60 protein-coding genes and 1 pseudogene (2 of these 61 cut by a window edge) are annotated in these 57,671 nt (G+C 37.2%); 24 read left to right on the plus strand and 37 right to left on the minus strand.

Going from position 1 to position 57,671, the window contains the following annotated elements:
- From F981_RS09800 to F981_RS09810, 3 genes are all read left to right on the plus strand, one after another.
- Positions 1 to 56, plus strand: the 3' end of a protein-coding gene (locus F981_RS09800) for a LysR family transcriptional regulator (protein ID WP_004721057.1). The gene continues 868 nt to the left of window position 1, outside the view; only the last 56 of its 924 coding nucleotides appear in the window; its start codon lies beyond the left edge, outside the window; its stop codon occupies positions 54 to 56.
- 139 nt (positions 57 to 195) lie between these two features.
- Positions 196 to 912 carry a tRNA (guanosine(46)-N7)-methyltransferase TrmB gene (gene trmB, locus F981_RS09805; RefSeq protein WP_004721059.1) on the plus strand — a complete coding sequence of 239 codons (717 nt, stop codon included), beginning with the start codon at positions 196 to 198 and terminating at the stop codon, positions 910 to 912.
- A 609-nt stretch (positions 913 to 1,521) separates the two neighbouring features.
- Entirely contained in the window at positions 1,522 to 2,721 is a 1,200-nt protein-coding gene (locus F981_RS09810) for a multidrug effflux MFS transporter (RefSeq protein WP_004721061.1), read from the plus strand.
- A 44-nt stretch (positions 2,722 to 2,765) separates the two neighbouring features.
- Here the strand turns inward: F981_RS09810 and F981_RS09815 are convergent, their stop codons facing one another.
- Complete coding sequence (locus F981_RS09815) at positions 2,766 to 3,323, minus strand: TetR/AcrR family transcriptional regulator (RefSeq protein ID WP_004721062.1); 558 nt, start codon at positions 3,321 to 3,323, stop codon at positions 2,766 to 2,768.
- A gap of 668 nt (positions 3,324 to 3,991) precedes the next feature.
- Here F981_RS09815 and F981_RS09820 point away from each other — a divergent pair.
- From F981_RS09820 to cuyB, 5 genes are read left to right on the plus strand one after another with little or no spacing between them, the layout of a single operon-like run.
- Positions 3,992 to 5,062, plus strand: coding sequence for a taurine ABC transporter substrate-binding protein (locus F981_RS09820; protein ID WP_004721064.1), 1,071 nt, complete (start codon positions 3,992 to 3,994; stop codon positions 5,060 to 5,062).
- Between the two features lie 9 nt (positions 5,063 to 5,071).
- Entirely contained in the window at positions 5,072 to 5,851 is a 780-nt protein-coding gene (locus F981_RS09825; RefSeq protein ID WP_004721065.1) for an ABC transporter permease, read from the plus strand.
- Positions 5,851 to 6,642: an ABC transporter ATP-binding protein gene (locus F981_RS09830; protein ID WP_004721066.1), complete on the plus strand. Its 792-nt coding sequence runs from the start codon at positions 5,851 to 5,853 to the stop codon at positions 6,640 to 6,642. The genes F981_RS09825 and F981_RS09830 overlap by 1 nt, the downstream gene beginning before the upstream one ends.
- Positions 6,643 to 6,659: 17 nt before the next feature.
- Positions 6,660 to 7,682 (plus strand): D-cysteate sulfo-lyase, encoded by a 1,023-nt coding sequence (gene cuyA / locus F981_RS09835; RefSeq protein ID WP_004721067.1) that lies wholly within the window; start codon positions 6,660 to 6,662, stop codon positions 7,680 to 7,682.
- A gap of 1 nt (position 7,683) precedes the next feature.
- Entirely contained in the window at positions 7,684 to 8,394 is a 711-nt protein-coding gene (cuyB, locus tag F981_RS09840) for a cysteate racemase (RefSeq protein ID WP_004721068.1), read from the plus strand.
- A gap of 189 nt (positions 8,395 to 8,583) precedes the next feature.
- Here the strand turns inward: cuyB and F981_RS09845 are convergent, their stop codons facing one another.
- The 6 genes and pseudogenes from F981_RS09845 to F981_RS09865 form a co-directional block, all read right to left on the minus strand.
- A complete protein-coding gene (locus tag F981_RS09845) occupies positions 8,584 to 9,846 on the minus strand; it encodes a carbohydrate porin (RefSeq protein WP_004721069.1) in 1,263 nt (420 codons plus the stop codon).
- A gap of 266 nt (positions 9,847 to 10,112) precedes the next feature.
- Complete coding sequence (locus tag F981_RS09850) at positions 10,113 to 10,820, minus strand: YoaK family protein (RefSeq protein WP_004721070.1); 708 nt, start codon at positions 10,818 to 10,820, stop codon at positions 10,113 to 10,115.
- 48 nt (positions 10,821 to 10,868) lie between these two features.
- Positions 10,869 to 11,546, minus strand: a complete 678-nt coding sequence (locus tag F981_RS09855) for a YoaK family protein (protein ID WP_227515068.1) — start codon at positions 11,544 to 11,546, stop codon at positions 10,869 to 10,871.
- A gap of 38 nt (positions 11,547 to 11,584) precedes the next feature.
- Positions 11,585 to 11,749 carry a DUF1427 family protein gene (locus F981_RS23280; RefSeq protein ID WP_004721074.1) on the minus strand — a complete coding sequence of 55 codons (165 nt, stop codon included), beginning with the start codon at positions 11,747 to 11,749 and terminating at the stop codon, positions 11,585 to 11,587.
- A 57-nt stretch (positions 11,750 to 11,806) separates the two neighbouring features.
- Positions 11,807 to 13,681, minus strand: coding sequence for an amidohydrolase (locus tag F981_RS09860; protein ID WP_004721075.1), 1,875 nt, complete (start codon positions 13,679 to 13,681; stop codon positions 11,807 to 11,809).
- 39 nt (positions 13,682 to 13,720) lie between these two features.
- Positions 13,721 to 14,406: pseudogene (locus F981_RS09865) on the minus strand (hydrolase).
- 435 nt (positions 14,407 to 14,841) lie between these two features.
- On the opposite strand from F981_RS09865, the gene F981_RS09870 reads away from it, so the two are divergent.
- Positions 14,842 to 15,726 (plus strand): LysR family transcriptional regulator, encoded by an 885-nt coding sequence (locus F981_RS09870; protein WP_004721080.1) that lies wholly within the window; start codon positions 14,842 to 14,844, stop codon positions 15,724 to 15,726.
- Between the two features lie 111 nt (positions 15,727 to 15,837).
- Here F981_RS09870 and F981_RS09875 read toward each other — a convergent pair whose 3' ends face one another.
- The gene (locus tag F981_RS09875) at positions 15,838 to 16,692 is read right to left on the minus strand and encodes a hypothetical protein (RefSeq protein ID WP_004721082.1); all 855 of its coding nucleotides are present in this window, start codon (positions 16,690 to 16,692) and stop codon (positions 15,838 to 15,840) included.
- A 155-nt stretch (positions 16,693 to 16,847) separates the two neighbouring features.
- Between F981_RS09875 and F981_RS09880 the strand changes: the two genes are divergently transcribed.
- Entirely contained in the window at positions 16,848 to 18,251 is a 1,404-nt protein-coding gene (locus tag F981_RS09880) for an aminotransferase-like domain-containing protein (protein ID WP_004721084.1), read from the plus strand.
- A 129-nt stretch (positions 18,252 to 18,380) separates the two neighbouring features.
- The gene (locus tag F981_RS23915; protein WP_004721086.1) at positions 18,381 to 18,539 is read left to right on the plus strand and encodes a hypothetical protein; all 159 of its coding nucleotides are present in this window, start codon (positions 18,381 to 18,383) and stop codon (positions 18,537 to 18,539) included.
- Between the two features lie 42 nt (positions 18,540 to 18,581).
- On the opposite strand, the gene F981_RS09885 is transcribed toward F981_RS23915, so the two are convergent.
- The 8 genes from F981_RS09885 to F981_RS09920 all read right to left on the minus strand — a co-directional run bounded on the left by F981_RS09885 (position 18,582) and on the right by F981_RS09920 (position 27,200).
- Positions 18,582 to 19,361 (minus strand): Rossmann-like and DUF2520 domain-containing protein, encoded by a 780-nt coding sequence (locus tag F981_RS09885; protein ID WP_004721088.1) that lies wholly within the window; start codon positions 19,359 to 19,361, stop codon positions 18,582 to 18,584.
- Between the two features lie 88 nt (positions 19,362 to 19,449).
- On the minus strand, positions 19,450 to 20,484 hold the full coding sequence (locus tag F981_RS09890) for a lysozyme inhibitor LprI family protein (protein ID WP_004721090.1): 1,035 nt from the start codon (positions 20,482 to 20,484) through the stop codon (positions 19,450 to 19,452).
- 144 nt (positions 20,485 to 20,628) lie between these two features.
- Entirely contained in the window at positions 20,629 to 22,179 is a 1,551-nt protein-coding gene (locus tag F981_RS09895; RefSeq protein WP_004721091.1) for an OmpA family protein, read from the minus strand.
- Positions 22,180 to 22,372: 193 nt separating this feature from the next.
- Complete coding sequence (locus F981_RS09900; RefSeq protein ID WP_004721093.1) at positions 22,373 to 23,608, minus strand: dihydroorotase; 1,236 nt, start codon at positions 23,606 to 23,608, stop codon at positions 22,373 to 22,375.
- 16 nt (positions 23,609 to 23,624) lie between these two features.
- Positions 23,625 to 24,641, minus strand: coding sequence for an aspartate carbamoyltransferase catalytic subunit (locus tag F981_RS09905; RefSeq protein WP_004721095.1), 1,017 nt, complete (start codon positions 24,639 to 24,641; stop codon positions 23,625 to 23,627).
- A gap of 94 nt (positions 24,642 to 24,735) precedes the next feature.
- Entirely contained in the window at positions 24,736 to 25,329 is a 594-nt protein-coding gene (locus tag F981_RS09910; RefSeq protein ID WP_004721098.1) for a hypothetical protein, read from the minus strand.
- Positions 25,330 to 25,441: 112 nt separating this feature from the next.
- Positions 25,442 to 25,801, minus strand: coding sequence for a hypothetical protein (locus F981_RS23920; RefSeq protein WP_004721102.1), 360 nt, complete (start codon positions 25,799 to 25,801; stop codon positions 25,442 to 25,444).
- A gap of 787 nt (positions 25,802 to 26,588) precedes the next feature.
- Positions 26,589 to 27,200 (minus strand): LysE family translocator, encoded by a 612-nt coding sequence (locus F981_RS09920; protein WP_004721104.1) that lies wholly within the window; start codon positions 27,198 to 27,200, stop codon positions 26,589 to 26,591.
- 189 nt (positions 27,201 to 27,389) lie between these two features.
- Between F981_RS09920 and rlmKL the strand changes: the two genes are divergently transcribed.
- Positions 27,390 to 29,594: a bifunctional 23S rRNA (guanine(2069)-N(7))-methyltransferase RlmK/23S rRNA (guanine(2445)-N(2))-methyltransferase RlmL gene (gene rlmKL / locus F981_RS09925; RefSeq protein WP_004721106.1), complete on the plus strand. Its 2,205-nt coding sequence runs from the start codon at positions 27,390 to 27,392 to the stop codon at positions 29,592 to 29,594.
- 18 nt (positions 29,595 to 29,612) lie between these two features.
- On the opposite strand, the gene F981_RS09930 is transcribed toward rlmKL, so the two are convergent.
- Positions 29,613 to 30,077 carry a hypothetical protein gene (locus F981_RS09930; protein ID WP_004721109.1) on the minus strand — a complete coding sequence of 155 codons (465 nt, stop codon included), beginning with the start codon at positions 30,075 to 30,077 and terminating at the stop codon, positions 29,613 to 29,615.
- Between the two features lie 528 nt (positions 30,078 to 30,605).
- Complete coding sequence (gene clpB / locus F981_RS09935) at positions 30,606 to 33,185, minus strand: ATP-dependent chaperone ClpB (protein ID WP_004721111.1); 2,580 nt, start codon at positions 33,183 to 33,185, stop codon at positions 30,606 to 30,608.
- A 266-nt stretch (positions 33,186 to 33,451) separates the two neighbouring features.
- Here clpB and F981_RS09940 point away from each other — a divergent pair, with 266 nt between their 5' ends.
- Entirely contained in the window at positions 33,452 to 34,597 is a 1,146-nt protein-coding gene (locus F981_RS09940; RefSeq protein WP_004721113.1) for a hypothetical protein, read from the plus strand.
- Between the two features lie 60 nt (positions 34,598 to 34,657).
- On the opposite strand, the gene epsC is transcribed toward F981_RS09940, so the two are convergent.
- Complete coding sequence (epsC, locus tag F981_RS09945) at positions 34,658 to 35,566, minus strand: serine O-acetyltransferase EpsC (protein ID WP_004820985.1); 909 nt, start codon at positions 35,564 to 35,566, stop codon at positions 34,658 to 34,660.
- A gap of 605 nt (positions 35,567 to 36,171) precedes the next feature.
- Here epsC and F981_RS09950 point away from each other — a divergent pair.
- The 3 genes from F981_RS09950 (at position 36,172) to F981_RS09960 (ending at position 39,745) form a co-directional block, all read left to right on the plus strand.
- A complete protein-coding gene (locus F981_RS09950) occupies positions 36,172 to 36,660 on the plus strand; it encodes a rhodanese-like domain-containing protein (RefSeq protein WP_004721117.1) in 489 nt (162 codons plus the stop codon).
- A 210-nt stretch (positions 36,661 to 36,870) separates the two neighbouring features.
- Positions 36,871 to 37,803 carry a family 2A encapsulin nanocompartment shell protein gene (locus tag F981_RS09955; RefSeq protein WP_004721119.1) on the plus strand — a complete coding sequence of 311 codons (933 nt, stop codon included), beginning with the start codon at positions 36,871 to 36,873 and terminating at the stop codon, positions 37,801 to 37,803.
- Positions 37,778 to 39,745 (plus strand): family 2A encapsulin nanocompartment cargo protein cysteine desulfurase, encoded by a 1,968-nt coding sequence (locus F981_RS09960; RefSeq protein WP_004721121.1) that lies wholly within the window; start codon positions 37,778 to 37,780, stop codon positions 39,743 to 39,745. Before F981_RS09955 ends, F981_RS09960 begins: the two co-directional genes overlap by 26 nt.
- A gap of 325 nt (positions 39,746 to 40,070) precedes the next feature.
- Here the strand turns inward: F981_RS09960 and F981_RS24185 are convergent, their stop codons facing one another.
- The 8 genes from F981_RS24185 to F981_RS10000 all read right to left on the minus strand — a co-directional run bounded on the left by F981_RS24185 (position 40,071) and on the right by F981_RS10000 (position 43,826).
- The gene (locus F981_RS24185; protein WP_004721123.1) at positions 40,071 to 40,337 is read right to left on the minus strand and encodes a hypothetical protein; all 267 of its coding nucleotides are present in this window, start codon (positions 40,335 to 40,337) and stop codon (positions 40,071 to 40,073) included.
- Positions 40,337 to 40,540: a hypothetical protein gene (locus tag F981_RS24190; protein WP_228129022.1), complete on the minus strand. Its 204-nt coding sequence runs from the start codon at positions 40,538 to 40,540 to the stop codon at positions 40,337 to 40,339. The genes F981_RS24185 and F981_RS24190 overlap by 1 nt, the downstream gene beginning before the upstream one ends.
- 124 nt (positions 40,541 to 40,664) lie before the next feature.
- Positions 40,665 to 41,132, minus strand: a complete 468-nt coding sequence (locus F981_RS09975) for a hypothetical protein (RefSeq protein ID WP_004721128.1) — start codon at positions 41,130 to 41,132, stop codon at positions 40,665 to 40,667.
- 105 nt (positions 41,133 to 41,237) lie between these two features.
- Positions 41,238 to 41,699 carry a hypothetical protein gene (locus tag F981_RS09980; protein WP_004721130.1) on the minus strand — a complete coding sequence of 154 codons (462 nt, stop codon included), beginning with the start codon at positions 41,697 to 41,699 and terminating at the stop codon, positions 41,238 to 41,240.
- Positions 41,700 to 41,732: 33 nt separating this feature from the next.
- Positions 41,733 to 42,191, minus strand: a complete 459-nt coding sequence (locus tag F981_RS09985) for a hypothetical protein (RefSeq protein WP_004721132.1) — start codon at positions 42,189 to 42,191, stop codon at positions 41,733 to 41,735.
- A gap of 2 nt (positions 42,192 to 42,193) precedes the next feature.
- Complete coding sequence (locus F981_RS09990) at positions 42,194 to 42,820, minus strand: hypothetical protein (protein ID WP_004721134.1); 627 nt, start codon at positions 42,818 to 42,820, stop codon at positions 42,194 to 42,196.
- Positions 42,821 to 42,826: 6 nt separating this feature from the next.
- Complete coding sequence (locus F981_RS09995) at positions 42,827 to 43,390, minus strand: PAAR domain-containing protein (RefSeq protein WP_004721135.1); 564 nt, start codon at positions 43,388 to 43,390, stop codon at positions 42,827 to 42,829.
- Positions 43,383 to 43,826 carry a PAAR domain-containing protein gene (locus F981_RS10000; protein ID WP_004721136.1) on the minus strand — a complete coding sequence of 148 codons (444 nt, stop codon included), beginning with the start codon at positions 43,824 to 43,826 and terminating at the stop codon, positions 43,383 to 43,385. Before F981_RS10000 ends, F981_RS09995 begins: the two co-directional genes overlap by 8 nt.
- Before the next feature lie 297 nt (positions 43,827 to 44,123).
- On the opposite strand from F981_RS10000, the gene F981_RS10005 reads away from it, so the two are divergent.
- On the plus strand, positions 44,124 to 44,927 hold the full coding sequence (locus F981_RS10005; RefSeq protein ID WP_457911967.1) for a peptidoglycan DD-metalloendopeptidase family protein: 804 nt from the start codon (positions 44,124 to 44,126) through the stop codon (positions 44,925 to 44,927).
- A gap of 184 nt (positions 44,928 to 45,111) precedes the next feature.
- On the opposite strand, the gene F981_RS10010 is transcribed toward F981_RS10005, so the two are convergent.
- Complete coding sequence (locus tag F981_RS10010; protein WP_004721138.1) at positions 45,112 to 45,534, minus strand: OsmC family protein; 423 nt, start codon at positions 45,532 to 45,534, stop codon at positions 45,112 to 45,114.
- A 151-nt stretch (positions 45,535 to 45,685) separates the two neighbouring features.
- Between F981_RS10010 and crp the strand changes: the two genes are divergently transcribed.
- Complete coding sequence (crp, locus tag F981_RS10015; RefSeq protein WP_004721139.1) at positions 45,686 to 46,396, plus strand: cAMP-activated global transcriptional regulator CRP; 711 nt, start codon at positions 45,686 to 45,688, stop codon at positions 46,394 to 46,396.
- A 329-nt stretch (positions 46,397 to 46,725) separates the two neighbouring features.
- On the plus strand, positions 46,726 to 47,775 hold the full coding sequence (locus tag F981_RS10020) for an NADP(H)-dependent aldo-keto reductase (RefSeq protein ID WP_004721141.1): 1,050 nt from the start codon (positions 46,726 to 46,728) through the stop codon (positions 47,773 to 47,775).
- A gap of 94 nt (positions 47,776 to 47,869) precedes the next feature.
- Here F981_RS10020 and F981_RS10025 read toward each other — a convergent pair whose 3' ends face one another.
- The 5 genes from F981_RS10025 to F981_RS10045 form a co-directional block, all read right to left on the minus strand.
- A complete protein-coding gene (locus F981_RS10025; protein WP_004721143.1) occupies positions 47,870 to 48,655 on the minus strand; it encodes a M48 family metallopeptidase in 786 nt (261 codons plus the stop codon).
- A 111-nt stretch (positions 48,656 to 48,766) separates the two neighbouring features.
- Complete coding sequence (locus F981_RS10030; protein WP_004721145.1) at positions 48,767 to 49,072, minus strand: phosphoethanolamine transferase domain-containing protein; 306 nt, start codon at positions 49,070 to 49,072, stop codon at positions 48,767 to 48,769.
- Positions 49,073 to 49,212: 140 nt separating this feature from the next.
- Positions 49,213 to 50,004, minus strand: coding sequence for a M48 family metallopeptidase (locus tag F981_RS10035; RefSeq protein ID WP_004721146.1), 792 nt, complete (start codon positions 50,002 to 50,004; stop codon positions 49,213 to 49,215).
- 179 nt (positions 50,005 to 50,183) lie between these two features.
- Positions 50,184 to 51,503 carry an adenylosuccinate synthase gene (locus F981_RS10040; protein WP_004721148.1) on the minus strand — a complete coding sequence of 440 codons (1,320 nt, stop codon included), beginning with the start codon at positions 51,501 to 51,503 and terminating at the stop codon, positions 50,184 to 50,186.
- A 70-nt stretch (positions 51,504 to 51,573) separates the two neighbouring features.
- Positions 51,574 to 52,740 carry an ATP phosphoribosyltransferase regulatory subunit gene (locus F981_RS10045; protein ID WP_004721150.1) on the minus strand — a complete coding sequence of 389 codons (1,167 nt, stop codon included), beginning with the start codon at positions 52,738 to 52,740 and terminating at the stop codon, positions 51,574 to 51,576.
- 316 nt (positions 52,741 to 53,056) lie between these two features.
- Between F981_RS10045 and F981_RS10050 the strand changes: the two genes are divergently transcribed.
- Positions 53,057 to 53,566, plus strand: coding sequence for a hypothetical protein (locus F981_RS10050; protein ID WP_004721151.1), 510 nt, complete (start codon positions 53,057 to 53,059; stop codon positions 53,564 to 53,566).
- A gap of 71 nt (positions 53,567 to 53,637) precedes the next feature.
- Here F981_RS10050 and F981_RS10055 read toward each other — a convergent pair whose 3' ends face one another.
- Positions 53,638 to 54,180, minus strand: coding sequence for a cysteine hydrolase family protein (locus tag F981_RS10055; protein ID WP_004721153.1), 543 nt, complete (start codon positions 54,178 to 54,180; stop codon positions 53,638 to 53,640).
- Between the two features lie 124 nt (positions 54,181 to 54,304).
- Here F981_RS10055 and F981_RS10060 point away from each other — a divergent pair, with 124 nt between their 5' ends.
- Entirely contained in the window at positions 54,305 to 54,715 is a 411-nt protein-coding gene (locus F981_RS10060; protein ID WP_004721155.1) for an Lrp/AsnC family transcriptional regulator, read from the plus strand.
- Between the two features lie 36 nt (positions 54,716 to 54,751).
- Positions 54,752 to 55,354 carry an RNA 2'-phosphotransferase gene (locus F981_RS10065; RefSeq protein ID WP_004721157.1) on the plus strand — a complete coding sequence of 201 codons (603 nt, stop codon included), beginning with the start codon at positions 54,752 to 54,754 and terminating at the stop codon, positions 55,352 to 55,354.
- Here the strand turns inward: F981_RS10065 and F981_RS10070 are convergent.
- Positions 55,323 to 55,778 carry an Lrp/AsnC family transcriptional regulator gene (locus F981_RS10070; protein ID WP_035371583.1) on the minus strand — a complete coding sequence of 152 codons (456 nt, stop codon included), beginning with the start codon at positions 55,776 to 55,778 and terminating at the stop codon, positions 55,323 to 55,325. The two genes, F981_RS10065 and F981_RS10070, sit on opposite strands and share 32 nt — an antisense overlap.
- A 157-nt stretch (positions 55,779 to 55,935) precedes the next feature.
- Between F981_RS10070 and F981_RS10075 the strand changes: the two genes are divergently transcribed.
- Together F981_RS10075 and F981_RS10080 are read left to right on the plus strand one after the other, a co-directional pair.
- Positions 55,936 to 56,679, plus strand: a complete 744-nt coding sequence (locus F981_RS10075; RefSeq protein WP_004721160.1) for an AzlC family ABC transporter permease — start codon at positions 55,936 to 55,938, stop codon at positions 56,677 to 56,679.
- Positions 56,676 to 56,975, plus strand: a complete 300-nt coding sequence (locus F981_RS10080; protein WP_004721162.1) for an AzlD family protein — start codon at positions 56,676 to 56,678, stop codon at positions 56,973 to 56,975. The genes F981_RS10075 and F981_RS10080 overlap by 4 nt, the downstream gene beginning before the upstream one ends.
- Positions 56,976 to 57,024: 49 nt before the next feature.
- Here F981_RS10080 and F981_RS10085 read toward each other — a convergent pair whose 3' ends face one another.
- Together F981_RS10085 and F981_RS10090 are read right to left on the minus strand one after the other, a co-directional pair.
- Complete coding sequence (locus tag F981_RS10085; protein ID WP_004721164.1) at positions 57,025 to 57,321, minus strand: hypothetical protein; 297 nt, start codon at positions 57,319 to 57,321, stop codon at positions 57,025 to 57,027.
- Between the two features lie 82 nt (positions 57,322 to 57,403).
- Positions 57,404 to 57,671, minus strand: the end of a protein-coding gene (locus F981_RS10090) for a type I glyceraldehyde-3-phosphate dehydrogenase (protein ID WP_004721166.1). It continues 755 nt past the right edge of the window; 268 of the gene's 1,023 nt are visible here — the last part of the coding sequence; its start codon lies off the right edge, out of view — the gene reads right to left on this strand; the stop codon is at positions 57,404 to 57,406.

The raw sequence follows: 57,671 nt of genomic DNA on the forward strand, positions 1-57,671 counted from the left end.
TTAGACAAAGTCTAAATGAACATAACGACTCTTTGAGTAACAGCAATACTCTCTGACTCAGCGCTCGATAGTGATTTTATTTTATCCAATTTTCATTGTAAATTTATTAGAATTGAATGAAATTCTATAAAAAATTTGACTTGCGAAGCTCAGCACTTACAATACGCCTTTTAGATTTCTAGTATTACCTAAATCATGTCAAACGATCAAATTGAAGCACAAATTGTAGAATTAGACAATTTGCAAGAACACCGTGAAATTGTGACATTTATGCGTAGATCGTCACCACTCAATACTTCACAACGTACTGCGCTTGAACAACATCGTGATTTAATTTTGGAATACCCTGTCGGCGATTTACGTCAACACTTTGAACATCCTGAACGCCCACTTACGGTAGAAATTGGTTTTGGTATGGGCCGTTCTTTGGTTCTGATGGCAAAAGCCAATCCTGAACGTAATTTTGTTGGAATCGAAGTGCATGTACCTGGTATTGCGCAATGTGTTTATGAAGCAGGTATAGCGGAAGTTAAAAACCTCCGTGTTTTAGATGCAGATGCAATTCAAGTTTTACGAGAAATGCCTGACAATAGTATCAATACGGTTCAACTTTATTTCCCTGATCCTTGGCAGAAAAAACGTCATTTTAAACGTCGTTTTGTTTCTCATGATCGTATGCCATTGGTTGAAGAAAAACTTGAAATCGGTGGTACATTCCATGCTGCAACAGACTGGGAACCCTATGCTGAATGGATGCTCGATGTTTTAGACAATCGCCCTCGTTTAGAAAACTTAGCAGGCAAAGGCAATAGCTATCCTCGTCCGGACTGGCGTCCACAAACCAAGTTTGAACGTCGTGGTATTGAGGCAGGCCATAAGATTAATGACTTTATTTTTAAGAAAATAAACTAATGATCTAAGAAAACTAGACTGAGTCTACAATTAAACGTTATAGGGTTAAATATTAATTATTTAACCCTATTTTTACATCTAAATTTAGGTAATTATTCGAGTTAATTCTTGTTCTAAAAATAATTAATTCAAACAATCAAAACATAAATATAAGACCTCATACGAGCCATAGTCTCTACTCAGCGCAAAATTCAGCCGGATAGGAATCAAGAGAAGAAATCAGGGCTAAAGGTCAATTAAATAATGGTCATTTTTTGATATTCAAACAAATATTGATAATTGTCAGATCAAAGTCTGAACGGCTACAAATTGAAACCGGTTCTAAAACAACATACTCCTCTTGCATGTAATTTTACATCAAGCTCTTTGACTAATACTTTCAGCATTCACTCAGCGTGACTATTATTTTATATGTTGTAATTTAATGACGATAGTTGGTTCATTTTAAAAGATTATTTAGTAAGGATTTTTTTTTATACATATAAAGCTACCTTTGGCACCCTGCTCTTTAACTCCATTAAAAATCGTATTTTGGTTGATTTTAAAAACAAACAAAAATAAACTACCTACCGTTAGGTAGTTTTAAATATACAAATTTGGTGAAATTTTATGCAAGGTCACTTACAGACTCACAAAATGAGTGCTTCATTTATCATATTACTCTCACTATTAACTGCTTTAGATGCCTTAGCAATTGATATTTATGTGCCCGCATTTCCAGTGATAGCGACCTCATTACAGGTATCTACCAGTCAAATCCAACAAACATTATCAATTTTTTTAGTAGGTTTAGCTGTTGGCCAAGGCTTATATGGACCATTTCTTGATCGTTTTGGTCGAAGAATTCCATTATTAATTGGTTTAATTATTTTTATTTTGGGTTCTCTGCTCGCTGCAGTCGCAACTTCACTTGAACTATTATTGTTCGCACGCTTTCTTCAAGCCATTGGTGCTGCGTCTGGTCTGGTCACACCTAGAGCAATTATTAGCGATATTTGTAATGAGCAAGATGCAGCTCGCCATTTTTCTGTGTTAATGCAAGTCATGATGGTCATTCCAATCATTGCCCCTTTGGTTGGAAGTCAACTTTTGAACTACGGCACATGGCATATTATTTTTTATACATTAGCCTTACTATCTTTTATGTTATTGGTGTGGAGTAGTATATCTGTTCCAGAAACATTAGCTCTTTCGAATAGACAACCCTTAAATCTAAAAAATATTTTCAAAAATTACTATCTTCTATGTAGAAATAAAAGCTATTTCAGTTTTACCCTTGCTGGAGGCTTTCTACTCGGTGGGTTCTTCTTCTACATTAGCAATTCACCCTATATTTTTATTCAACATTACTCAGTCAGCCCTGAACATTATAGTTATCTCTTTGCACTCAATGCACTGTGTTTCATCATCTTTGGTCAGCTTTCAATTTGGTTATTGAATAGAGGATGGTCTGCTTACCAAGTTTTAAAGCTAGGCTCTATTATTTTAATGTTTTTTACACTTATGCTTAGCCTAGTAACGTTACTGTATACACCAAGTTTATGGGTTTACACCCTATTACTGACTATGGTTATTAGTTCTACAGGGCTTTTATTTGGTAATCTTACAGCACTGACCATGCAACAGGTACAACATCACTTAGCAGGAATCGCTTCAGCTTTAATTGGCTTACTTCAATATAGTTTCGGAGCAGTTATTGGTTTTATTGCCAGTCTTGCAACAGAAAATATCCTCGTCCTTCCTGTAACTTTACTTATATGTGCTTTTTGTATGATTATATTAAATACAATTGCTCATAAAAATGCTTAAAAATAGATAGTGCTAAATATCTAATATTAGATATTTAGCACCTTTTAACCGATTAACACCTCAAGTGCTTTTAAGATCGCATCTAATCTTTTTTTATATTTATCTTTACCACCATAAATGAGCTCACTTTGCAAAGCATCTACAAAACACATGCACAGTCGAGCCAAAGTCGTTGAATCAAACTTCTTGTTTTCTATATTTTCAGGGAATACGTTTTTAAAGATATTCTCCAAATCATCCATAAATATATGCATCGGATCAATCACTTGATCATAAATATGCTGTGGTGGGTTAATGAGCGCATTCATCCAAAATTGTACATCATATGAAGCATCAAATCGTTCACCTATGCTGCAGAAATACGCACAAAGTTGTTGATGAAAATTTTCTCCACCAGTTAATGTATTTTTTGCATAAGTCAGTTCATGATTGATCATAATCGGAATTAGACTCAAATATAAATCATCTTTATTTTTGAAATGTGCATAAATAGAGGGTTTTTTAATGCCAACGTCTTCGGCTATTTCATTCATTGATGTTGCAGTAAAGCCTTGTTTTGCGAATCGCTGCAATGCAATACTTTGAATTTTTTTTGCTGTCACAAATGAAACCTAACAAAAATTTTGCCTATTATATTAAAATTATCATCATTAAAGAAGAATTTAAGCTAAAGTCACCTGACTTCATTTTATAAAGCCATCACTAAAGATATATTCAATAATATATTTTTAATGGAGAGGCTAATTACTTATACATTTTTTGTGCGTAACTGATTGGTTTTAATATTCCACAATTTTGATCAAGCACATGTTCATTACCTCCTAATCTAATAATGGTTTAAAATTCATATACCTAGTTAGATAAGTTAAATGAATGTTAATCAAACCAAATTTTAGTTTGTTTATTAATTGATCATTCTCATTTTAATCACCCTTTTTAATTAAACTTATAGGCTTGGTCCGAAAGTACTTATCAATACGAAAACCAGCATGTGTATTTTTGATATTTTTTACTTGAAGTAATCAGAATGTGATCATCAATTATTTAAATAAATGATTTTATAATCAAATTTCTACCTATGCTTTAAAAGCACATCATCTTAAAAATTTGACTACAAGGTATAATCTTTACTTTTAAAAAATATAAATATTTCTTTTTTATTCATAAAGATAACATCTATTTTATATATATCTATTCCATTTTTTCATATTTTTATTAATTTAAAATTCTCATTAAGATCTGAGAAATTTCAAAAACACTGGAAAGAAAAATGTTGAATACAACAGATTTTCATTTTAAAAATTTGGCTTTGTCCCTCGGTATTCTCAGTTTTACACTTTTAGTTGGTTGTGGAAATAAATCGCCACAAAACAATGAACCCAAAGCTGAAGCGTCACAAACAGCAGAACACCCCCAAGAGGTCCGTTTTGCTTGGGGTGGTGGTCCCCGTGTCTGGGTCCTAGGTAAAGCCGACGGAGATTTTGAAAAAGCTTTAGGCACCAAAATTAAGTGGGTTGAATTTGCATCGGGAGCAGATGTGATTAATTACTTTGCTGCCAATGAAATTGATATCGCCCGTTTTGGTTCAAGTCCTGCTGTTGCAGGGATCACTCGCGGATTACCCATTGAAGTCATTGGCTTAGAGGGTCTAATTTCAAGTGCAGAGCGTTTGATTGTTCAACCTGAAATTAAAACTCTACAAGACTTAGTGGGTAAAAAAGTTGCTTTCCCTGCAAACTCAACTGCACAATATGCATTAGAACAAGCACTTACATTAAATAAAATTGATAAATCAAAAATCAAATTATTACCACTTAAACCTGCTGAAATTGTTTCTGCATGGACTCGTGGCGATATTGATGCTGCCTATGTTTGGGGCCCATTTACACAACAATTAGAAAAACAAGGTGGCAAAGAGATTTATCGTACAACGACACTAAATGAACAAGGCATTTTGGTTTATAACAACTTCGCTGTCCGCAAAGAGTTTGCAGAAAAACACCCCGATCTTGTGATTAAGTTTTTAAAAGCATACCAAGAACAAGTTGATGAATATAAAAAAGATCCGAAATTAGCTTCTGAAAAAATTTCTAAATACTTAAACCTTCCATACGAGCAAGTTGAAACTACATTGGCAGGTATTGATTACATTCCTTTGAAAGATCAAGCATCTGAAAAGTATCTAGGTACAACATCAAACGATGAAAACTCAGGCTTGGCAAAAGCAACTCAAGATATTGCTAAATTTTTAGTCGGTATCGGCGAGCTAAAACAGTCTGATGTTCCAAAAAGTTATGCGCCCAATATCGACAGTAAATACCTTATCGAAGCAACTAAATAAGGTTATAGAATGAGTCAGTTGAACCCGTTTAAAGCAAAAGTAATTAGTGCATTATCACTAATCACTTTTGTTGTTATTTGGCAGCTTGTGTGTACGTTTAAACTTGTGTCACCCATTTTATTGCCATCCCCCTTACAAATAGTAGATACAGTTTTAGATTTATTTCAAAACGGTTATCGAGATGCTCCATTTTATCAACACATTTTAGTAAGTACGGCACGTGCATTTTTTGCATTTTTCATTGCCATTATTATTGGTGTTCTTTTGGGGTTGTTAATGGGCCGTAGTCCCGTACTCAATGCCATTTTAGATCCATTCGTACAATTTTTACGCCCTATTCCTAAAATTGCTTTAATCCCATTAGTTGTTGTGTGGTTGGGGATTGGTGAGGCATCAAAATTTTTCCTAATCTTTATTGCTACTTTACTTAGTGTAATTGTTGGCGCAACTGCAGCAAGCCAAAACGTTCCACAGGGTTTAATTCAAGCAGCACAAACAATGGGACTAGGAAAAGCATCAATCTTATTTCGTGTCATTTTACCCTCTTCACTTCCTGAAATTTTCACCACGATTCGCTTATCGATTGGTATTGGTTGGACCTCATTAATTGCGGCTGAGATGGTTGCTGCAACGTCAGGTTTAGGATGGATGATCATTAACGCGGGCTCATACTTACGTACTGATGTTGTGATTGTCGGTATTATTTTACTTGGAACAATTGGCTTTATTTTAGATTGGCTCATTGTAAAAGCACAGCAAAAATGGGCACCTTGGACAGGAAAAGTATAATGACTCAAGCATTTATTCAGCTAAATAATGTTCAAAAAACATTCAAGCAAAACAAATCTGAAAATACGGTTCTAAAAGACATTAACTTAGAAATTTCTGAGGGTCAGTTCGTTTGTTTACTTGGTCCATCTGGCTGCGGTAAATCAACTATTTTGAACTTACTTGCAGGTTTTGAAAAACCTAGCTCTGGTAACATTTATGTAGATGGTCAACCTATTTCAGCACCAGGCATTGATCGAGCTGTTGTATTCCAACAAGCACAATTATTCCCTTGGCTTACAGTGAAAGAAAATATTTATTTTCCCCTTAAGCAATTAAAGGGAGAGCCTAAATACATTACCGAACAAACTGAATATTACTTAGAAAAAACAGGTTTAAAAAAATTTGAAAATCATCGCGTTTGGCAAATTTCAGGGGGGATGAAACAACGTGTTGCACTTGCCCGTGCTTGGGTCATGAAACCAAAAATTTTACTCATGGATGAACCCTTTGGTGCTTTGGATGCTCAAACACGTATTTTGATGCAGGAAACATTAACTAAGCTTTGGCAAGATAACAAAACGACCGTTTTATTTGTCACTCATGATATAGACGAATCTTTACTTTTAGCAGATCGCATTATCTTAATGGCAGGACATCCTGGACGTATTGCAGAAGATATTCAAGTCAATTTACCTCATACACGTACGATTGAAAATATTGCTCCACAGCCAGAATTCATTGAAGCCAAAAAACATATTTTAGAAATTATGCGCAAAGAAGTTAACCGCATGATTGATTACATACACTAAATCTACAGGACACTTTTATGTTATTAAGTCATTTACCCCGCGTTAAACTTGTTCATGCACCTACTCCTCTTGAGTTTTTACCTAACTTAACCAAAGCATTAAACGGTCCTGAAATTTATATCAAACGCGATGATGCAACAGGTCTTGCTACTGGTGGAAATAAAACCCGTAAATTAGAATTTTTAATAGGCGATGCAATTGCAAAAGGCGCAACGCATGTGATTACTCAAGGTGCAACTCAATCTAACCATGTTCGTCAAACCATTGCTGCAGCAAATAAATTTGGCTTAAAAGCATCTGTTTTACTTGAACAACGCGTCAGTGATGCTGCAGATGAATATTACAACAATGGGAACTTATTGCTGGACGAAATTTTAGGTGCCATATCAATTGAAGTTGTTCCTGGCGGCACAGACATGGCTGCTGCTTTAGAAGCGAAAGCAGAAGAATTAGAAGCACAAGGTGAACGTCCTTATATTATTCCAGGTGGAGGCTCAAACGCTATTGGTGCTTTAGGTTATGTATCTACTGCAATTGAATTAATTAACCAACTCAACCAGATCCAACTTGCACCAACTCATCTTGTACATGCAACAGGGAGTACTGGAACTCAAGCAGGTCTTTTAGCGGGTATTGTTGCAACAAATTCTAACTTACCTGTATTAGGTATCAGCGTTCGTGCTGAAAAATCTAAACAAGAAGAAAACGTCTATAAACTTACTCGCTCAACTTTAGAACATCTTGGTTTGAGTGCTGATCTTATCGCACGTGAAAAAGTTGTGGCAATTAGTGACTATGTTGGCGAAGGTTACGGTATCCCAACAGACAGCATGGTTGAAGCTGTTGAACTCCTTGCCAGAACTGAAGGTATTTTGCTTGACCCAGTTTACTCAGGTAAAGGTTTTGCAGGTTTAGTAGGCCTAATTCGCCAAGGTTATTTCACTAAAAACGACAAAGTGATCTTTCTGCATACTGGTGGTGCTGTAGGCTTATTTGGGTACCGTAAAACATTCTCTCACAAAGACGCATACCGCTTGTAAAATGATTGATTTTTCAGAATTTCCTACGCTCGGAATCCTGGGTGGCATGGGGCCAGGTGCTGCAGTTGATTTTCAACAGCGCCTGCTCGATGCAAGCCCTGCAACTAAAGATCAGGAACATATTCCAACTATTGTTTGGAATCATGGTGGAATTCCTGACCGACAACTTGCACTTAAAAACTTAGGTGAAAGTCCTTTCAAAGCCATGTTACATGGATTAAAAATTTTAGAACGTAGTGGTGTTGCTAAAGTGGCAATTCCATGTAACACCGCACATTTTTGGCATGCTGACTTACAACAACAGACCAATATTGAAATCTTAAATATGATTGAAATTACTGTACAACAGATTTTGGATCATTATAAATATGGTGATAAAGTTGGAATTTTAGCAACCAAAGGCGCCCTTTCTACCGAGTTATATCAACGTGAATTAAGTAAATATAACATCCCTTATGTAATGAATTCTGAAGAAGAAATTGAAAAAAAATTTATGCCTGCAGTTTATGCTGTTAAACGGAATGAATCAGAAAAAGCAGGTATCATTTTTCAAGAACTCAGTCAACGGCTTATAGATGTAGGTGCAGGTTCAATTATTTTAGCCTGTACAGAAATTCCCTTGGGCTTACACGCCATTCAATCTCCAATTTTAAATGTAAGCTTCGATACTACGCAACTTTTAGCAGATGCTTGTGTAAGGTGGTTTTACTAAAAATAAATCAGTCTTCATTTTCTATTTAAGAGAATACTTTGAATTATTTTCGGCTTTTTATTGCCTTACATTATATGGCATAAGCATGGATCAAGCAGTATATAAACCCATCTATAATCAATATAGATAAATACCTAGTGTTCGTAACATCAGTATGCATTGATAAAATTTAATTAACTATTCTTGATTCTAAAAGTTAAGCTTTGTCCCCAATGCCAAGACCCAAGCATTGTTGATATCATGTGTTGCACCAGGATGAACAATATATTGCAGGCTTGGACGTAACATCAGCCATTTTGTTGGATAATAACTATAATTTAATTCAATATTATATTCGGCATCAGCATTAATTTGTTTCTTATCATCTGCAAAACGATTATTGATATGAATACGATTAAGCGCAAAACCCAAATTATCCTCAGCTCGGCTGGTTATCACCCCATAATACTTTAGACCGATCTGTTGAGACTGATCCACCTTGTTGGTGGTACGGCTATGGAATGTAAAATTTGCAAAACTGTGTAAGCCCTGCTTTCCTACACCAACTGAAGTAAGTTGCTGGTCAAAATTAAACCAAGCGCCATAGGTATGATTTTGTTGCTGCCCCGTCCGTATATCCTTTTGATTTTTAGTTTCATCTGCAGTGTTATATATTGCTCCTACGCGATAAGTTCCTGCTAATGCATTGATCAATGATTTCGGTTGCCAGATCATCTCTAACGGAATGGTGACACCATCAGCTTGATGGGTACTCAGATTCCAGCCATGCCGTTCTAAAGCATTTTGAGGGTTATATTCATAAACACCGATTTGTAAGGCGAGTTCTGGGTGAAATTGATATTTTAAACGACCACCCCATTGAGAAATTGGAGAGTTATACCAAATTCCGCTTTGCCATTTTCCCATTTGCGTAGCACAAAATGAATTATTTTGAAATTCACAAGACATCACATTGAAATCTGTACCCATTCCCAAACGCCCTAATTTAATACTGAGCCCCTGTTCTTTAAAGTTTTTCTCCAAAGAAAACTCGGTCAATCGACTTTTACTGTTGCCACGACCATAATTTGCTTGAACATTGGCAAGCTGTGGTGCGGATGGATCAGAAATACCTTCTGAAGATAAACTTTGTCCTTGTCTTGCTGTGATTGTTGCTCTTAATGTGATCCCCTCCCAATTTGCCAGCTTTTCTAAATCTAAAGTTGAACCAATTAAAAATTGACTGGCATATTTAGGATCACTCCCCGGATTGTAGCCACCATCAACTAAATAAGCGCTGTCTACAATCAAGTTTGCATCTAATTTAATGCCTTGCTTTAAAAGTTCAGTCCGCATCCCCTCCCAATCACCAAACAAATAAGGACTATTTTTGTCTAAGCTGTATTGAGCAGCATGTAACTGTATACTGAGCAATGAAACAAGAGAAATTGTAAATTTAATCAAATTTGACATAGGTTTACCTTAATTTTGCAAAGTCCATAATTTAAATAAATGACAGATGCTGGTTTTGCTATTCGACAAAACATGGTTTAATTTTTGGATTTCTCAAAAATGTGAATGATGAATGCGAGTTAAATCAATCAAGGCTTGATTTAACTAAAAGACGATTGTTCCAATAAATATTTGAGGGAATTTTTAAGCGCCTACGTGGTCACAATAATCATGACAAAACTCCATTAAGCATGATTACTCATTGACGTTTATTCATCATTGAGTCACTAGCTTGGTTGGACAAATCTTTGCTGGGCTGCGAGATAAGACAGATACAACACGGGTGCCACAAAGAAAGCGACACTCCAGAAATCTAGATACACATATAAAAAAGCACCTAAAAATGCGCCAATCACAAAACCCACCACAATGCTGAAACTGTGCTTTAACTTTTGCATATTGCTATGGTTCCGATCTCTTAAATAATTAGAAATATCTATACCTAACTGTGTTGTATTTCCCGTCATCATGGTGCTCGGACTAATATGTTTAATTAAGGTTTTACTTGAAGTGTTACGAATAGCTAAGGCGATCAGCCCTAAACCACCTGTAATTGCGACAGTGACGCTATTGGCATCTTTAAACGGTTCAAAATATAAACCTGCAAGCATAAACCCAATTAAAAAAATTGCTTCCCCCAAAAATAAATAACTTAAGGTGGTATGTTTTTGTACGCTACGATCAATCCAATATTTGGTGATGGCAACAGTCAGAATAAATAAGGGAATTGCCCCAAGCTTAATCCAAATCCCAGGCCCACCTTTGACCCAAGCAGCACCAGCTAAGACTAAGTTTCCTGTGACATGCGCAGTAAAAAAACCAAACAGTGCGATAAAGCCAATGGTATCAATTGCGCCACCCACAATTGTCAATAACAAAGGATCTCGACATGTTTTCCAAAACCCACTCGGCGGCGTCGTTTGTATATTTTCCATGTTCTACTCGTCATTCAATAATTAATTAGAATTAGGATCTTTCAAAACCTAAGCTTTTTTATAGTTGTCCCGATTGATGTAAATCATCAGCAATAAAACTGGGGGAAGCAAAAATAACCACAGTAGTGCAAATTTATATACGATTGCGGCAACTGCGCATCCCAGTGCAAAACTCAACATGGTTGGAAAAATTGCAACAATACTCTGTCGAATTTGCAGTCTTTTTTCCTGAGAAGGTTTGGAAAAAAGCTCGGCAATATTTAACATCAATTGTGTTGTAGCACCCGTCATCACGGTTGTTGGTGATTCTTTCGTCCAATGGATACGGTGCATCGCGTTTTGAATCGCCATAGCCGCCACCAACAACATGCCTACAGTGAAACTCATGATGGTATCGTATTTCGGAAAGGGCAAATAAAAGTAGGAACATACGGCGACAATACTAAAAAGCAAAAACATCAGTTTTAGAAAAAACGCATATGAACTATTTTGATGTCGGATAAACTTTTGATCCAACAATTTGACCGATAAAACTGTAATACAGAACATCGGTAGTGCTGCCAATTTAGCCCAAGCACCTGTTTGACTCTCGGAGACTAAAGCCGCGCCTAATGTTACAAAATTACCTGTCACGTGGGCAGAAAATAAGCCATGCAATGCGAGAAAGCTTGCAGTATCGACATAGCCTGCATTGAAGCTCAATAACTTACTTAGTCTGAATTGCATCATTTGCCCCTTTCTCCTGTTATTGCATCACCCTATCGTTAGGATAATAAGTTTTTAATCATTGGCATGAGTTGTTCGCCAATAACCATCCCCAATAAACCGCATAGGGCCACAAAAGGGGGGGCTGGAGATTTCACATTTAATAGGTAATACAACACGCCAACCAACAACCCAACGGCCAAAGAGATCAGATAGATTTTCATAAATTTCTCCCCCAATAAAATTCCACCTAGTTTCAGATGGAATTTTTTAGGTTGGTTTTAAAAAGCAAAACAAGAACAGCCTAATGCGCCCCAAAATGATTTTTTATCCTGATCATTGATAGGAACATCAAGCATCCATGCATGCGAATGTCCATGCATGCCACAGCTGCTAGAACATGAACACACTGCTGAATCTTTTTGTAAGGGTTGTAAGGAAGGCGCATTACGATTTTCAGAGTGGCGCCACTGCCCGCCAAATCGCTTGACTGGTGACCAATCAGGCGAAGCGGGTGGAATCGGTGGATCTTGTTGCTTAAATTCGGCACCCGCATAGACCACTTTACCGTCCATCACCGTCATGACTGATTCAATAAATTGAATTTCATCGCCCTCAACAGTGAGATAGTCATCTGAGAGTACAACTAGGTCTGCATGTTCCCCTGCGACTAAAGCGCCTTTATGGTTTTGCTCGCCTGAAAACCAAGCAGATCCTTTGGTCCATAGTCTTAACGCTGTTTGACGATCAAGTAAGTCTTTCTCATCATATAAAGTAAAACCACCCGCAGTTTTACCTGTGGTTAACCATGCCAAACAGACCCAAGGATTGTATGATGCAACACGCGTCGCATCTGTTCCAGCGCCCACTGGTACACCCAACTCAAGCATTTTTTTTACCGGAGGCGTGTCTTTGGCTGCATCGGCACCATAACGCTGAACAAAGATTTCGCCTTGATACGCCATACGGTGTTGAATGGCAATTCCTCCACCGAGGGCACCAATCCGTTCTATGTTTTTTTCTGAAACCGTCTCTGCATGGTCAATAATAAAACGGGTTTCAAATGGCTTTTTACCATTGACACGTTCAAAAACATTGAGCAATCGACTAATGCTTTCATCATAGGTGGCGTGAATTCGAAACGGCCATTTCTTCTCAGACAAATGTTCAACAATAGCTTCTAATTCAGTTTCCATTTTTTCTGGAAGATCTGGGCGAGGTTCATAAAAATCCTCAAAATCACCAGCTGACCAAGTCAGGTTTTCACCCGCACCATTCATCATCAATAATGCATCACCATCACCAGGAAACGTCATTTCTGTCCATCGTTGATAATCTTCTAACTCTTCACCGGCTTTTTGTGCAAAGAGGTTATAAGCAATACGAACGGTCATTTGATCTTTTTCATGCAATTGATTGATCACTGCATAATCATCTGGATAGTTTTGCCCACCCCCTCCGGCATCTATCGCAGAAGTGACACCGAGCCGATTTAACTCACGCATAAAATGTCGGGTAGAATTCACTTGATCTTCGACGGGTAATTTGGGTGCCTTACCCAGTGTTGAATACAAAATTGCAGCAGAAGGCGTTGCCAATAATAAACCTGTTGGCTCGCCTTTTTCATTGCGTTCTATTCTGCCCCCGGGTGGATCAGGAGTATCTTTATTAAAACCTAAGACATCTAATGCTGCTCTGTTCAACATTGCACTTGCATATAAGTGCAGAATAAAAACAGGGGTATCAGGTGCAGCTTTATTGATTTCAGCTAAAGTTGGTAAACGCTTTTCTGCAAATTGGAATTCAGTCCACCCACCGACAACACGTACCCACTGTGGTGCTGGCGTATTTTCTGCCTGCTCTTTGAGTAAGTTTAAAGCATCTTTAACAGTCGGGACCCCTTCCCAACGTAACTCCATATTATAGTTAAGCCCGCCACGGATAATATGGAGATGGCTGTCATTTAAACCGGGAATAACGCGACGACCATTTAAATCAATCACTTTTGTCGAGTCGTTGGCCAACTTCATGATGCTATTTTCATCACCCGCGGCAAACACTTTTCCATCAGCGATCGCAATTGCATCTACTTCAGGTTGTTTCGGGTCAAGCGTGGTAATTTTGCCGTTCTTAAGAATTAACTGTACATCTGTCATGATCATCTCCATGTAGATGAATATTTATATCCATAAGGTTTATTTTGCTGACACAGGTGCAATAACTTCATGTTGCGTTGTGGTTCTTTCTGGCGCTTTATGTACCATAGTATATGCATAATCTACGCCCATACCGTATGCACCCGAATGTTCACGCACAATGTCCATCACTGCATCATAAGTTTCACGATGTGCCCAATCACGTTGCCACTCAAGTAAAACTTGTTGCCAGGTTACAGGAACCACGCCTGCTTGGATCATCCGTTGCATCGCATAATCATGTGCTTCTTTTGAAGTTCCACCTGAAGCATCGGCAACCATATAAATTTCATAATCACCTTCCAGCATTGCACCAAAAGCGAATGTAATATTGCAAACTTCAGTCCATAAACCCGATACGATAATTTTTTACGATGATTGGCTGCCAATGCATCACGAACCTTTTGGTCATCCCATGAGTTCATAGAGGTTCTTTCGAGTAAAGGGGCTTCAGGGAACACATTTAATAATTCTGGAAAAGTGTGTCCTGAAAAACTTTCTGTTTCTACTGTTGTAATGGTGGTTGGAATATTAAAAACCTGAGCGGCTTTAGCCAATCCCACCACATTATTTTTTAAAGTTTGACGATCAATTGACTGTACGCCAAAAGCCATTTGTGGTTGTTGATCAATAAAGATGATTTGACAGTTTTGAGGTGTAAGTTGTTCTAAAAATGCTTTATTCATTTTGATTCGCAACACATTTATAAAGGAATTTATATAAAAGCAAAAATACACGTAAACCACTAGACACTATTTTAAATACAAACTGTATCCTAAAAAGATACAATGATTGATCAGCATAGGATGATGCGTTACTTTAGGGGCTGTTGACAATTCGTCTATGTTTGCGACTTCGAGTGGTTTTTAGATGATACAAGGCACGAAATATGAAATTTAGTCATTCTAAATGAATAGTTCGTAACGAAGTAGCGGCAAAAACCACACTAGTCCCGAAGGGTTGTGGCTAAAATTATCTCAGCCTACGTTATGAAACTCGAAAATAGTCTCGCTATTCTTTTCGTTTCATGCCTTGTCTGCTCAATTTTAGCTTACAACACAAGCTATTTATGAAATGTCAACAGCCCCTCATCATTCAAGTGAAGAGTACTTTAAAATTAAATGGATAAATTAGACTGTATCAATACTTTTATTAGTGTCGTTGAATATGGAAATTTCAGCAGTGCATCACGTCACTTAAACATTACTAGAGATCAAGTTGCGAAAAGAATTTGCCATTTGGAAACTATTTTTAATACGGTCCTGTTCATCCGCAATACTCGCAAAATGGATTTAACTCATTCAGGTGAAAAATTTTATCAACACTCTAAAGTCATTATGAGTGAGTTTGAATGGGCAACCAGTGACTTTACCCACGACCAGAAATATCCCGAGGGTAAACTCAGAATCAATGCACCTCATTCATTTAGACATGCGCATCTTACCGAGATCATTTCTAAATTTATGACACAGTACCCCAACATCAAAATAGACTTGTTACTTTCAGATAAGTTTTTAAATATCAGTGAAGATCAATATGATATTGTTCTAAGAATCAGTCAGGATATTGATCAGCGTAATGCTCACCTGTTTAGTACCTATCATCGACATTTTTATGCAACTACAGCTTATTTTGCAAAATATGGCGTACCCAATACAATTGATGAGTTAAAACAGCACAGTTTATTGTTGTATTCACAAACGGATTCAAGTACTAAAATTGTGCTGAATAAGAATAAAAAAGAAGAAACTATTTACTGTACGCCGAAATTGACATGCAATAGTGGCGATTTCCTTTTAGATTTTTGTAAACAAGATCAAGGCATTATATTTTTACCCGATTTTTTAGCAAAAAAAGATCAAGATGCTGGAAAAATTGTTCGTTGTTTAGAAGACTATCATTCAAAGCAACTTTATTTTTATGCAATTACGCCATCTCAACAAAAGATTCCAAAAAAAGTGAAGCTCTTTTTAGATCATCTCAAAAAACACTTATCTGATCGCTAAAATATAAAGCTTTAGACTAGACTTTAACCTAATAACTAAGTATTCACGGCTCATGTTGTATCTTTATAGATAGCAATTTAACAAAGTGTTGTTTATGCAATTATTCAGCATCTAAGCTTGCAAACTTGACACAGATTTGAATTTGGGACTAAACACATTGTTCTGTAATCGTGTTTGCATATATTCAGCATAAACCGATAGTTTTTCATAAATATGTTCAGAATAAAACATATCTTCGACTAGGTTTTGCGCTTGAACTAAATCATAAAGACCTGATAAATTTAAAATTTTAGCATTCATTTCTGAAAATTTACGACATAAAGCCACATGAAAATCATCTTTATATTTAAACAAAAGCTTCTGCATGTTTAATTTATGATCATGATGATCTAATTGCAGATTTAGACCATCTTGATCATTTTCGGGATTTACCAAGAAAATTCGAACCTTAAAAAAACATTCTATTTCAAACAAATAATCTGGATTGATCGGTTGATCTGTAATTAAAAAGATACGATAAACTTCTGCCTGAGTCAGTGCTTTGAACAACTGAAAATAAACAAATTCCTGTGCATCCCATGTTTGATCTTGTAGGTCTAAAAATAGATTTAAACTTTCTAGAACGACATCATCCTTGGTCAAGTTCATGGTTTTTTCCACCTGATAGTAAGGTTTTAAAATATCTTGAACCTGTGCTGTCAAAAGAGTTGAGTAAAGCACTGTTTGATTTAAATTCGCCAAAATAAAGGGTGAAAACAAATAAGCCAGACTTAAATGATTTGAAGTAATTGCAGATTGGATAATCGCTGTACTTTTCTTTTTTGAAAATTCACGTAAGACTTTGGCACGCAACAATGTAGCTTCTAAGTTTACAAATCTTTGATTGAGTTGCTCTATCACATTTTCAGAGCAACCATGCTCACATAAAACTTGTGTGAGCACATTCAACTGAGTCGTCACAAACATATCCCTGCCTCATTCTATACTGCATCGCGTTCGACTATTTTGGAAAGAAATCAAAAAGAAATATAGCCACAAAATTTTAGAAAAAATATATAACAGATAGAGCTGTGCTGATTGCTTCTGTTATAGTTATTTTAAATACCCACTTGCATTGACCTATGTATAAATCTGAACAACTGGCCCATAGCCTAAAATTATTGATTGAAAATGGGACGTGGAAAGCACATGAAAAGTTACCCTCACTACGTCAACAGGTTGAACAATCAGGTTTAAGCCTGATTACGGTGATGAATGCTTATCAAGAGCTCGAAGCGCAAGGCCTGATTTATTCAAAAGAAAAGTCTGGGTATTTTGTTGTAGAACAAAGCTCAGATCACCCCACTACATTACATGTGATTAATGAAACAGTTGAAATTAACTCCGTTGTTTTTAAATATTTAAAATCAACACAATCTGAACACATTATCCCTTTAGGTTCTGCCTTTCCCAATAGCCAATTGCTCTACTCCGCTAAACTGATACAAACGCTTGGACAACTTGCTCGACAACGGCGTAGCTATGAACAAACACCCAGCCTCCCACCTGGAAATTATCAACTGAGAAAAATTATTGCTCAAAAATATGCTATGCAAGGTATCCCCACTGATCCATCTGATATTGTGATTACATCTGGAGGTTTAGATGCTTTAAATCTTTCATTGCAAGCACTTACACAAGCTGGAGACTATATTTTATTACAACAGACGATTTTTTATGGTGCATGGCAAGCGGCTGAACGACTTGGATTAAAAGTAATTACCATCCCAGAACATCCTGAACATGGCATTGATTTAGACGCATTCGAACAGGCAATTTTAAAATATCCAATTAAAGTATGTCTGATGATGTTAAATGGTCAAAATCCAATTGGCTTTACTGTGAGTGACGAAATTAAATTAAAATTGGCGAAGTTACTCAACCAATATCAGATTTATTTGATTGAAGATGATGTCTATGAAGAACTTTACTATGATCAGAAAAAACCCCTCTCAATGAAGTATTTTGATCAACAAAATTGGGTACTACATTGTTCTTCTTTTTCAAAAACATTAGGTGCAGGTTTTCGTATCGGTTGGGTCTATGCAGGTAAATTCTCTGAACATATTCAACACACTCAACTTATGAGCACCCTTTCAGTCAACTCATTTATCCAAAATGCCTTGGTTGAATACCTCTCTCATCGTCATTATGAAAAACATTTAAAAACTTTACGATCCACCTTACAACGTTATAAAAAACAATATTTTAATTATTTAAAAACCCATTTACCTGAGCAATGCCATGTCAATTATTATCCTTCCGGATACTTTCTATGGATTGAATTGCCTGAACAAGTCGATAGTAATGAGATCTATCAGCACATGTTAGAACACGGTGTTAGTGTCGCGCCGAGCAGCTTATTTAATATTAGCAATCAACAAAATCACTTTATTCGGATGAATTGTTCATTTGAAATGAATGAAAAGATTCAAAATGCATTAAACCAATTGATTTATATTATTGGTAAATCAGTGACGACATAAGCTGAATTTTTATAACAGATTCATCATTGCTTACTTATCTGTTATAGTTTTTTTCTAATTTTTTGTATCTACAGTGTGAACACTTTTCTATCCATAATGAATCTATATTAAGCAGAAAGAGATTTTGCGATGAATGATGACAAAAGCCCTAAAAAACCACAATATGCTGATAGCTCGATTTCAGACAAAGCCTTTAAACGCATGATCATCTGGTTTTTTATCTACTGTAGCCTGTTTTGTATTGGTGTTATTGTCACAATCGGTGCAGATCACGCTGCTTTAAACTAGATCTCAATTGATTTAAAAAGATACGATTGATAAAACACTCACTTAATCAAGTGAGTGTTTTTTCTGTATCTGTTGGCTTAAAAGTGTATAGGCATCTTTAAGATCTTCCCGCCCCATATCCTGTAACATGCGCTGATGCATATTTAAAATATTCACATCTCCACGCCTTGCAGGACCCGTCTGCATTGTTTCAGGATCATTTTGAGTGGCTTTTTTTGCTGTTTCCAAAATTAATGGATACAGTAAATTAAAATCGACCTGCTGGGCATCGACCACTTGTTTAGCCATGTCATAACAATAATTTGTAAAATTACAGGCAAATACCCCTCCCAGATGTAAGCTCAGCCGCTGCGCTGAATTATATGGATAAACCTGATTACTTAGACTATTTGCTAGCGTCGTTAAAGTAGACAAATCCTCTTGCAAAGCCGTTTCAATAAACAACGGGGTATTCTGCCAATCCACTTCACGTTCAAAGCTAAAAGTTTGTAAGGGATAAAAAACCCCAGATTTTACATGGTGTTCAGTCAATATATTGAGGTTGGTACTGCCAGAAGTATGAACAATCAAAACATCCGAAAGTTGTGAATGAATCATTTGGATGACTTGAGCAATGGCTTGGTCACTCACCGCAATAATTAATAAATCAATTTCAGGTTCTATACAATGCACAACATCAATTGCCTGAGCATTCACCTGCTGGGCTAAGCTGTGTGCATTGTTTAAATTACGACTATAAATCTGAACAATATGATGTTGTTTTGACAGTGCTTTTGCAAAATGTGTAGCAACACGACCTGAACCAACAATACTAATACGCATATCAACATCTAAAACTTTAAATATAGTTACAGCATGCCAATAAAAAAGGGATGAATCAATTCATCCCTCTCAGATTATGATGATTACATCAATTTAATGCATTGTTTAAATAAATAATTCGCTCAGCGGTACGTTTATTAAAACACTTGGTATATTGCATCTCTTTATTTTGTTGAGACATCGCATCATCCCAATATTGACGTTGTTGCTGATAGGTTTCAATTTCACTGTCTGGAATATCACCAAAACTTTTCTGTGAAATGACTTTACAATCAACATCACGTTTTTCAAACCATTCTGTTTGATCTTGCTTAAATTGTGCTTTTTGTTCATCACTCAAACTATCCCAAGTCTGGTTTAAACGATCAACTTGTTTGAGCTTTTCTTCATCTAGCTCTTTTTTGCGGATATCCATGGCTTTTTGTGCAAGCGCTGTTTGCTCTGCATTTTCAATTTGGTTGACCTGCTCGCGTTCACGCATATCTTTATTTTCTTTCATATAGGCTGCGTATTGTACCGCTTTTACCGTAACAAAAGTTACCCCTTGAATAACTGCATCCTGATTAAGCACATCAAGGGTTAAACCATCTTTGTCTGTTTTCACAACATTATAGTTAAACTTGCCTTTTAGCTGATCATTGGCCAATACCAATTTAGATTCACCAGCTTCGATATACTCACGTATACTACGATACCCATCACCTTCACATCCCTCCTCACAATCTTGCCCAAATTCTGCATATGAATTTTCAGCACGCTGTTGTAAGCCTTTCGGGAATTGAACCACTAACTGACTTTCACATTCCAGTTGATTAGTTTTAGACGAGTCTTCAGTGATCGTACGAACATTCTTCACTTCAAACTTTAAAGCATTGTTAATTTTCTGAAGTAGTGCTTGGTCAGCTTCATAACCAGAATTTTTAATATTGTCTGCGACTTCACGCAAATACTCATCTTTCAAATATTTTTGAATTTGATTGATATTATCTTGATTGGTACAACTCCACTCTGCTAGTTCAGAATTACCTTCATCTTTTTTCTTTTTGAAGTAATCACAGCCTGACAGCATCAAGGTACTCGAAATCGCAGCAATCATAAATAATGGGTTTAATGATTTATTCATTGTTTATCCGATCATATTTTTATGTGGGTCATTTAACCAAATAATTGAAGAATTTTCGAGTAAAAAATAAAAAGCTTCTGGATATTCAGAAGCTTTTTATACAATTTATGTGCGTTTTGGCACAGAGCATCTAACTAAAAGGGATTATGGCGTCGTTGCACCAAGTACTTCAAACTCAATACGGCGGTTTTTAAATTGCCCTTCTTTGGTTGAATTATCTGCAATTGGATTGTCTTGACCATGTCCTTCAGCAGTTAACTGTGAAGTATGTACGCCCTTTTCAACCAAATATGCAACAACCGATTTTGCACGTTTTTCAGATAATTTTTTGTTTGAATCCGCATTCCCAACATTATCGGTATAACCTTTAACCACAAGTTTTGCATCTGGTAGTTGTTTTAACAAATTCGCTGCCTTATCCAAAATCGCTTTATTGGCTTCTGGAATACCAGAAGAACCTGTCGCAAAATTAATCACCTGTAAATTCAATGCAGCGGCAATATCATTTACATTGGCTTTATCTGCCTGAATGCTTGAAAGTGCTTGGTCTGCTTGTGAATTACTTGTATCTACATTTGCAGCACTACTGGTTGGAGCTGCATTTGCATCGGCTGTTTGCTGTGCAGAAATGTGTAGATTAGGAACAACAGCTTTTAACTCGTCTGCCAATTTTTGTGCTTGCGCTAAATCTGCTGTTTGAATGGTAAGTTGATCACCGATCCAAGCCAATGAAATGTTTGGAATACCTTTAATTTTAGCCAACACCTGATCTACAGCATTTTGATCCGGCAAATCAGCGGCATAAGCACTGCTGGCTGTGAGTTGACAATGATCGGTTTGACCAAACACAGAGGCAATACTGGTTTTTAAACTTTCCAATAAAGATTGACTGCTCGATTGTGCCTGACAACTTGCTAATTTACCTTCAGCATCTGTTGAAATTTGCAGTTCAGCGGCTTGCACATCAGCAACAGCTTGTGAAGCTCCACTGCTTACTGGATCACCCCCTACAGGTGGCTTGCTACTGCACTGTTTAAATAACAATGCGGCCAATCCAGCAATCACCAACAAAGCAATAATTGGCAATAACCAATTGGATTTTTTAGGTTCATCTTGGATCGAATTTGTTGTGATTGTAGACGTATCAAGAGGTACTGGTGTTGGAGATACACTTTGTACAGGTATCGGTGCCACAGGTTCTACAGGGGGGATAACAGCCTCAGCCACGGGTGCAGCTTGCGTTGTGGCTGCGAAACCAAGACCGCCTACACTTAAGCCCAGTGTGGCAAATAATCCTGTTGCCCAAGCTGGCAAAGCATCTTGAATATTGTTCCATTGCGCTTTGATAAAATCAAAAATTTCATGCTTACCATCTGAACCTGCTTGATCTGCAAGCAATGATAAAGTCGGAGCAATGGAATGGTTTAATGTGGTTTCAATTTCTTGGGTCGGTGCATTGCCCGCAACCAGTCCTAAAAAATGCGCGACCGTTTCTGGTTGGTGACTGAAAATATCGCCTAAGCGAGGATTTAGATTTTGTTGAAGTGTATTAATAAGTTCTGGTTTTGATTTTAAAACTGAGAGGAGAATGGGATAAAAGGCACTTAAAGCACCGATTTTTTCATCTTGAAACTGAAGATCACCCTGTAAAACTTTTGTGGTCACCCGTTCTTTTAGAAGCTCAATAATATTCATAATTTTGGACACTCCGATTTCATTGTTGTATTTGTCACATTAAAAATCATTTTATTGATCATTTTTTATTCTAGTGATTAAATTCTAATAGTTATAATAGCTTTTTGTAGCACAGCGTGTTCAATATCTATTTGAAAAGCCAGCTTATGCTGGCTTTTTGTTTCAATTTTTGCGCTTATGTAAATTTTACAGCTTAGGCAGTAAACGTTTGTAGCACTTTACCGACCATTTTTTGATTGATTAATGGCGTATTTTTTCCATGAGATAAAATACTGTCATTGTTAACAACCCATTCTAGATCTGGATCAACCAAAGCCCAACCCGACTCTTTGACCCAACGATCCGTCATATTGGCCACTTTTGCAGGGGCAAGCGTAACTTTTTCAACCCATTCTAAAGGCTCAAACAAACCTTCACGAACCAATTGCACCCCAAAAGACACATAGGTATCAAATGCGCTAATACCGGGTAAAGTCTCGGCAAAAGGCGCTAATTTCGCAGAACCACTCAAAGGTTCATGATGGGTACAAATCGCATCAATCACACCGTCTTTGACACCTTGACGCAGTAATTCTTTGTCATTTTCAGCACGCAATGGTGGGCGCACATGTGCCAAAGAATTAAAACCATCAATTAAGTGTTCTGTTAAATGCAATTGATGCATTGCAACATCTGCTGTCACAGGCAAACCTTTGTTTTTTGCAATTTTAATCAACTCTACAGATGCACCACTTGAAAGCAAACCAAAGTGCGCTTTGACGCTTGTGGCTTCAATCATCAACAGGTATTTCGCAATAGCAACAGTTTCAGCCAGTGCTGGAATCATCGGTAAACCTTGGCGTGAGGCAATAAACCCCTCATGTACACAACCGTCTTTTGCGATCTGATGCTCTTCTGGATAAAACACTACGGTCATGTCTAAACCAGCCGCATATTCCAAGGTACGCAGAACCACATCATCATCTTTAAAAGTTGCATAGGCGTTTGAAACGGCAGTACAACCACCCTTTTTTAAACCTGCCATATTTGCGGGTTGTTTACCATTTAAACCTTGGGTTTGCGCACCAATCACTTGTAAATGAATACCACCATCTAACATGGCTTTTTCTACAAGTCCATGAATCAAAGCACCATTGTCTTGCACGATCGGCTTTGAATCAGGTGGGGTAAATACATGCAAAATACCATTTTCACGTGCCGCTTTACCTTCTGACTTCAAGGTACCATGCTGTTGCTGACCTGGTTCACGTAATCGTGCACACAAATCCACCATGGTCGGTATCAACCATTTTCCTTGTCCATCAATGGTATCTACGACATTGGCAGATGATTCGACTATTTTTCCATGTTCAACATAAACCGTTTGTACAGTGTCAATTTTTTTGATTGGGTCTAAGACACGTACATTTTCAATTTTTACACTACTCATGACTTTATCCTTAACCTTAAACTGCAATTGCTTCTAACAAACCTTTCTCTTGCAACTGACCTTGCATTGCCAAAGCCAAAACAGCCATTCGCACTGCAATACCATTGGTCACTTGATGCAAAATTACCGACTGTGCACCATCAGCAATACTAGAATCAATCTCTACACCGCGGTTCATAGGTCCCGGATGCATAACAATACAATCAGGTTTAGCCATGGCAAGCCGATCTTTATTTAAACCATACATTTTGTAAAATTCAGCTTGTGACGACAAAGCTGGTGAATCAATACGTTCATTTTGAATACGTAGAGTAATGATCACATCACAGTCTTTAATGCCTTCATCCATTTTATTGAACAAGCGAACGCCTTCACCATACTCATCAAAACCACACGGAAGCAAAGTGTTTGGTGCAATCACACGAATATCTTTACAACCTAAAGTCTGTAACGCTGCGATATCTGAACGTGCCACACGCGAATGCTTAATATCACCAATAATCGCCAGACTAATGTCTTCAAAATTCTTTTTTGTTTCACGGCGAATGGTTAACATATCTAACATTGCTTGAGTTGGATGAGCATGACGCCCATCTCCAGCATTGATGATTGCAACGTGCGGACAAACTGTTTCAGCAATAAAATGCGCTGCGCCTGATGAAGAATGGCGTACAACAAAAATATCTGCTGCCATCGCTTCGAGGTTCCATAGCGTATCGCGCAATGTTTCCCCTTTTGAAGTACTTGATCGTGCAATATCAATATTCAATACATTTGCAGATAAGCGTTTTGCAGCCGCTTCAAAAGTAGTTCGTGTACGTGTCGAATTTTCAAAGAATAAGTTCATCACTGTACGACCTTCTAAAAGTGGTGTCGTTATCAGTTGATTTTGATCATTTATAAAGGAATGGGCTGTATCTAGAATTTTGGTGAGGGTTGCTTTAGAAAGACCTTCGATGGTCAGGAAATGCTTTAAGTTTCCGTCATTATTGAGTTGAATCTGACTCGGTGTATGCAATGCCGCCAAGTGCATGAGAGATTCCTTAGAGGTTAAGTTAACGTATTATACAGATTTTCTTTTTCTTTGGCAGTTGAAGTTTTGGACAAATAGTCATAAAAGTCAGCGATCAAATTTTAAATTTGATCTGCTTTAAGTCTGCCAGTTTGAGCGTTAAGTTCATCAATTTTTCTCGAAGTTGCTGAATCATATTGAGGTAGTCAATATCTGATTGATCTTTTAACAGCTCAATATAAGCATCTATTCGCAGCAAGGCTTGATTACGCCATTTAAGTAATTCTGCTATGGGATGGTGCTTTTGTGGATCAAAATCATGCAATTGATATTCCGATATTTGTATATTAGTTAATCTCTCATCATATTCTTTTACACGTTTTAAGCACTTTAAGGTATCTTCTAAACGAAAGCGGATCTCGTGTTCACAAAGAAATTTTAAATGTGGAAAATCCTTTTGAGCAGCAAAATATTGTGCCAATGGCAGAGTAAAATCCTCATAAGGATACCAACGCCCATGTGCACAGGAGATTAATTCTTTATATTTTTTCTGTTCAACCCACAGTTTAAACACAACAGCCTTTGCTTGATGATAATGACTTAATCGCAGCTCAGTTTGTTGTGCCGACTCATCAGCCGTACCAACGTAAATCATTTGGTTGTTTTTTAAATATTTGCTAATTTCTGCATTGAATTTCGTATAACTCAAGTGATTGTCTCACAACTTATCCTCAGCTTAAAAATACTATAAATGAGTTTTAATTTTAATCACACTGTATCAATTAAGCTCTAACACTATAGCTAGAGCTTATTGCCCCCACTTATCTCAATGCACCAATATAGTGATGTGAAACTTGTGCTCGATAAATTTCTTCTTCTGTTGCACCAGAAACATATGCGTCCTCGCTTTGTTCAACTTGCGTTGTCGTTACTGTATTCACAGAGGAAGCTGGTTGTTCCTGTTCTAATAAATGCTGTAAGCGCAAGGCATGACGATTTAATTCTGGATCTTGAGTCGCCAATGACATATCAATCACATACTGTGCATAGCTTTTATTATCCACTAAATACATCACATCAATCACACGTCCTGTCACACGTCTTAATCGCGTTAAGATTAATGCCCCGATGGAAAACGCATCTGCATGTGCAATAAATCTGCTGTTGTTAATATCTTGCATAGAAATCCCCGTATTTATTAATTCATTAAAATTCAATTAAATTTCTGAGCCAATACGGTGGATAATCAAGCAAATTATGTACCAAAATCACACTATAAAATGAATTAATAATGTATACACATTATTCTCTATTTAAACGCTTACCGACTAGAACCCGCCCCACACATTGAGGACCTTCAAATAGATCTAGAAATTGCCCCGTATGCACTTTGCGCTCATCATGAACTATATTCAACCTTTCAAAAAACTCAGACACAAGAATATAATTTCTCTTAATCAATATTTTAAATTAAATCAATTACATGAGAAAATTAAATTGTTTAATTCTAAAAATCTTGCAATGCCACACCTTATATTCAAAGTTTAAATAGCTTTGCGTAGGCGATGCCTAACTTTTCAGAGATGAAAAGTGACAAAAATCTTCCGTCGTGCGAGGGATACGTCCTTTACCCCCGCCCAACGGCGACATCCCTGTCGCCCCACTATAGGATCACCATCTATGATTCAAAAATACAAAAATGAATTGATAACCAAGAGTTTCTAAAAGTTCATACAAAAACATAAGCTTCATTTATGATCAATGACTTGATGCAAATCAGTAATACTTCAAATATTTCAGAGCTTTGCTCAATGTTTCGATTTTTTTGCTTTTTAGTCATTTGACCTAGCCTATAAACTAAAACATCATGATTATCAGCGACACTATTCTGTTCAATACATCAGTGCAATTGTAAAAATAAATCCATGTTTAAGCCTTACATTGAATGTAAGAAAGTTAAATCAAATTTTAATGATAAAAATAGCGCCAACACATTTCCAATGAAATCAAAATCAATAACAGTCCCATCACGATATTAAAAAGACGTGCTCGATTTCCTGTATTTAAAAAGCTTGCTAACTTTTCACCAGCAATCCCCCACAGTAATAAAGATAGATAACAGACGACAAAATAAATCACTACAAAAACCAATAAAACAGCATGGATATGCCCCGTTGAAAATAGCCCTGTACCCGCCACTGCGGCAATCCATGCTTTGGGATTTAGCCATTGCATTAACGCACCTTGTATAAAGGTCGGTATTTTTACTTCATCTTGGGATTGACTTGAGATCACGGTCCCTTCTGCACGTAAAATATTGAGTCCAATCCACAACAATAAAACTGTACCTAAAATCGTGATCACATCAAGAAGTACAGGATAGATCACAATCATTTGATACAAACCAAAACAGACTGATGCCAATAACAAGGTAAAACCAATGGTCGCCCCTGAAATAAATGCAAAAGTTGCTTTTACACCATAATTCATACTGCTAGTTAAAATGGTCAAATTCACAGGTCCCGGTGAAATCGACATAGATAGCGAAAAAATAAACATTGAAACAATAAGACTGAGCATTTTTTAAATTCGTTATTTGATCTTATCTACATATTGATATTTGAATATATTTCAAGCAAAAAAACCAAGTTTTTAACTGAATTTAGTACTTTTTATAAAATTTCGGACTTAAAAGGCCATTCTATAAGTTTTCGTCATCAAAATACGCTAAAATACGCGATTGCTTTTTTAATGTCTTTGGAAATATTCATGAATTCGAAACCACGTCTTTCTACATATTGGGTTACCTGTGCAGATGGACTAGAAACCTTACTGCAAGAAGAAATTCAAGGTTTAGGGATTCAAGATATTGAAAAATTTCCTGGACGTTTAATCTTTAAAGGCAAACTGGAAGATGCATACCGTGTTTGTATGTGGTCACGTTTGGCTTCTCGTGTACTGACACCTATTCATGTTCATGAACTTGAATTTACCCATGATGCACGTGACGTTGCAGAAGAACTTTATGAAGGTGCGATCAATTTTGATTGGTCACTTATTTTTGCACCACAAAGTACTTTCGCAATTCGTCTTCACGTAGAACGTGATATTAAAGTCAATACACAGTTTGCGACTTTACGTGTTAAAGATGGTGTGGTTGATTCCTTCATGGAAGCTGTAGGTAAACGTCCAAGTATCGACATTAAACAGCCTGAAATTACCCTGTATGTGCTTGCTGGAAAAACTGAACACACCTATTGTTTAGATTTATCTGGAGATTCTTTACATAAGCGTGGCTATCGTCGTTTTATGACAGATGCGCCGATTAAAGAAAACCTAGCCGCCGCTATCCTACAAAAAGCACAGCTTAAACAACGCAATCCAGAAATTATTCTTGACCCAATGTGTGGTTCAGGAACCTTTATTATTGAATCATTGATGATCCTGACTGATCGTGCACCCGGTTTAGTGCGCCGTTTCGGCTTTAATGGCTGGAATGGACATGATCATGAGTTATGGATGTCGATTAAAGCTGAAGCAGCTGAACGTCATAAAGTTGCCCTAGAACAACCTTTACCTAAATTCTATGCCTATGATGCAGATTGGGAAGCAGTAAAAGCAACCAAACAAAATATTATTGCTGCTGGATTTGAGCAACAACTGGATCAAATTCAAATTGAAGAGCGTACTTTAGCAGATTGGCCTGATTTCCAAGCAGAAGGCAAAACTTCATTTATTGTCACCAACCCACCTTATGGTGAGCGTTTAGGGGAAAAAGCCTCTAACCGAGCTTTATATCTGGGTCTGTCAGCACTTCTACAAAAGAATTTCCCGAATCAGCATGCTGCCGTTATCGCAGCGGCTGTTGAACAAGCTGATGTATTGGCATTTAACAATCCACAAATCTTACGTTTAATGAATGGTAAATTGCCAATTTATATTCGTTTTGGTGATATTAAGCCTGCAGCAGTGGTTAAACCTTTCCTTGCAGATTGGCAACCTCAACAATTTGAAAAAATCGAAGGTGCGGAAGACTTTACCAATCGTTTGCAAAAAAATATGCAAGCTTTAAAGAAATGGGCTGTAAAAGAAGATATTTATTGTTTACGTCTCTATGATGCAGATTTACCAGACTTTAATGTCGCTGTAGATTTGTATGGTGATCGTTTACATGTTCAAGAATATGCACCACCAAAAACCATTGACCCAGAAAAAGCCAAAAAACGTTTTAACCTTGCTTTGGCTTCAATCCGTGCTGTAACTGGTTTAGGTCGTGATGCGATCTTTATCAAAACTCGTGCACGTCAAGAAGGTAAAACTCAGTACGCAAAACAAAGTACTGCATCTAAACGTTTTATTGTGCAAGAAGGTAAAGCCAAAATTTTAATCAACTTGACTGATTATCTGGATACTGGATTATTCCTAGATCACCGTCAAATGCGTCTACGTATTGCAGCTGAAGCTAAAGGAAAGCATTTCCTGAACCTGTATAGTTATACCTCTACAGCAAGTCTACACGCTGCTTTAGGTGGTGCTGCAAGTACGACAAGTGTTGACTTATCCAATACTTATCTAAATTGGTCTAAAGAAAACTTTGTCTTGAATGGCTTAACGGTTGATCACCCAGATGAACAGCATCAATTCTTCTCAAGTGATTGTTTTGAATGGTTAAAAGAAGGTCATGAACAATATGACATGATTTTTATTGACCCACCAACCTTCTCAAACTCAAAGAAATTCTACGGTACTTTTGACGTGCAACGTGACCATATTTCTTTACTTAAACGTGCAATGAATCGTCTAACCACAGAGGGAACGTTGTATTTCTCAAATAACTATCGTGGTTTTGAGATGGACGAAGAAATCGATGCAATGTTTGATGTACAAGAGATCACCAATGAAACGATTGGTTTAGATTTCAAACGTAATCAAAAAATCCATAGAGCATGGAAAATTAAGCACTTCCCTGTTTAATCATGTTAGACCTCGGGCTTATTTATAAGCCACGGGGTCAATTTCATGTCCTATATAAAGTGTAACGCGATCTTGGGTTGTAATTCGAACATCATGGCGTTGATATGGATTATAACCAACCTCAATTATTCTATATTTTTCAAGTGGTTTTAAATATTTATCCCCAGGTTGATTTGGATCTGGATCTTTTTTCTGCCACTCAAAATCAGTTAATACAGTAGAATAAATTTCATCTTTTTTAGCATCGTCTGACCTTTCCTGAGCAACTTGTTTATGCAGGTTATTTTGCTCTTCTACAGGTTGTTGTGCATTTTCCTTTACAGCTTTAATAATAATGGGTGACAGTTTAACCACACCTACAGATTGCGCTGCAAGATCTTGATCATCTAATTTATCTGCCAATGCCTCTATCGAACTGAATGCCATCAAGAGAAAACCGAGTATTTTTAAATAATCAGATTTGTCCTTATCTTTGATCATCATGATCAACTTTTCCTTTCTTATTATTCCTCATTGAAAAAACTATCAATTTTTGACCGTTTTTTCAATAAATTCATGAAAAACCCGATAATAGGTAAAACCTAAATAAACACGCATAAATAATTGAAGATTAAAATAATATGATAAAAAGTCAAGGCTATGCCGATTGCTTCTTCTAGATGGTTTATAGATCTATGCATCCCTATAGCTCTGGATGCTTGATTGGGGGATTAAACAGGCCTTAATAAACCTTTGCATCAATTCTGTGATGTGTAGTGTTTTCCCTATTATGCGGAAAGTCTTAATGTGGCATTCTGCTGCACAATCAACCTCATTTCCCCTTCACAAGTGCTATCCATCAATATTACTTCCCCCTTGCACCAATGCTTACACGTATGTAGAACGCTAAAAGTCCTCAAGCTTGCAATGCCATACCTTATATTCAAAATAACACGCAAAAATATAAATGCTTATCCAATAAAAAAGCCAACCACCTTGCGGTAGTTGGCTTCGGTTATACTGTTGGATAAATTAACTTAATTTTAATTTACCAAAATCAAGTTGACCATTTTCAGCACTGATTAAGATGGTATCACCTGCTGTAAATTGACCGGCAAGGATTTGCTGAGCCAATGGATTTTCAACCTGTTGTTGAATTGCACGTTTAAGTGGACGCGCACCATATACAGGATCAAAACCAGCATCAATCAGAATATCAAAGGCCTGATCATCGACTTTCAATCCAATGTCTCGTTCAGATAAACGTGAACGTAAACGATCCAATTGAATATCCGCAATGCCACGAATTTGTGATTTTTTCAACGAGTGGAACACCACCAATTCATCGATACGGTTAATAAACTCAGGACGGAAATGTTGTGATACGGCATTCATCACCGTTAAACGAACATCTTCATCACTCGCACCTTCACCGAGTTCACGTACATCACTTGAACCTAAGTTCGATGTCATCACAATCACGGTATTTTTAAAGTCAATCACGCGGCCTTGTGAGTCAGTTAATCGACCATCATCCAACACTTGTAATAAGATGTTGAATACATCTGGATGGGCTTTTTCAACTTCATCAAATAACACCACACTGTACGGTTTGCGGCGTACTGCTTCAGTTAAAACACCACCTTCTTCATAACCCACATAACCTGGAGGTGCACCCACCAAGCGACTCACCGAATGCTTTTCCATAAACTCTGACATATCGATACGGATAATTGCATCATCACTGTCAAATAAGAAGTTACCTAAAGCCTTGGTTAACTCGGTTTTACCCACCCCTGTTGGTCCAAGGAATAAGAACGAACCACTTGGACGATTAGGATCAGATAAGCCCGCACGTGAACGACGAACTGCATTTGAGACAGCAACCACAGCTTCATCTTGCCCAACCACACGGTTATGTAAGAAATCTTCCATATGAAGCAATTTCTCACGCTCGCCTTGTAGCATTTTTGACACAGGAATACCGGTTGCAGCACTGACCACTTCTGCAATTTCATTTTCAGTCACTTTGGTACGAATCAGTTTCGGTTCTTCATTGACTTCCGCAACCTCTTCTTCATTCAAACGTTTTTGCAACTCTGGAATCACGCCATATTGCAAACGACTTGCTTCTGCCAAATCACCTTCACGTTGCGCTTTTTCAAATGCAGTACGTGCTTTATCAAGTTCGATTTGCGCCTGATTTGTACCATCGACTAGACGCTTTTCTGCAATCCAAATTTCTTCCAAATCACTATATTCTTTTTCAACATCTGCAATTTGTTTTTCCAAATGCTCAACTTCAGCTTTACTGACTGAATCTGCATCTTTTTTCACCGCTTCCAATTGCATTTTTAATTGGATTAAACGGCGGTCTAAACGGTCAAGTGGCTCAGGTTTTGAGTCAATTTCCATTTTGATACGTGATGCTGCTTCATCAATCAAATCAATCGCCTTATCTGGTAATTGACGGTCTGTAATATAGCGATGTGACATTTTCGCAGCAGCTATAATGGCAGAATCGAGAATTTGCACCCCATGATGCGTTGCATATTTGTCTTTTAGACCACGTAAAATTGCAATGGTGTCTTCAACACTTGGTTCATCCACCAGAACTTTTTGGAAACGACGTTCCAAAGCTGCATCTTTTTCAATAAATTGACGATACTCATCCAGAGTTGTTGCACCGACACAACGTAATTCACCACGTGCCAATGCAGGTTTTAACATATTACCTGCATCCATCGCACCATCACCTTTACCCGCACCGACAAGCGTATGTAGCTCATCAATAAACAGGATGATCTCACCATCAAATTTAGCCAGATCTTTGAGTACTGCTTTTAAACGTTCTTCAAACTCACCACGGTATTTTGCACCAGCCAGCAACGAGCCTAAATCTAATGATAAAACACGTTTACCTTTTAAGCCTTCAGGCACCTCACCATTGATAATACGCTGTGCCAGACCTTCAACAATCGCTGTTTTACCTACACCTGGTTCACCAATCAATACCGGATTATTTTTAGTCCGACGTGACAGCACTTGAATGGTACGACGGATTTCTTCATCACGACCAATCACTGGATCGAGTTTGCCTTCCGCAGCACGTGCCGTTAAATCTACAGTATATTTATTGAGTGAATCTCGCTGATCTTCATGGTTATTTGCCATAACTTGTTCGCCACCTCGAATATTTTCAATTGCTTTGCGTAGTTTGTCGGTTGTTACACCTACACTGGTTAACAATGTTTTGGTTGCACCTGTTTCAGCAAGTGCCAAGATCACCCAGTCGGTAGATAAAAATTCATCTCCTGCTTTTTGAGCAAAACTATCTGCCAAATTAAGCGCACGTACAGCTTCTGGATTTAAATTGATATCCCCAGTCGGTGTTCCAATTTTTGGTGCATCAGCTAAAGCTTTTTGCAGTTTTGTTTTTAACTCAGGTAGATTGGCGCCTGACTGTTGCAACAGACTTAGATTGGATGGTTCTTCCAACAAAACGGAAAGAATATGAATACCCTCAATTGCGGTATTATCATTACCCATTGCCTGAGATTGTGCATCAGATAAGGCTTGCTGCAGGCGGTTCGTAAATTTTTCAAATCGCATTCTTGTTATTCCTCACAACAAATTTTGTACTTGAATAATAAATGGGAACGTTTTTTTCGATTTCAATAGCAATAATGAATTAATTTATATATTTTTCAAAAACTTACCAAAACACTTAAAATAGATTTCAGTATTAATATCTGTGCTGAAACGTTATTTTTCAAGTAAGCTGATGGAAAAATATAGAGGATTAGTTTTTTAAGCGTTTGTATTTTCAACGATATGCTTTAGAGTAAGGAGTATTGAGAGATTTTAGTATAAGAACAATGTTGACTTTCGGTAAATCATTAACTGTGTTAATTGCAGTATCTGCACTGTATGCCTGTGGCTACAAATCGCCAAATAGTGAAGAATTTCCGCACAAACATATCCAGCAATTAACACCGAATATATCAGGCATAGAATTAAAATGGTTTAAAACGTCTGATGATATAAATAGAAAAGCCATCAATGAAAATTTTATCATCTACAGTTGCCCTGAAAGTGATGTGAAACAAAAACCTGTAAAAAACTTTAAAATATGTACTTACGATTTAAATCACGATCAACAGATTCAGCCTCATTCCATTGCTGCACAAACAAATCAATTTATCGATCAAATGTTCGCGCTAAATCACAATCACTTTCTCATCACTATTAAAACCTTTCAATCTGGTGTGAATGATCCAATGCAAGCCTATTTGTTCAATGCACAGACACAAAATTTAACGGCCATGACTTCATTTTCTTATACTGCATTTTCTCAGACAATTTTAGAAAAAATGGTACAGGAAAAGACCTATCAAAAGAAAGTTTTAGAATATGGCACTACGGTTTATTTTGATCCTCAATATATTTCTGCTAAAGAAGCCGCAGAAGCTCAAGAAGAACTCAAACAACAACAGCAATCTGTAATCGAAAATTTCAAAGATATTTTTAGAGACAGGCCTGAAGAGCCAAAGCGTGATTTTTCACCAGATGATTATCGTGTTCAACCTGCCGAACCTTTTAATTTAAAGCTTATTCAACAGTTAAAGCTTTATCTACAGCAATACCAAGCAGAATGCTATTTAATGGTTGATCCCGAAACACAGCTCTTAAAAACACCACAAAGTTATATCTATGGTCATGATTTTTCTCAATTTCTGCCACAGTTAGAAAATGAAATAGGGCTGTCTGAATGCAAAAAACCAGCGGAATCATCACCTGTAAATGCCAAATATCTAAAATATCAAAGTATTGATGATGTTAAGGGCTCAGGAAATCATTATGTATTTTGGTTTACGCCGATTGGTTATGATGTATTCGAAATCAAACAGCATGGGCAAAATAAACAATTTAAGCTGCCCATTGACTCTGCTTGGATATATCAAAGTAGAAATAAACTGATCATCTCCACTGATCAGACTTACTACATCATTCCACTTTATTAATGAAGTGTTTTAACCTAATAAAAACTCTAACCCACTTTATTCATTAAGTATTCAATAGCTTTACACTTCTGACTTTGTCGCAGAACTTTGAGAAACCGCACTATTCGCTGCGACACTTTGAGTAATCCATACATTCCCACCAATTACAGCGCCTTGACCAATGGTAATACGCCCAAGAATGGTTGCACCTGCATAGATCACCACATTGTCTTCAACGATTGGGTGACGTGCATATTCTTTCTGTAAGCGCCCAGAATCATCAATTTCAAAACGTTTGGCGCCAAGCGTTACGGCTTGGTAAATCCGCACATTTTTACCAATAATACAGGTTTCACCAATCACCACACCAGTACCATGATCAATAAAGAAACCTTGATCGACTTGTGCACCCGGATGTATATCTATGCCAGTTTTTGAATGTGCAATCTCAGCAATTAAACGTGCTAACAGTGACAAGTCTTTTTTATAAAACTCATGTGCAATACGATGGTAAATAATTGCCAAAATACCCGGATAACACAATAAAACCTCATCGACACTTCGCGCAGCTGGATCACCATCGTAGGCTGCAATAACATCTGTATCTAAAATACGGCGTAGATCTGGTAATTTTTGCGCAAATTCACTGACGATACTTTGTGCCAATACCTCAATCACATCGGCATTTTCGTTGTGCTTTTTATATTTATAATCATAGGTTAGATTGAGTTTGACTTGCTCCAATAATGAATGCAGAGTTTTCTCAAGTGCATGTGCAATATAAAAATTTTCGCTTTGTTGCCGTAGGTCAGGTGGTCCAAGTCGCATTGGAAACAAAATGCCACACAGATCATTCATAATTTTCTTAATTTCATCTTTTGAAGGTAATTCCCTACCGCCAAAGTCTTTTAAGCTTTTACGTTGAGTACGCCATTCATTTCGAGCTTGTTGTAGCTCATCCACAATATTGGGGATATTCCATTGGGTCATATATTTACCTACTGAAACGACTTTCACAATCCATGCGCTTAACATGAAATTTTATTATTCACTTTGAATAAACAGGGTCTGTTGGCAATTCGTTTATGTTTGCGACGACGAGTGTTTTTTAGGCGATCCGAGGCACGAAATACGAAATTTAGTCATCTAAATTAGTTGTTCGTAACGAAGTAGCGGCAAAAAACACTCTAGTCCCTCAACTACGCTTTAGACTGCAAACAAAGCAGTGCTTTGTTCTTACTCTGGGTTATCGTTAAAATTATCTCAGCCTACATTATAAAACGCAGAAATAAGCTGGCTATGCTCCTTATCCCATGCGTTACGACATATACGCCTCATGTTCATTTTAACCTACAACGCAAACTATAATATGAAATGCTAGCAGACCCTTGATACTATTTTATTAGCAATCTTGTAGATAAACATTCTTCGTATAAAGATATCTTTAAAAATCATTTAAACCTTATTTCAAAATAAGAATAAGCAATTCAATTTTTATTAATTTATAGAATATAGAAAATCATTATAGTTGTTATCAATACATCTGATACATCAAGACTTAGATGTAATTCTAAGTTTGAAGAAAGGCAACTGAAATGACGAGTTTAAATCAACAACACTTTACCGAATTAACAACGGCTCAAATTGAAAACATCTTTGAACAAGCAAAACAACGTGTAGAAGATCATTATTTAGAATTTACAGGGACGATTTTACCTCATGAAGCATGGGCTTTGTTTAAAGCGGGTCATGTGGTGATTGTCGACGTACGTACCAACGAAGAACGTAAGTTTGTGGGCTATGTAGAAGATACCATTCATATTCCTTGGGCAACAGGAACTGCTCTAAACCGCAATCCACGCTTTGCCAAAGAACTTGAAACTAAAATTGGAAAAGACAAGATTATTCTACTGCTTTGTCGTAGTGGCAAACGTTCCGCAGCCGCTGCAAATGTGGCTTTTAATGCGGGTTTTGAAAATATTTACAATATCGAACAAGGCTTTGAAGGCGACCTTGATGAAAATGATCATCGGGGTTCTTTCAATGGATGGCGTTTCCACAACTTACCTTGGCGTCAGGAATAAAGCTTTTGCTTTATTCCCTTTATGAATTTTTATAAGCAGTTGAGAATGATTAAAGACGCTCTTAATTAGAATCAAATTAATGCAATAAATACCCGTCACAATTAAACACCAATAGCAAAATTCTTACTTTATTGGAGATGATAAAAAACAGCATTTTTAAATCAAATGAGTAATCAATAATTAATTTCAAATACCACCAAGGATTAAAACATGGCTAAGAACCAAGAAGTCACACGCCAAGCGCTAAATGATCAAGCAGCCCGTCAACTTGCCAATGCGACAAAAACAGTACCTCAACTCTCAACTATTACACCTCGTTGGCTGACACATTTATTGCAATGGACCCCTGTTGAAGCAGGTATTTATCGGGTCAACAAAGTCAGCAATACCGATGACATTCAGGTGGCTTGTACACAACGTGATGAAGCAACACTTCCACAAACTTTTGTCGACTATGAAGTTAATCCACGTGAATATTTTTTAAATGGTGTTTCCACTGTACTGGATATTCATACCCGTGTTTCTGACTTATATAGTAGTCCACACGATCAAATCAAAGAACAGTTACGTTTAACCATTGAAACCATTAAAGAACGTCAAGAAAGTGAATTGATCAATAATCCTGAATACGGCTTATTGGCTAGTGTTGCAGATGAGCAACGTATTTCCACTTTGACGGGTGCACCCACACCAGATGATTTTGATGATTTACTGCGTAAAGTTTGGAAAGAACCAGGCTTCTTCTTAGCACATCCCGATGCGATTGCAGCTTTTGGACGTGAATGTACTCGTCGTGGTGTTCCACCACCAACTGTAAGCCTATTTGGTTCACAGTTCATCACTTGGCGCGGTATTCCACTGATTCCTTCAAATAAAATTCCAGTTGAAGACGGCAAAACCAAAATCATCTTGTTACGCGTTGGTGAAAAGCGTCAAGGTGTTGTTGGCTTATTCCAACCAGGTCTTGCTGGTGAACAGGCACCTGGCCTATCTGTACGCTTTATGGGCATCAATCGTAATGCAATCGCCTCTTACTTAATCTCCTTATATTGTTCTCTTGCTGTGTTGACAGATGATGCACTCGCTGTGCTCGAAGATGTGGAGGTAGACAAGTACCATGACTATCCAACAACTTACAAGTAATCAATCTACTCCAGATATTTCTTCTGATCATATTGCTGATGCACCCATCAGTGAATCTGTCATTGCACAATTGGCTGCTGAATTTTTTTCGGCTTTACCCAAGCAAAACCCACAAGGTTTTAACTTTGATATACCCGATCAACGATCTCAAGGTATTAGTCACCAACCACAGCCTAAAGACCCGATTACTGCATTGTCTGGGCGCATACCTGCCATTGTGCAACAGGCAAATTTAAACCCGGATTCTACACATCACTATGTAGAACCGACCGCCGACCATCCCGAGCGTAGAATTCTATCTTCTTCGCCCATTGTTGGTGGTGCAAATACTCCTGATCCATTTGCTGTCGGACAAAAGCTAGATTTGTCTTTGAATCCTACACAAATCACACAACAGACTGCACCATCAAACCTAACAACCACTGCGCCACATCAAGCTCAATCGAGTTATTACTTTTTGGATCTGCCTCACCCTGAAGTTACCAGCGCCCAAACAGTCAATACCAATGCGGCTCAAACTGATGTGCTTAAAAATCCATATGCGTTTGATGATTATCATGTGACAGATGATCAGCAATTAAAAAGTGTATTACAAGATCGTAATGACAAACCTGCAACAGCAGCGTCTGGTTATTATTTTCTTCAATCACCCACCATTGAAGCTGTTCGTCCGCATTCAGATGTGCAAATACCAGCGAATGCTCAGAACTATCAACCCATTGATATTTTGCAAATCCGTCGGGATTTTCCCATCCTACAAGAGCGTGTAAATGGTAAGCAATTAGTTTGGTTGGATAATGCAGCCACCACCCATAAACCTCAGGCGGTCATCGATCGAATTTCATATTTCTATCAACATGAAAATTCGAATATTCACCGTGCAGCACATGAACTTGCAGCACGTGCCAGTGATGCTTATGAGCATGCACGTGATGTTGTTGCTCGCTTTATTGGGGCCGCTTCAGCAAAAAATATCGTCTTTGTTCGAGGTACAACAGAAGGTATTAATTTAATCGCAAAATCGTGGGGTAAACAGAATATTCAAGCGGGAGACGAAATCATTGTGTCCCATCTTGAGCATCATGCCAATATTGTACCTTGGTACCAACTCAGTAAAGAAACTGGTGCAAAACTCCGTGTGATTCCTGTAGATGATACTGGTCAGATTCAGATTGAGGAATTTGTAAAATTGCTCAATCCTAGAACCAAACTGGTTTCGATTACACAGGTTTCTAATGCCTTGGGTACTGTAACGCCTACTCAAGAAATTATTGCATTGGCGCATGCAGCAGGTGTGCGAGTTTTGATTGATGGTGCTCAGTCTGTTTCACATATGCCCACCAATGTTACTGCCTTAGATGCCGATTTCTTTGTGTTTTCTGGGCATAAAGTTTTTGGCCCAACGGGTATTGGCGCTGTTTATGCCAAGTCTGAATTACTTGATAGCATGCCTGTATGGGAAGGCGGCGGAAATATGATTCAGGATGTGACTTTTGAGAATGTGGTCTATCAACCTGCCCCAAATAAATTTGAAGCAGGTACGGGGAATATTGCAGATGCTGTTGGCTTAGGTGCTGCCCTAGAATACGTAGAAAGTATTGGAATCCATAACATTGCACGTTATGAACATGACTTGCTTGAATATGGTCAACATGCGCTACAAAGTGTTTCTGGTCTACGTCTGATAGGTACTGCATTAAATAAAGCCAGTGTGATGTCTTTTACACTAGCAGGCTATGAAACGGAAGAGGTCGGGAAAGTACTCAACCAATATGGTATCGCTGTGCGTACTGGGCATCATTGTGCTCAACCGATCTTACGCCGTTTCGGTGTTGAACGTACGGTACGCCCTTCTCTTGCGTTTTATAATACCACTGAGGAAATAGATTTATTGGTTTCAGTATTGCATCAACTCCGCCGTGCTAAACCTTATAAATCCTAATTTTAAACTTTAGCGTTTAAAGCTTAGTTTTTAAGTTTTAGTTTTCAAAGACTTTATTGATCGATCATAATCACATGCTTAATTAATTAGGCATGCGATTTTTCGAGGTGAAGATTATATGATCTATTTTTGAATAGGGTACATAATTTATCCAATGGCTAAAAACACCCCCTAAATTCGATAAAACGCTACACTACAACAAAAAAATAAGCCACCATTTAGTTTAAATCAGTTTGATCTACCACTATTTTCATCAACCTATTTTTGCATCATTTCTAAGGCGATGTTACTCTTAACTTTAAAGTAAATATATCAACTGTACCTGTTAGTAAGGACAGTAATCTTTCGAGCTAACAAATCGTGGGTCTGCATAATTCTTTTGAATGATAGCCTTCCATTTAATACGCTTATCCTCCAGCCATTTAAGCGTCTTTAAATCTTCCTGATTTGTAGTGGGTCTAATCTTGCTATAATCAGATACAAACTTCCCTATCCAACAATAGTCGGAAATTAAGCTAGGCAATGCATCATTTTCTATTTTTCCATTGAAAAGACTTTGTTCTTCATAAGCTTTTAAAATAGACACTTTCATTAATGCTGAATCATAAATAGCATCAGATACTTCACTTTTGATTTTTTATCTATTACCTTATAAATTGGTGTATCCAAAGAGAAATAAGCACTTGAAGATTCAAATGATTGCTTTAATTCCTTACTACCTAATTCAGTAGCATTAGAACAAGCACTTAAACTAACAGAGATAAAGCAAATAAAAATTATTCTTTTAAATTTCATTTTAATACCTATTTGGAGCGAATAGGCGGGGAATGCCTCCCCTTCCTGTAAGTTCATTCAGTCGTTAAGTCACAATCTAGAAAAGAATAAAGATCTAGGTTTAAACTCTATAATATAATTAACTTTATTTCACATTTTGACATGGAAGATCGAATACTCTAGGATCTTCATTTAAAACTATTTTTTCCCATTTTTTTTGTTTCATGCCTAGCCAGTCGTAAAACTCTTTATAAACCTCTCCTTGTAGATTGGCTTCATTTTTATACTTATCAGAAAGTATGAATTTCCCCATTACACATAACGAGTTAATTTGTGTAATTCCAATATCATTTTCAAATTGATCATCTTTACCTGAATCAAATAAAACTCTTTTAAAAAACATTGCCTTGGATATTGAGGAATCGTAAATACTGTTTGTTAAATCAGATGGCTCTTGTTTTAATGCTTTTGCATAAACTACAGTATCATAACCAATCATTATTGGTGCTAAGGGTATTTGTAATCCAATTTCTTCTTTAGGAGATATATTACTTCTACAACCTGTAAAAATTAATAAAAAACATATAAATATAATCTTTTTTGCATCCAACATTTACCAGTTCCTTATGTTAGTATAATTACTTTCATCGATCTATTTTTTATCATTTTCAAGATTATATTGCCCATAACTTTAAAGTAAATATGTCGGCTGTACCTGTTAGTAAGGGCAGTAATTTTTCACGGATGTATTCTTGCTAAAATTTTTACTAATATGCTGGCTCCATATAGCGCGCTTTTTATCGAGCCACTGCAATGCTTCAACATCAGCTAAAGAGGGTTTCGGAGCAAATGGTTTGTAATCTGTCACAAATTTCCCCATCCAACAATAACCAAAAAAATTCTTAGGATCCGTATGGTCTTCTACAACATACTTTTCAGGAAATTGTTGTTCATACGCATACATTGAAAACAGTTTGGCTAATGAAGATTTATATATTGCATCAGAAACCACATTTTTTTTGGTTACATCAGCAGCTCGATATACTGGAATATCGTAGCTAATAAACACTTCACTTGTTTCAATATAATTTTGTACAAAGTCTGCTTCCGACTCATTTGCAGAACAACCTAAAGTAATAAGAGGAAGTAAAGCAAAGAGAGTTAATTGTCTAAAAATCATATTATTCTATTCATCATATCTTGGGATTAAATATTAGTAGGGACAGTAATTTTTAACGGACGTATCATTCCCAAATTTTTTACTAATATGCTGAGCCCATATAGCGCGCTTTTTATTCAGCCATTGCAATGTTTCAACATCTACTAAAGAAGGCTTGGGTGCAAAGGATTTATAATCATTGATGAATTTTCCCATCCAACAATAGCCAAAGAAGTTTTCAGACATCATCTTGTCTTCGAGATTGTAAATAGGGAATAGCTCTTTCTCATAACTTTCTAAAAAATAAAGCTTAGCTAATGATGATTTATAAATTGCGTCAGCCATCGCATTTTTCTTAGTCGTGTCAGCTAACCTATAAATAGGTGTATCAATATTGATAAATACATCACTTGTTTCTACGTATTTTTGAATGTCTTTTTTTGTTATTTCATTAGCAGAACATCCTATCGATACCAGTGCTATTAATATTAGAGTTAAAAATTTAAATTTCATAATTACCCACTTCCATTATTGTCAAACTGCTTCAAGTCTACAACAGAACCTTCCCCCTTATACGTTCCATCTCCTGTTAACTGTTTTAACATTCCCGAATGATAATCTTCATTAAATATATTTTTAAATGTGGATCTGTTTACATATAGAGGACAATGATTATTTTCAGCCAATTGCCGAAGATGTACTATAGTTTCTGGAACAGTAATATTTTTTGCAATTCCTATTACTGCCAATACATCAAAAAAACTAAATCCTGTTTTAAGTCTGATTGAAAAGGTTTGTTTTTGAAATTGAGCAACTAATTTACTGGCTTCATGCATTGAGTGTTTCCGTACATACTGTTGAAACTTTACATACATCATAGTGTTGAAGGAAAGCTTATTAATCATTCCATCACCAAATTTGTTTATGTCATATTCCATACCAAAACGTAAAGCCAATAGAAACTCTACTTTATTTGTACGTTCGAGCCTTTGCCAATGATCTTCGTCAAAGAAAAAATTGTAAGGTGCAGCAATGTAGTAATTACCAACTTTAAACGCTGGATTACACGTTACAGTGGAATAGTTACAAACTTCAATATCCTTAGGAAACATACCCTTATCAGTTACAATAACGTCAGCCATAATTTTTTACCCTAAGTCATCATCTAGTGGAGGCATTGGTTTAGAAAGGTCATAAATTATTAGCTCTACCTGTTCCTCTTGATCACCTGAATCAATATGAACTGTATTTCCATCTTCATCAGTTTTCCCATCAATAACTTCACCGTTTGCACGTTTCAATTGGTATGGAAAATCAACTAACGGTTTCTGAGTAGCTTTATCTAACAATTGGTGTTGCAAACCAAAATTTGTTGAGATTACTTTATCTATAAAGCTATTTTGTAAAGGTTCTTTTGAGCCTGAAGAACGTCTATAATTCTCACCTTGGCTTGTTCCAACAACATGATCTTGTTTAGGTAAAATTTTAGCTCCACAAGTCAATAAGTCATCAACATAAGCAACAGCTTTGCCATCCATAATAATATGATCATGGCTTTTAATAATTTCAGACCAACATTTGCACTTAGGGCAAAAGTGACCATCTCCAGCACGTAGAAATAGATTTCCCATTTGAGAGGTTCGTTGTTGTGTTGCTTGAATGATACCTCCATGATTTGTCATAGAGTTATGAATTGCAAAACCTTTAGCCATGATTAACACCTTCTTGGCACAAAAAGCCTTCAGGGGCCTTATCACCGATAAAGATATTTATAGCTACAGAGTTATTAGGGCTATCGACAATCTTATCACCATTCTCTAAGTGGCTTCCTACCAATGCAACGGACTGACCATTTATAAGGCACCCCTTGCCAGCACCTGAAATGATTTTAGAAATCTCCCCATCTGCATAAATGACATCATCACCGACTAAAGCAATAGGCATTCCACCAATTCGGCTTTCCAATGCACTCGCTTTCACTAACCCACCATTTTTGGTTTTAGCCCCATTTACCGCAAGGTAATAGATCTTTTTCGGCCTATGTCGAAAATAAAGCTGCTCTGCTTTTATTGTTTGCTTTATGTCTTCTTGAGACATTTGTTTTAACTGTTCAATTGGTAATTCATGTAAAAAATTAGGTTTTGTCATACATAGTCCAATTATTGTTATTGAATGAAGAACATAGCGATTAAAACATAAAATCAACTATTAACACAAATTTAATTGAATTGTTAATTATATTTAATAATTTAAATTTATTTACTCAAATTAACGACAGTCTTTTATGGCGCTTCTGTTCTGATTATCTCGCTTATATAAGTTTATGACCAATCGCATAAAGTAAATCACATACATCTTTCTTGTCTTATAATTTAACAATCACATGCTTGAGCATCTGAATCAAAAAGCGAGATACTACAAAAAATTAAACCATGTATGTTATTTATGCCTTCAATCAAAAAAAATTTCCTATTATCTAGCTTAATTATAGCAACTCAATCCTTTGCCTTACCTCAAGACTCACGTCGTGCAGGTGGCATAGCGGTTATTCCTGTTCCTAAAACCGTGTTAAATGTCACTTACCAAGACAAACCTGTCTTGATCGTGGATGGTGAAAATTCAGTAAACCATATTGTTTTTGGTATTCCGCTTTCAGTACCACTGGGTACACTGCAATTACAAAGCTCTACAGGCCCAATTAATATTGAAGTGAAGCCATTTAAATATGCTGAGCAGCGCCTCAATGTAAAAAATCAGGATTATGTCAATCCAAATCAAGAACAACTTGATCGTTATAGCCAAGAAGCTAAAGAACAAAATAGTGTTTACAGCTCTTTTAGCCCTGCTCAATGGAAAGACTTTCCAAAATTCATCAGACCTACAGCAGGAAAATTTAGTAATTCATTTGGTCGTAAACGCTTTTTTAATGGTGAAGAGCGTGCTCCACATTCTGGTTTAGATATCCCTGCCCCCATCGGACAAAAAGTTGTTGCGCCAGCTGCGGGAACGGTGGTTGCGACAGGTAATTATTTCTTTAATGGGAATACCGTCATGATCGATCACGGACAAGGTCTGATCAGTATGTTTTGCCACCTCAGTAAAATAAATGTAGAAAAAGGGCAAATCTTGAAACAAGGTGAATTATTGGGATTGGTGGGTAAAACAGGGCGAGTAACAGGTCCACATCTACACTGGGGAATGAGCTTAAATAATGCCAGAGTTGACCCACAATTATTTTTATCACCTTAATTTAGCAAGAAAAATGCTAAGAATCCGTTGAACGGTTGTTTCAAAAATGCTTATTTTTGAATAAATACACATTTTGTAATAATTTATTTTTTTTAATTTTGACCAGATAAGTCACCGACTTAAGACGTCAAAACCCATTAAAAAAAAGCCAATCTTTTGATTGGCTTTTTTTTAATTAAGTCAGTTATTCTGCAGAAATAATTTCAAAATCATGGGTGATTTCGACACCACCATCGGACAGCATTTTACTTGCTGAGCAATACTTTTCGGCTGATAATTCAACAGCTTTAGCCACTTGCTTCTCTTTTACATCATGCCCTGTCACCACAAAATGTAAATGTATCTTAGTGAATACAGCTGGAATCGTGTCTGCTCGATCCGCTTTGAGCTGACAAACAACATTTGTTACATTTTGCCTAGATTTCTTTAAGATGGTCACAATATCGAATGAAGCACACCCACCAAGTCCCATTAATATGAGTTCCATAGGACGTGGTCCACGGTTTTCACCACCATATTCAGCAGAACCATCCATTACAATTTGATGACCACTTTCTGATTTTGCTTCGAAAGCAACATTCTCTAACCAATGAACGCTAGTTTGCATTGCAACTACCTAAAAAAAACTATAAATTTACGGGGTACCTGTACACTAGCATAAAATGAGTTGATAAGGAATTTCATCTCTACTGCTTCTACGTGACGAGTTCAATTTAGATCAACAGATCTAGTTATTATCCAATTCGGAATTTTTAAGCATGTCTTCTAATTTTGCACAACTTAGTACAGATGCTTTGTCTCCTGGTCAACTACCTGAGTCAGTCAAAGCTTTGCTCAAAAGAGCCCACATCAATCGTTTTCCAAAACGCTCAACGATTATTGATGCAGGTTCAGAGTCAAAATCACTGTATTTAATTTTAAAAGGTTCAGTTTCAATTATTTTACGTGAAGATGATGAACGTGAAATTGTTGTTGCATATTTGAACCCTGGGGACTTTTTTGGGGAAATGGGATTATTTGAGCAGAATCCACAACGTACTGCGGAAGTAAGAACCCGTGACGTATGTGAAATTGCTGAAATTTCATATGACAATTTCCACGAAATTAGTAAACAATATCCTGACTTAAGTTATGCCGTATTTGCACAACTTGTTCGTCGTTTAAAAAATACAACACGCAAAGTAACTGACCTTGCATTTATTGATGTATCTGGTCGTATTGCACGTTGTTTAATAGATCTTTCAGCACAGCCTGAAGCGATGATCTTGCCAAACGGCCGCCAAATCCGCATTACTCGCCAAGAAATTGGTCGTATCGTGGGTTGTTCCCGTGAAATGGTTGGTCGTGTTCTAAAAACACTTGAAGAACAAGGCATGATCGAAACCGACGGTAAAGCCATCCTTATATTTGATGTATCTTTGGAAGAATCTAATTTTTCTGAAGACGAACTAAGCACAGATGATGAATAAAGCTTAAGAACAAATTTGAGAATTTAATTCCTTAAAGAATTATGTTGAATGGGATAAATATCAAATATTGTCAAAAAGTTAAAATATAGTTTAAAAGCAAACTCCCGAGTTTGCTTTTTTCATGTTGCGATAAATACACAGAGAATTACTGTGAGCTGGTCTCATGACCATGTTATAAAACAAGACCAAGCTAAAATGAGCATTTTATAAAAAAATCAGATAACTTTATCTTATTTTGATAATTAGAAACATTCTTTCACTTAGTTATCAAATTTAAATTACGTTATTATTCTCATAAGATACTGAATATTAATTTTGAAGGACATGAAATGAAGTCAAATCGTTTAGGGTATTCTGATCTTGTTGTACCTGAAATTTGTTTAGGTACCATGACGTTTGGTGAACAGAATAATCAAAATGAGGCATTTGAACAACTTGCTTATGCGCTCGATCAAAATATTCATTTCTGGGATACTGCTGAAATGTATCCGGTACCACCTAAACCAGAGACACAGGGATCGACTGAAAGCATCATAGGGAATTGGATTGCTCAAAACGGTCAACGTGACAAACTCATTATCGCCACCAAAATTGCAGGCCCCCAACAAGGCGGCAGTCAAATTCGTGACGGGCATACCAAGTTTATAAAAGCAGAGATCAGTAGTGCTATTGATAGCTCGCTCAAGCGCTTACAAACAGATTATATAGATCTTTATCAACTGCATTGGCCACAACGCCCTGTTAACTTCTTTGGCACGTTAGGCTACAGCAATCAGCTTGCGGCACGTACACAAGACATTACACCACTTGCTGAAACCTTAGAAGCACTCTCGAAAGAAGTGAAAAAAGGGCGTATTCGTCATATTGGCTTATCCAATGAGACACCTTGGGGTACCTTAAAATTTTTACATTTAGCTGAACAATTGGGCTTAGAAAAAATAGTGAGCGTACAAAATCCTTATAGTCTACTCAATCGTACTTATGAAATTGGGATGTCTGAGATCGCACAACACGAGGGCGTTGGCTTACTCGCTTACTCACCCTTGGCCTTTGGTTACTTAACTGGCAAGTATCGCCACGGCGCACGCCCTGAAAAAGGACGTATTACACTATTTTCTCGCTTTAGCCGCTATAGCAATCCACAGAGCGATTGGGCGACAGAACAATATGCACAGCTTGCAGAAAAACATGGTTTAAGCCTTACCCAATTGGCTTTGGCATTTATTAAACAACAATTTTTTGTGAGTAGTACCATTATTGGTGCGACTACGCTCGACCAACTAAAAGAGAATATTCAGGCCTTTGATACCCAATTGTCTGAAGAAATCTTATTGGAAATAGATGCGATTCATCAGCAGCAGCCAAACCCTGCACCTTAAACGCTATTTTTGAAACGCTCGTTGTTCTACGTTGTTTTCAATAAAAAAGGATGCATAAGCATCCTTTTCTATTCGATAGGTTTTATCAAAAAACTTATCTTCCACCTCGCGCAGTATAAACTGCCATTGCAGCAGGTAAATTCTTTTTCATTGCATTGATACGATTAACATCAGATGGATGTGTTGACAGTAATGCAGAACCTTTTCCTCCACCCTGTTTCGCCATTTTTTCCCACAAGGTAATTGCCGCTTGAGGATTATAGCCAGCTTTCGCCATCATCATTAAGCCACCCTCATCCGCACGACTCTCTAAACTACGTGAGTACGGTAAGCCTACCCCGACTTGGCTTCCCAAATCGAGCGCTGCATTGCCTAATTCACCAATTTGGCTGCCTGCATAAGATTTACCAATACCAACTGCAAGATTGGTCAACGCTTGCGCACCTAATTTTTGTTTCGAGTGCTCTTCTAAAGCATGGGTCATTTCGTGGCCCATCACCGCAGCAACTTCAGCTTCAGATAGATTAAGTCGATTTACAATCCCTGTGTAGAAAACCACTTTACCACCGGGTGCAACATAAGCATTGATTTCGTCTGACTTAAGTACCGCCAATTGCCAATCAAATCTTTGACCCGTTTGGTTCATTTGATCAGCAAAAGGTTTTAATCGAATAAATGCTGCATTTACTTTTTTATAAGTTGCAGAAGTTGTATCTAAAGTCTTATTCAAACGTGCTTCTTGCACTGTTTTATTAAAGCCTTGTGTTGCATTTAAATTAAGCGTTGCAGAATCAGCACCTGCCATATCTGCGATAGTTGAGCACCCTGAAATTGAAATGGCAGTCGCCGCACAAAGACTAAGCATTAATTTATTGTTCATTATAATCAACTCCATGGAGAACAAATAAAAGCATTGTGGATTATATGCAAATGTTACATAAGGATAAATCAATAAAATCCATTAATTCATATTAATTATGTAAGTGAAATATCACAAAAATTGAATCGCCAACCAATATATGAGACAAATTACATTCAGTGTCAAATATATGTTTTTCAATGGAATAATCTTTTGTTCTAAATGTTGATCATTTCTTTTGATAAACAAAAATGCATTCTGGATCAAAATAATAGGAACCAGTACACATGCAACCATCACACTCAGACCAAGCAATGCATTATTGATGATATTCAGATCATTGGTTTGAGCCTGAATAATCAGCACTGCGATCGTTGGAGCACCGCCCATAGCAAAAATCAGAGAATAAAATATCGTGCTCGATATATTCTTTTGCATCCTACAAACTCAATGTGTATCTAAAAATACATTTTAACAAGCTAAGCTTGAAAACCTAGTCTAATTGATATCGACTTTAGTCTTTTTTAACTGTAAATAAAAAGCCCGATTTACATCGGGCTTAGCGTTATGCGATCAAATTACTTTTTAACAACAGACTGATAGATTTGCTTTGCTTCAACCATGTTTTTGTTTAAATCTGAGATACGGTCATTATTTGATGGGTGTGTTGAAGTGAACTTCTGCACACCATTATTACTGCCACCATCAATCTTGTTCATTTTTTGCCAAACGCTGATTGCAGCTTCAGGATTATAGCCAGCTTTCGCCATAAGCATTAATCCACCACGGTCAGCAGATGACTCTAAACTACGTGAATATGGCAAACCTACACCATATTTACTTCCGATATCTAAAGCTTGAGTGCCGACTGAGCCCAATTTATCGCCTGCATAGGTTTTGCCCATTTTCACAGCAAAATCTGTAATTGCAGTTGCACCAGCACCACGTTTAGAATGCTCTTCTAAGGCATGGGTCATTTCATGTCCCATAATGGCAGCAATTTCAGCATCAGTCAGTTTCAATTGATTGACGATACCTGTAAAGAACACAACCTTACCGCCAGGCATGACAAATGCATTGAGTTCACTGGATTTAAGTACGCTCAATTGCCAGTCAAATTTTTGACCCGTTTGATTTGCTTGATCAGCAAAAGGTTTCATCTTTAAGAAAACAGCATTGACTCGTTTATATGTTGCAGATGTTGTATCAAGTGCTTTTTGTGCCTTTGCATCTTCAACAAGAAGTTTATAATCTGCTGCTGCATTGAGGTTTAAAGTCGCAGAATCATTACCCGTTAATTCAGCAACAGTCGTACACCCTGTTAAGCCTATAGCCAACCCTAAGCCAAGTAATAGTTTCTTGTTAATCATTATTTTCACCAAATTTCATAGATCTTATTGCAAGCTTCAAAACGAAGCTCAGCTCTTAGCGGCTGAATTATGTTGTATTTTACAAAAAAAATCAAAATATAATCACACTTTATTTAAAACACCTAAAAATAACAGCAATAAAAAAAGCTCCCGTAGGAGCTTTTTAAAGATTGAATCAATTAAGCATCAAATGGATGACGCATCACAATTGTTTCATCACGATCTGGACCTGTTGAAATGATGTCGATAGGACATTCAATCAACTGTTCAATACGTTTTACATAGTTAATTGCGTTTTGTGGCAATTGATCCAATGATTTCGCACCAAATGTAGACTCAGACCAACCAGGCATAGTTTCATAAATTGGTTTTAATGTTTCAAATGCAAGTGCATCTGTAGAACCTACACAACCTGAATCTGCAGCTTCATAACCGATACAGATTTTTACTTCTTCCAAACCATCTAAAACATCAAGTTTAGTTAAGCAAATACCTGATAATGAGTTTACATCTACAGAACGACGTAAGATTTCAGCATCAAACCAACCACAACGACGCTGACGACCAGTCGACGCACCGAATTCTGAACCCACAGTACCCAAATGTTTACCAACTGCATCACCAACATCATTGGCAGCATCATAAACAAGCTCAGTTGGGAATGGACCTGCACCTACACGAGTTGTATAGGCTTTGGTGATTCCCAAAACATAGTCAAGATGCAATGGACCAAGACCTGAACCAGAACTTACCCCACCAGCGGTAGTGTTCGATGAAGTTACATACGGATATGTACCATGATCGACATCAAGAAGTGAGCCTTGCGCACCTTCAAACATGATGTTTGCACCATCTTTACGATAGTCATGCAATGTTGTAATCACATCTAAAACTAATGGCTTAACCACTTCGCGCCATTGATCACAAAGTGCCAATACATCTTCAACTTTAACTGCTTCAACACCGAAGAATTGAGTCAATTGGAAGTTATGATATTCAAGAAGTTCTTCAAGCTGTGCTTTAAGATGTTCGCCACCACGAACTAAATCCGCAACACGGATCGCACGACGGGCTACTTTATCTTCATAAGCAGGACCAATACCACGACCCGTTGTACCGATTTTGGCATTACCACGTTTCTTCTCACGCGCTTGATCAAGTGCAATATGGTGAGGAAGAATCAACGGACAGTTTGGAGAAATACGCAGACGTTCACGAACGGGTACGCCTTCTTTCTCAAGAATATCCATCTCTTTGATCAATGCTTCAGGTGAAAGTACAACACCATTGCCAATTAAGCAAAGTACGTTTTCACGTAAAATACCTGATGGAATGAGGTGAAGAACTGTTTTCTTACCACCAACGACGAGCGTATGCCCTGCGTTATGTCCGCCTTGATAACGTACTACCGCAGCTGCTTGATCTGTGAGCAGGTCAACGATTTTACCTTTACCTTCGTCGCCCCATTGGGTACCGAGTACCACAACACTTTTGCCCATAATAGCCTCATTACATCATGCTGTTAAAATAGAAAACCAAATCGAATGACATGAACATTCAATCTGATACTTAAATTGTTTCGATTTTCCACTCACCTGCAACATTCACCATCTGGTGGGTTGCATTTGGAACTGAGTTTAAATCGTCATTACCCAATAACTGAATTACACTTAAACCTTGTTGACGTGCTACGGCAATCGCATCCAGCAACGTGGATTCGGTACCTTTCGGTGCAACTACTTTTTCAATCTGTTGACGTTGACCCGCACTTAAGGAATACAAGTCACAAGAAAAGCCTGTTGCAGGACGCGCGCGTCCAAAGTGTTCACCAATACCATCATAACGACCACCTTGTGCCAACGGTGCAGCACGGTTTGGTGCATACACGGCATACATTAACCCAGTGTGGTAATGGTACGAACGAAGCTCTACAACATCGATACCGATATTGAGTTTTGGCCAACGTGCTTGAATTTCTGTATATGTTGTTTTAAGTACCTCAAAAGCATTTTTAAATGCTTCATCAGCAAAAATTTCTGCGCTAATATTCGCTTGCAATGCATCCAGATCACTTGCATAACGACCTAAAGCATAAAAATCAGAACCAAATTCTAAATCTTGAGTGAATTCAGCAAGTTCTGGTAGTGCTTTGCGCTGATACAAATCAGATAAATGGCTTTCTGTTGATTTGTTTAAACCCACATGTTTTACCAGACTTCTAAACAGTCCTACATGCCCTAAATCAAGATGGATACCATCAGCTAAACCTGCGGTATTAATCAGATTGAGCATCACGTCGATCATTTCAACGTCTGCGTCAATACTGTCTGAACCAAATAACTCTGCACCTATCTGAAGTGGTGCACGCGTGGTATTAAAACCTTGTGGTTTAGTATGAAGTACAGTCCCTGCATAGCAGTAACGCGCCACACCTTGTACTTGATGTACATGGGCATCAATACGAGCCACTTGTGGTGTCATATCGGCACGCACACCAAGTAAACGACCTGAAAGTTGGTCGATGACTTTAAAAGTGGCTAAGTCTAAATCTTGATTCGATTCGGAGAGAGAAGAAAGAGATTCGATGTATTCGATGAATGGCGTATACACCAGCTGATAACCTCGTGATGCGAGGAAATCTAAAGCTTCACGGCGCAATTTTTCAATTACTTGCGCTTGCTCTGGTAATACATCAGCTACACCATCAGGTAATAACCATGTCTCTGAAATGGGCATGTTGTAAACCTAAATCCTGTCAGCGCGGAAGTAATCCGCATAAAAAAATCGGGAACACACCCGATTTCTCTTATTTTAGCACGATCATCTGCGCCATGCATTAATAAAATAACTTTTGATGCCTAGATAATTTGACCACTTATGCATAATTTAGACAAAAAACCATCTATTACACATTATCCCACTTCAATTCTTTGTATTTATTTAACTTTTCACACCAGTGTTGATTGCTATTTGCGTTGTTGAAAATATAATTTATTCGTTTAGAAAAACAGCATCTATTTAAAGCAACTGAAATACTAAAAACTGGGGAAGTATGGAACTACATAGCAACTTATATTACACGCATCCAAATACGGAAATCATGCAAAAGCTAGGCCGTTTATTTCAAGAGCATCGCGGTGAACAAGACAAATTTATTGCTGTTGCAGTTGAGCTCAATTCACAATTGGGGCAAGAACTTGCAGAAGATCTTTTAAATGCAGTTGACAATATTGAGTTTGATTTGGGTCCTGAATCATTACACGCTATTGCAGGCTATTCAGTTGCCCATTTTGTGCATGGTTCTTCAGGCGATGAGTTTATCGAAGCAATCTTACTTTTCTTAAAAGCATTACTCCCTGAAATTCACACACTGGCTTGGGGTTGTGGGGATGATGACCCGTGGGAATTCTGGTTTAAATTTGAAGACGATGAATTGATTCGCGAAGATGATGAACCTTTCAATGATCCTGAACAAGATGAAGAAATAAAATCCTCCATTTATACATGGTGGCATACAGGTTTACCTGAAAAAATCAAAGAAGGTTTCTTAAACCAAGAATAAATTTTCATTCAGATTTAAAGGGAAGTACAAAATCGAATCGCTGTACTTCCCTATTATTTTGACTCTTTCAGCTATTTTAAATAGTCCTCAATACTGACCACTTGTGAAAACATTTGAAAGGCTGACAAACAGGCTGTTTGTACATCTTCTGCTTCAACTGTTCTGTCTGAATAGCTCAATTGACGCGTCGCTGTAGCGTCTGAAATGATCGTCGGTTGATAAGCAAATTCTGCCGCTGCACGTGACGTCGCATCAACACACATATGCGTCATCATGCCACTAATCACTAATTTATCAACATTCAGTCGCTCTAATTCTGCTTTTAAAGTGGTTTGAAAAAAGCTATTGGGATAATGTTTTTCAATCACAATTGAATCGGTCTTAACACGTAAACCCGAATGTAGTGCTACACCCTGCGTTCCTGCTTCAAAAAATGTAGCATTGGGTTGATTGGCAATATGCTGAATATAAATAATCGGCTGCTCACGCTTTATAAACAGATCTTCTAATCGATTGATGTGTTTTAAAGCCTGTTCCGCACAGAACAACTCCATCTTCCCTTGAGGAAAATAATCGTTTTGGACATCTATTACTAATAATGCAGTTTGGCTCATGGTGTTTTCCTAACCCTTGTGTTGATGTTTTTATAAGATTAATCAAAACAACTGGCGATTTGCAGTCACTCATGAAAGAATAATAGATTAGAAACTTTCAAACTGAAAATTTGTTCAATTCACTATGTTGCCAAATGACCCAATTGACCTCAAAATTTTAAAAATACTAAAAACTGATTCTCGGTTAAGCAATAAAGAGATCGGAAAATTAGTACACCGTACAGGCCAAGCTGTAGGAAGTCGCATTGCTCGAATGCAAGATGAAGGCACAATTCAGAAATATACGATTACGCTACAGCACCAATCAACACAATTTATACGTGTGATGATGCAGACTAATGAATTTGAACAGTTTGAAGCATTTATCGCTCAATTTGAGTCAATTGAAAGTTGCTATAAAGTCTGTGGTTCCGCTTGCTATATGCTGGTTGCTCATTTTGATAGTCGTGTAATCAATCTATTTATCGAGCAACTCTCTGAATGGGGACAATATTCAGTAGATAGTGTCGTAAGAGCAATTGAAACTCAGCCTTAATTTTATATCCAAATCCATATCATGTAAGAATAACAAATGAAATCTTCAGAAAAAACATTACGCGAACATAGTAAATTTCTAAGTTTAGTACTTCGACATCAACCAGAAACCATTGCAATCCAACTCGATTCTGAAGGCTGGACGGATGTACACATCCTTTTACAGCAAATGATCAAACACAGAAGACCACTTAAACTCGTAGAGTTGATTGAGGTCGTTGAAAGCAGTGATAAAAAACGCTTCCAACTTTCACCTGATCAAAACAAAATCCGCGCAGTACAAGGTCACTCTAGTGCTCAGGTTCAACGTGAGTATGTTGCTATTACGCCACCCGATACACTTTTTCATGGAACAGCAACTCGCTTTGTCGACAGTATTTTAGAAAAAGGCTTAATTTCAGGTGAACGTCATCACGTACATTTATCTGCTGATTTAGTCACAGCCCAGAAAGTGGGACAACGACATGGCAAAGTCATCATTTTCATCTTAGACACCAAACAGATGCATCAAGATGGTTTCCAATTTTATTGTGCTGAAAATGGGGTTTGGTTGACTGAACAAGTGCCGATAAAATATTTAAAGTTATTCGAAAGCGAATCAAAAAAAACTAATCCAGCGGTAAGGCTGTGGTCTGTTTAATCTTCTGTAAAGGGATTTCAGTTTTGACATTCTGGATCCCTGGAATTTTATTTAAATGATTAATTTGAAATTTACGATATGCCTCTAAATCAGAAACCACAATACGTAAGAAAAAATCACAATCTCCTGCCATAAGTTGACATTCAACAATTTCAGAAATATTCATAATGCTTTCGATAAATCGATTGACCGCTTGTTCATCCTGACTCTTTAACCAAATTCGTGCAAAGACTGTCAAACTAAGATCTACTTTGTGTGGATTGACCAATGCAACATATTGGTCAATGATCCCCTCATCCTCCAGTTGCTTTACTCGTCTTAAACAAGGTGAAGCGGATAAACCTATCTGATCTGCCAATTCATTATTTTGTAGTTTTCCATTACGTTGTAATGCACACAAAATACGCCGATCTATCTGATCCAATTTCATAAAATTATTTCTAGTAGATAAAACCAAAAAATAACATATTCCAGCAATAATATTGCAAAAATTATTTTAAAGGCAGCAAATTTAGCGAAATATAGCGAATCATTTGGCATAAAATAAAAACCATCTTGTTTTACCGACCATTGAGCGACTCATGTTAAGTTTTAAGAACGCTACGACTGAACTGACCTATTCAATTGAATTTAGAGAGTTTGTACGTGGACTTAAAACCTCTATTCCAATGCTACTGGGTATTATCCCTTTTGCACTGGTTTTAGGAACGCAAGCAGCGCAAAAAGGATTTTCTGCCTTAGAAGTTCCATTGTTAACAGGACTCAATTTTGCTGGTGGTTCTGAGTTCGCCATTATTGAAGTCTGGACGCAGCCACCTCAACTGCTGTTTTTAATTCTGATCACTTTTCTGGTCAACAGTCGCCATATTTTAATGGGTGCAAGTTTAGCACCCTATATTCGACATTTGCCCAATCGCAAAGCCCTTCCATTATTGTTTTTTATGTGTGATGAGAGCTGGGCCCTTAGCATTACGGATTCACACAAACAAAACCCTCGCAATCCCTATGCAGGATTTAGTGTGTTTTTTTATATTGGCCTTTGTTTCGCGTTATATGTCATGTGGGTGGTTTTTACCACGATGGGAGTCGGCATTGGCTCTTTTCTTGGCGATGTCACAAAGTTTGGTTTTGACATGGCATTCCCTGCAGTTTTTCTGGTGCTTTTACGCGGAATGTGGAAAGGTTTTAAACCCGCTCTGCCTTGGTTGATTAGTCTGATTGCCGCTGCATTGGCCTATTATTATCTACCTAAAGGCTGGTATGTATTGATTGGTTCTATTTCAGGCATTATTGCTGCTTTTTTACTGATTGGAGATGAAGAATGATTCATATGACGACATTCATCGCCATTGTTTGTGTGGGACTAACAACCTACTTAACTCGAATCTTAGGTTATTTACTGTTAAAAAATAAACACCTCAGCAAAAGAACCACGCGAATTTTACAGGTTATCCCCGGCTGTGTTTTGATATCAGTGATTGCACCCTACTTTGTTACGGATCAACCAGCCAACTTGATTGCAATTATCATCACACTGTTCGCAGCTTGTTATTTTTCATTATTACCCACTGTACTGATCAGTATCATTGCAACAGGGATTTTGAGATACTTTATGCTTTAAGTGATCTGAATAGCCAATATCCCTGACTTGATGCAATTCAAAACCTCAATTAAGGTTTTGAATTTTGCTGTAATATTTTAATTAATTCAGCATTTTGAAACTCAACTTGAGTCAAACGTGTTGAGGTATTGTCTAAAACTTCCTGCTGTACATGCATTTTTTTAGCCAAATCTTGCATAATTTGTAAGGTTTGTTTGAGATGTTGCTCTTGTGCATGGATCTGTTGCTCATGATTCTGCACATGCTTAAGCCATTCAAGGTTTTCTTTCTTTAACTTTCCCATTTGCCAAATCACAAACATCATGGCCAGATAAAGAATCACAATAACCAAATATATGAAAAACATCATTCCCCCCAACAAAACATGTCAATCTTCGTGTTGATTAAACTCAAGTCATTAAAGTTATTTTTAAGTGATAAATACTAGATTAATAAAATGATTCACACAAATCTAACAAGCGATTTGCATAGCCCCATTCGTTATCATACCAAGCAAACACTTTCGCCTGTTGACCCACGACCATAGTTTGAGTCAGATCAACAATCAGTGAATAAGGTGAATGATTAAAGTCACTTGAAACCAATTGCTCATCTGTAACAGACATAATCTCAGCATAATCATATTTTGCTGCTTGAATTAAGGTTTGGTTAATTAAATGAGCTGTTACAGGCGCTTTAGCAATAAATGTTAAATCA

It is taken from the genome of Acinetobacter guillouiae CIP 63.46 (assembly GCF_000368145.1).
Classification (GTDB): Bacteria; Pseudomonadota; Gammaproteobacteria; order Pseudomonadales; family Moraxellaceae; genus Acinetobacter; species Acinetobacter guillouiae.

What these genes read in the sequence shown, in the direction of transcription:
- epsC (WP_004820985.1), bottom strand. Translation starts at nt 35,566, where the DNA reads ATGACCCAATGGAATATCCCCAATATTGTGGATGAGCTACAACAAGCT.
- F981_RS09960 (WP_004721121.1), top strand. Translation starts at nt 37,778, where the DNA reads ATGACTATCCAACAACTTACAAGTAATCAATCTACTCCAGATATTTCT.
- F981_RS09995 (WP_004721135.1), bottom strand. Translation starts at nt 43,390, where the DNA reads ATGGCTAAAGGTTTTGCAATTCATAACTCTATGACAAATCATGGAGGT.
- F981_RS09950 (WP_004721117.1), top strand. Translation starts at nt 36,172, where the DNA reads ATGACGAGTTTAAATCAACAACACTTTACCGAATTAACAACGGCTCAA.
- F981_RS09875 (WP_004721082.1), bottom strand. Translation starts at nt 16,692, where the DNA reads ATGTTTGTGACGACTCAGTTGAATGTGCTCACACAAGTTTTATGTGAG.
- F981_RS10045 (WP_004721150.1), bottom strand. Translation starts at nt 52,740, where the DNA reads ATGCCCATTTCAGAGACATGGTTATTACCTGATGGTGTAGCTGATGTA.
- F981_RS09900 (WP_004721093.1), bottom strand. Translation starts at nt 23,608, where the DNA reads ATGAGTAGTGTAAAAATTGAAAATGTACGTGTCTTAGACCCAATCAAA.
- cuyA (WP_004721067.1), top strand. Translation starts at nt 6,660, where the DNA reads ATGTTATTAAGTCATTTACCCCGCGTTAAACTTGTTCATGCACCTACT.
- F981_RS10065 (WP_004721157.1), top strand. Translation starts at nt 54,752, where the DNA reads ATGAAATCTTCAGAAAAAACATTACGCGAACATAGTAAATTTCTAAGT.
- F981_RS09885 (WP_004721088.1), bottom strand. Translation starts at nt 19,361, where the DNA reads ATGCGTATTAGTATTGTTGGTTCAGGTCGTGTTGCTACACATTTTGCA.
- F981_RS10040 (WP_004721148.1), bottom strand. Translation starts at nt 51,503, where the DNA reads ATGGGCAAAAGTGTTGTGGTACTCGGTACCCAATGGGGCGACGAAGGT.
- F981_RS10030 (WP_004721145.1), bottom strand. Translation starts at nt 49,072, where the DNA reads ATGCAAAAGAATATATCGAGCACGATATTTTATTCTCTGATTTTTGCT.
- F981_RS09985 (WP_004721132.1), bottom strand. Translation starts at nt 42,191, where the DNA reads ATGAAATTTAAATTTTTAACTCTAATATTAATAGCACTGGTATCGATA.
- F981_RS10050 (WP_004721151.1), top strand. Translation starts at nt 53,057, where the DNA reads ATGGAACTACATAGCAACTTATATTACACGCATCCAAATACGGAAATC.
- F981_RS10010 (WP_004721138.1), bottom strand. Translation starts at nt 45,534, where the DNA reads ATGCAAACTAGCGTTCATTGGTTAGAGAATGTTGCTTTCGAAGCAAAA.
- cuyB (WP_004721068.1), top strand. Translation starts at nt 7,684, where the DNA reads ATGATTGATTTTTCAGAATTTCCTACGCTCGGAATCCTGGGTGGCATG.
- F981_RS09930 (WP_004721109.1), bottom strand. Translation starts at nt 30,077, where the DNA reads ATGATGATCAAAGATAAGGACAAATCTGATTATTTAAAAATACTCGGT.
- F981_RS10055 (WP_004721153.1), bottom strand. Translation starts at nt 54,180, where the DNA reads ATGAGCCAAACTGCATTATTAGTAATAGATGTCCAAAACGATTATTTT.
- F981_RS09825 (WP_004721065.1), top strand. Translation starts at nt 5,072, where the DNA reads ATGAGTCAGTTGAACCCGTTTAAAGCAAAAGTAATTAGTGCATTATCA.
- F981_RS09810 (WP_004721061.1), top strand. Translation starts at nt 1,522, where the DNA reads ATGCAAGGTCACTTACAGACTCACAAAATGAGTGCTTCATTTATCATA.
- F981_RS10000 (WP_004721136.1), bottom strand. Translation starts at nt 43,826, where the DNA reads ATGACAAAACCTAATTTTTTACATGAATTACCAATTGAACAGTTAAAA.
- F981_RS09855 (WP_227515068.1), bottom strand. Translation starts at nt 11,546, where the DNA reads ATGCAATTCAGACTAAGTAAGTTATTGAGCTTCAATGCAGGCTATGTC.
- F981_RS09860 (WP_004721075.1), bottom strand. Translation starts at nt 13,681, where the DNA reads ATGACAGATGTACAGTTAATTCTTAAGAACGGCAAAATTACCACGCTT.
- F981_RS09975 (WP_004721128.1), bottom strand. Translation starts at nt 41,132, where the DNA reads ATGTTGGATGCAAAAAAGATTATATTTATATGTTTTTTATTAATTTTT.
- trmB (WP_004721059.1), top strand. Translation starts at nt 196, where the DNA reads ATGTCAAACGATCAAATTGAAGCACAAATTGTAGAATTAGACAATTTG.
- clpB (WP_004721111.1), bottom strand. Translation starts at nt 33,185, where the DNA reads ATGCGATTTGAAAAATTTACGAACCGCCTGCAGCAAGCCTTATCTGAT.
- F981_RS09905 (WP_004721095.1), bottom strand. Translation starts at nt 24,641, where the DNA reads ATGCACTTGGCGGCATTGCATACACCGAGTCAGATTCAACTCAATAAT.
- F981_RS09955 (WP_004721119.1), top strand. Translation starts at nt 36,871, where the DNA reads ATGGCTAAGAACCAAGAAGTCACACGCCAAGCGCTAAATGATCAAGCA.
- F981_RS10025 (WP_004721143.1), bottom strand. Translation starts at nt 48,655, where the DNA reads ATGAACAATAAATTAATGCTTAGTCTTTGTGCGGCGACTGCCATTTCA.
- F981_RS09940 (WP_004721113.1), top strand. Translation starts at nt 33,452, where the DNA reads ATGTTGACTTTCGGTAAATCATTAACTGTGTTAATTGCAGTATCTGCA.
- F981_RS10035 (WP_004721146.1), bottom strand. Translation starts at nt 50,004, where the DNA reads ATGATTAACAAGAAACTATTACTTGGCTTAGGGTTGGCTATAGGCTTA.
- F981_RS09830 (WP_004721066.1), top strand. Translation starts at nt 5,851, where the DNA reads ATGACTCAAGCATTTATTCAGCTAAATAATGTTCAAAAAACATTCAAG.
- F981_RS10075 (WP_004721160.1), top strand. Translation starts at nt 55,936, where the DNA reads ATGTTAAGTTTTAAGAACGCTACGACTGAACTGACCTATTCAATTGAA.
- F981_RS09850 (WP_004721070.1), bottom strand. Translation starts at nt 10,820, where the DNA reads ATGGAAAATATACAAACGACGCCGCCGAGTGGGTTTTGGAAAACATGT.
- F981_RS10020 (WP_004721141.1), top strand. Translation starts at nt 46,726, where the DNA reads ATGAAGTCAAATCGTTTAGGGTATTCTGATCTTGTTGTACCTGAAATT.
- F981_RS10085 (WP_004721164.1), bottom strand. Translation starts at nt 57,321, where the DNA reads ATGTTTTTCATATATTTGGTTATTGTGATTCTTTATCTGGCCATGATG.
- rlmKL (WP_004721106.1), top strand. Translation starts at nt 27,390, where the DNA reads ATGAATTCGAAACCACGTCTTTCTACATATTGGGTTACCTGTGCAGAT.
- F981_RS09845 (WP_004721069.1), bottom strand. Translation starts at nt 9,846, where the DNA reads ATGTCAAATTTGATTAAATTTACAATTTCTCTTGTTTCATTGCTCAGT.
- F981_RS24185 (WP_004721123.1), bottom strand. Translation starts at nt 40,337, where the DNA reads ATGAAAGTGTCTATTTTAAAAGCTTATGAAGAACAAAGTCTTTTCAAT.
- F981_RS09870 (WP_004721080.1), top strand. Translation starts at nt 14,842, where the DNA reads ATGGATAAATTAGACTGTATCAATACTTTTATTAGTGTCGTTGAATAT.
- F981_RS09990 (WP_004721134.1), bottom strand. Translation starts at nt 42,820, where the DNA reads ATGGCTGACGTTATTGTAACTGATAAGGGTATGTTTCCTAAGGATATT.
- F981_RS23280 (WP_004721074.1), bottom strand. Translation starts at nt 11,749, where the DNA reads ATGAAAATCTATCTGATCTCTTTGGCCGTTGGGTTGTTGGTTGGCGTG.
- F981_RS10005 (WP_457911967.1), top strand. Translation starts at nt 44,124, where the DNA reads ATGCCTTCAATCAAAAAAAATTTCCTATTATCTAGCTTAATTATAGCA.
- F981_RS09980 (WP_004721130.1), bottom strand. Translation starts at nt 41,699, where the DNA reads ATGATTTTTAGACAATTAACTCTCTTTGCTTTACTTCCTCTTATTACT.
- F981_RS23915 (WP_004721086.1), top strand. Translation starts at nt 18,381, where the DNA reads ATGAATGATGACAAAAGCCCTAAAAAACCACAATATGCTGATAGCTCG.
- F981_RS09820 (WP_004721064.1), top strand. Translation starts at nt 3,992, where the DNA reads ATGTTGAATACAACAGATTTTCATTTTAAAAATTTGGCTTTGTCCCTC.
- F981_RS23920 (WP_004721102.1), bottom strand. Translation starts at nt 25,801, where the DNA reads ATGCAAGATATTAACAACAGCAGATTTATTGCACATGCAGATGCGTTT.
- F981_RS24190 (WP_228129022.1), bottom strand. Translation starts at nt 40,540, where the DNA reads ATGAAATTTAAAAGAATAATTTTTATTTGCTTTATCTCTGTTAGTTTA.
- F981_RS09890 (WP_004721090.1), bottom strand. Translation starts at nt 20,484, where the DNA reads ATGAATAAATCATTAAACCCATTATTTATGATTGCTGCGATTTCGAGT.
- F981_RS09880 (WP_004721084.1), top strand. Translation starts at nt 16,848, where the DNA reads ATGTATAAATCTGAACAACTGGCCCATAGCCTAAAATTATTGATTGAA.
- F981_RS09895 (WP_004721091.1), bottom strand. Translation starts at nt 22,179, where the DNA reads ATGAATATTATTGAGCTTCTAAAAGAACGGGTGACCACAAAAGTTTTA.
- crp (WP_004721139.1), top strand. Translation starts at nt 45,686, where the DNA reads ATGTCTTCTAATTTTGCACAACTTAGTACAGATGCTTTGTCTCCTGGT.
- F981_RS10080 (WP_004721162.1), top strand. Translation starts at nt 56,676, where the DNA reads ATGATTCATATGACGACATTCATCGCCATTGTTTGTGTGGGACTAACA.
- F981_RS10060 (WP_004721155.1), top strand. Translation starts at nt 54,305, where the DNA reads ATGTTGCCAAATGACCCAATTGACCTCAAAATTTTAAAAATACTAAAA.
- F981_RS09920 (WP_004721104.1), bottom strand. Translation starts at nt 27,200, where the DNA reads ATGCTCAGTCTTATTGTTTCAATGTTTATTTTTTCGCTATCTATGTCG.